Origin of the sequence: Sphingobacterium sp. SGL-16, from assembly GCF_011043515.1 — a bacterium.
GTDB lineage: Bacteria > Bacteroidota > Bacteroidia > Sphingobacteriales > Sphingobacteriaceae > Sphingobacterium > Sphingobacterium litopenaei.
The window spans coordinates 1-57,671 of record NZ_JAAKGQ010000002.1 but is presented as its reverse complement, the minus strand read 5'-3'; the positions used below and the strand labels follow the sequence as shown (position 1 = coordinate 57,671).

At 34.7% G+C, this 57,671-nt stretch carries 59 protein-coding genes (1 of these 59 running past the window's edge); 27 read left to right on the top strand and 32 right to left on the bottom strand.

Going from position 1 to position 57,671, the window contains the following annotated elements:
• Window positions 1-578 carry the beginning of an ABC-F family ATP-binding cassette domain-containing protein gene (locus tag G5B32_RS01250; RefSeq protein WP_165289738.1) on the bottom strand. Its footprint begins 1,054 nt before the window's first position, so only the first 578 of its 1,632 coding nucleotides appear in the window; it begins with the start codon at window positions 576-578; its stop codon lies off the left edge, out of view.
• A 164-nt stretch (window positions 579-742) separates the two neighbouring features.
• On the opposite strand from G5B32_RS01250, the gene G5B32_RS01245 reads away from it, so the two are divergent.
• Entirely contained in the window at window positions 743-1,612 is an 870-nt protein-coding gene (locus G5B32_RS01245) for a helix-turn-helix domain-containing protein (RefSeq protein WP_165289737.1), read from the top strand.
• Window positions 1,613-1,751: 139 nt separating this feature from the next.
• Window positions 1,752-3,251, top strand: coding sequence for an acyl-CoA dehydrogenase family protein (locus tag G5B32_RS01240; protein ID WP_165289736.1), 1,500 nt, complete (start codon window positions 1,752-1,754; stop codon window positions 3,249-3,251).
• A gap of 37 nt (window positions 3,252-3,288) precedes the next feature.
• Here G5B32_RS01240 and G5B32_RS01235 read toward each other — a convergent pair whose 3' ends face one another.
• A complete protein-coding gene (locus G5B32_RS01235) occupies window positions 3,289-4,080 on the bottom strand; it encodes a metallophosphoesterase (RefSeq protein WP_165289735.1) in 792 nt (263 codons plus the stop codon).
• 150 nt (window positions 4,081-4,230) lie between these two features.
• On the opposite strand from G5B32_RS01235, the gene G5B32_RS01230 reads away from it, so the two are divergent.
• Entirely contained in the window at window positions 4,231-4,905 is a 675-nt protein-coding gene (locus tag G5B32_RS01230) for a TraX family protein (RefSeq protein ID WP_165289734.1), read from the top strand.
• Here the strand turns inward: G5B32_RS01230 and G5B32_RS01225 are convergent.
• The 3 genes from G5B32_RS01225 to G5B32_RS01215 are packed head-to-tail and all read right to left on the bottom strand — an operon-like array spanning window position 4,867 to window position 7,702.
• Window positions 4,867-6,249 (bottom strand): exonuclease domain-containing protein, encoded by a 1,383-nt coding sequence (locus G5B32_RS01225; protein WP_165289733.1) that lies wholly within the window; start codon window positions 6,247-6,249, stop codon window positions 4,867-4,869. The two genes, G5B32_RS01230 and G5B32_RS01225, sit on opposite strands and share 39 nt — an antisense overlap.
• Window positions 6,250-6,276: 27 nt before the next feature.
• On the bottom strand, window positions 6,277-7,041 hold the full coding sequence (locus G5B32_RS01220) for a sulfite exporter TauE/SafE family protein (RefSeq protein WP_165289732.1): 765 nt from the start codon (window positions 7,039-7,041) through the stop codon (window positions 6,277-6,279).
• A 1-nt stretch (window position 7,042) separates the two neighbouring features.
• Entirely contained in the window at window positions 7,043-7,702 is a 660-nt protein-coding gene (locus G5B32_RS01215; protein WP_165289731.1) for an HAD family hydrolase, read from the bottom strand.
• 82 nt (window positions 7,703-7,784) lie between these two features.
• Here G5B32_RS01215 and G5B32_RS01210 point away from each other — a divergent pair, with 82 nt between their 5' ends.
• A complete protein-coding gene (locus G5B32_RS01210; protein ID WP_165289730.1) occupies window positions 7,785-8,075 on the top strand; it encodes a hypothetical protein in 291 nt (96 codons plus the stop codon).
• On the opposite strand, the gene G5B32_RS01205 is transcribed toward G5B32_RS01210, so the two are convergent.
• Window positions 8,076-9,233 (bottom strand): serine hydrolase domain-containing protein, encoded by a 1,158-nt coding sequence (locus G5B32_RS01205; protein ID WP_165289729.1) that lies wholly within the window; start codon window positions 9,231-9,233, stop codon window positions 8,076-8,078. It lies immediately after the preceding gene.
• Between the two features lie 135 nt (window positions 9,234-9,368).
• On the opposite strand from G5B32_RS01205, the gene G5B32_RS01200 reads away from it, so the two are divergent.
• The 6 genes from G5B32_RS01200 to G5B32_RS01175 all read left to right on the top strand — a co-directional run bounded on the left by G5B32_RS01200 (window position 9,369) and on the right by G5B32_RS01175 (window position 13,406).
• Window positions 9,369-10,235, top strand: a complete 867-nt coding sequence (locus G5B32_RS01200; protein ID WP_165289728.1) for an SPFH domain-containing protein — start codon at window positions 9,369-9,371, stop codon at window positions 10,233-10,235.
• 26 nt (window positions 10,236-10,261) lie between these two features.
• Entirely contained in the window at window positions 10,262-10,429 is a 168-nt protein-coding gene (locus tag G5B32_RS01195) for an Arc family DNA binding domain-containing protein (RefSeq protein WP_165289727.1), read from the top strand.
• A gap of 131 nt (window positions 10,430-10,560) precedes the next feature.
• Window positions 10,561-11,385 (top strand): ATP-binding cassette domain-containing protein, encoded by an 825-nt coding sequence (locus G5B32_RS01190; RefSeq protein ID WP_165289726.1) that lies wholly within the window; start codon window positions 10,561-10,563, stop codon window positions 11,383-11,385.
• 9 nt (window positions 11,386-11,394) lie between these two features.
• Complete coding sequence (locus tag G5B32_RS01185; protein ID WP_165289725.1) at window positions 11,395-12,201, top strand: hypothetical protein; 807 nt, start codon at window positions 11,395-11,397, stop codon at window positions 12,199-12,201.
• 1 nt (window position 12,202) lies between these two features.
• Window positions 12,203-12,580 (top strand): GntR family transcriptional regulator, encoded by a 378-nt coding sequence (locus G5B32_RS01180; RefSeq protein WP_165289724.1) that lies wholly within the window; start codon window positions 12,203-12,205, stop codon window positions 12,578-12,580.
• Between the two features lies 1 nt (window position 12,581).
• Window positions 12,582-13,406, top strand: a complete 825-nt coding sequence (locus tag G5B32_RS01175) for a hypothetical protein (RefSeq protein WP_165289723.1) — start codon at window positions 12,582-12,584, stop codon at window positions 13,404-13,406.
• 50 nt (window positions 13,407-13,456) lie between these two features.
• Here G5B32_RS01175 and G5B32_RS01170 read toward each other — a convergent pair whose 3' ends face one another.
• From G5B32_RS01170 to G5B32_RS01150, 5 genes are all read right to left on the bottom strand, one after another.
• Window positions 13,457-13,786 (bottom strand): LPXTG cell wall anchor domain-containing protein, encoded by a 330-nt coding sequence (locus G5B32_RS01170; protein ID WP_165289722.1) that lies wholly within the window; start codon window positions 13,784-13,786, stop codon window positions 13,457-13,459.
• 86 nt (window positions 13,787-13,872) lie between these two features.
• Window positions 13,873-14,316 carry a 50S ribosomal protein L9 gene (gene rplI / locus G5B32_RS01165; protein WP_165289721.1) on the bottom strand — a complete coding sequence of 148 codons (444 nt, stop codon included), beginning with the start codon at window positions 14,314-14,316 and terminating at the stop codon, window positions 13,873-13,875.
• Between the two features lie 14 nt (window positions 14,317-14,330).
• A complete protein-coding gene (gene rpsR / locus G5B32_RS01160) occupies window positions 14,331-14,594 on the bottom strand; it encodes a 30S ribosomal protein S18 (RefSeq protein ID WP_148920887.1) in 264 nt (87 codons plus the stop codon).
• Window positions 14,594-14,962 carry a 30S ribosomal protein S6 gene (gene rpsF, locus G5B32_RS01155; protein WP_165289720.1) on the bottom strand — a complete coding sequence of 123 codons (369 nt, stop codon included), beginning with the start codon at window positions 14,960-14,962 and terminating at the stop codon, window positions 14,594-14,596. The genes rpsR and rpsF overlap by 1 nt, the downstream gene beginning before the upstream one ends.
• A 115-nt stretch (window positions 14,963-15,077) precedes the next feature.
• Window positions 15,078-15,833 carry a GIN domain-containing protein gene (locus tag G5B32_RS01150; protein ID WP_165289719.1) on the bottom strand — a complete coding sequence of 252 codons (756 nt, stop codon included), beginning with the start codon at window positions 15,831-15,833 and terminating at the stop codon, window positions 15,078-15,080.
• A gap of 80 nt (window positions 15,834-15,913) precedes the next feature.
• Here G5B32_RS01150 and G5B32_RS01145 point away from each other — a divergent pair, with 80 nt between their 5' ends.
• The 6 genes from G5B32_RS01145 (at window position 15,914) to G5B32_RS01120 (ending at window position 22,276) form a co-directional block, all read left to right on the top strand.
• Window positions 15,914-16,474, top strand: a complete 561-nt coding sequence (locus tag G5B32_RS01145; protein WP_165289718.1) for a Crp/Fnr family transcriptional regulator — start codon at window positions 15,914-15,916, stop codon at window positions 16,472-16,474.
• 82 nt (window positions 16,475-16,556) lie between these two features.
• Entirely contained in the window at window positions 16,557-17,945 is a 1,389-nt protein-coding gene (locus G5B32_RS01140; RefSeq protein WP_165289717.1) for a TolC family protein, read from the top strand.
• Between the two features lie 2 nt (window positions 17,946-17,947).
• The gene (locus tag G5B32_RS01135; RefSeq protein ID WP_165289716.1) at window positions 17,948-18,910 is read left to right on the top strand and encodes an HlyD family secretion protein; all 963 of its coding nucleotides are present in this window, start codon (window positions 17,948-17,950) and stop codon (window positions 18,908-18,910) included.
• Window positions 18,911-18,917: 7 nt separating this feature from the next.
• Entirely contained in the window at window positions 18,918-20,084 is a 1,167-nt protein-coding gene (locus G5B32_RS01130) for an ABC transporter permease (RefSeq protein WP_165289715.1), read from the top strand.
• 564 nt (window positions 20,085-20,648) lie between these two features.
• Window positions 20,649-20,939, top strand: coding sequence for a hypothetical protein (locus G5B32_RS01125; protein WP_165289714.1), 291 nt, complete (start codon window positions 20,649-20,651; stop codon window positions 20,937-20,939).
• 59 nt (window positions 20,940-20,998) lie between these two features.
• The gene (locus tag G5B32_RS01120; RefSeq protein WP_165289713.1) at window positions 20,999-22,276 is read left to right on the top strand and encodes a tetratricopeptide repeat-containing sensor histidine kinase; all 1,278 of its coding nucleotides are present in this window, start codon (window positions 20,999-21,001) and stop codon (window positions 22,274-22,276) included.
• A 132-nt stretch (window positions 22,277-22,408) separates the two neighbouring features.
• On the opposite strand, the gene G5B32_RS01115 is transcribed toward G5B32_RS01120, so the two are convergent.
• From G5B32_RS01115 to G5B32_RS01100, 4 genes are all read right to left on the bottom strand, one after another.
• Entirely contained in the window at window positions 22,409-25,444 is a 3,036-nt protein-coding gene (locus tag G5B32_RS01115) for an AAA family ATPase (RefSeq protein WP_165289712.1), read from the bottom strand.
• A 1-nt stretch (window position 25,445) separates the two neighbouring features.
• Window positions 25,446-26,672, bottom strand: a complete 1,227-nt coding sequence (locus G5B32_RS01110; RefSeq protein WP_165289711.1) for an exonuclease SbcCD subunit D — start codon at window positions 26,670-26,672, stop codon at window positions 25,446-25,448.
• 23 nt (window positions 26,673-26,695) lie between these two features.
• On the bottom strand, window positions 26,696-27,184 hold the full coding sequence (locus G5B32_RS01105; protein ID WP_165289710.1) for a hypothetical protein: 489 nt from the start codon (window positions 27,182-27,184) through the stop codon (window positions 26,696-26,698).
• A 212-nt stretch (window positions 27,185-27,396) separates the two neighbouring features.
• Window positions 27,397-27,807 (bottom strand): c-type cytochrome, encoded by a 411-nt coding sequence (locus tag G5B32_RS01100; RefSeq protein ID WP_165289709.1) that lies wholly within the window; start codon window positions 27,805-27,807, stop codon window positions 27,397-27,399.
• Between the two features lie 159 nt (window positions 27,808-27,966).
• On the opposite strand from G5B32_RS01100, the gene G5B32_RS01095 reads away from it, so the two are divergent.
• Window positions 27,967-28,623 carry a prolyl oligopeptidase family serine peptidase gene (locus G5B32_RS01095; RefSeq protein WP_240898972.1) on the top strand — a complete coding sequence of 219 codons (657 nt, stop codon included), beginning with the start codon at window positions 27,967-27,969 and terminating at the stop codon, window positions 28,621-28,623.
• A 52-nt stretch (window positions 28,624-28,675) separates the two neighbouring features.
• Here G5B32_RS01095 and G5B32_RS01090 read toward each other — a convergent pair whose 3' ends face one another.
• From G5B32_RS01090 to G5B32_RS01080, 3 genes are all read right to left on the bottom strand, one after another.
• Entirely contained in the window at window positions 28,676-29,524 is an 849-nt protein-coding gene (locus G5B32_RS01090; protein ID WP_165289707.1) for a TraB/GumN family protein, read from the bottom strand.
• An 86-nt stretch (window positions 29,525-29,610) separates the two neighbouring features.
• Complete coding sequence (locus G5B32_RS01085) at window positions 29,611-30,015, bottom strand: DUF5606 domain-containing protein (RefSeq protein WP_165289706.1); 405 nt, start codon at window positions 30,013-30,015, stop codon at window positions 29,611-29,613.
• 16 nt (window positions 30,016-30,031) lie between these two features.
• Window positions 30,032-30,490, bottom strand: a complete 459-nt coding sequence (locus G5B32_RS01080) for a peptidylprolyl isomerase (protein ID WP_165289705.1) — start codon at window positions 30,488-30,490, stop codon at window positions 30,032-30,034.
• 148 nt (window positions 30,491-30,638) lie between these two features.
• Between G5B32_RS01080 and radC the strand changes: the two genes are divergently transcribed.
• Window positions 30,639-31,325, top strand: coding sequence for a RadC family protein (gene radC / locus G5B32_RS01075; RefSeq protein WP_165289704.1), 687 nt, complete (start codon window positions 30,639-30,641; stop codon window positions 31,323-31,325).
• Here the strand turns inward: radC and G5B32_RS01070 are convergent, their stop codons facing one another.
• From G5B32_RS01070 to G5B32_RS01060, 3 genes are read right to left on the bottom strand one after another with little or no spacing between them, the layout of a single operon-like run.
• Window positions 31,326-32,510, bottom strand: coding sequence for an oxygenase MpaB family protein (locus G5B32_RS01070; protein WP_165289703.1), 1,185 nt, complete (start codon window positions 32,508-32,510; stop codon window positions 31,326-31,328).
• 3 nt (window positions 32,511-32,513) lie between these two features.
• Complete coding sequence (locus G5B32_RS01065) at window positions 32,514-32,876, bottom strand: hypothetical protein (protein ID WP_165289702.1); 363 nt, start codon at window positions 32,874-32,876, stop codon at window positions 32,514-32,516.
• On the bottom strand, window positions 32,863-33,501 hold the full coding sequence (locus G5B32_RS01060; protein ID WP_165289701.1) for a YgjP-like metallopeptidase domain-containing protein: 639 nt from the start codon (window positions 33,499-33,501) through the stop codon (window positions 32,863-32,865). Before G5B32_RS01060 ends, G5B32_RS01065 begins: the two co-directional genes overlap by 14 nt.
• Before the next feature lie 83 nt (window positions 33,502-33,584).
• On the opposite strand from G5B32_RS01060, the gene G5B32_RS01055 reads away from it, so the two are divergent.
• Window positions 33,585-35,588: a M13 family metallopeptidase gene (locus G5B32_RS01055; protein WP_165289700.1), complete on the top strand. Its 2,004-nt coding sequence runs from the start codon at window positions 33,585-33,587 to the stop codon at window positions 35,586-35,588.
• A 48-nt stretch (window positions 35,589-35,636) separates the two neighbouring features.
• Here the strand turns inward: G5B32_RS01055 and G5B32_RS01050 are convergent, their stop codons facing one another.
• Both G5B32_RS01050 and smc read right to left on the bottom strand, forming a co-directional pair.
• Complete coding sequence (locus tag G5B32_RS01050; RefSeq protein WP_165289699.1) at window positions 35,637-35,930, bottom strand: hypothetical protein; 294 nt, start codon at window positions 35,928-35,930, stop codon at window positions 35,637-35,639.
• Window positions 35,931-36,072: 142 nt separating this feature from the next.
• Window positions 36,073-39,612 carry a chromosome segregation protein SMC gene (gene smc, locus G5B32_RS01045; RefSeq protein ID WP_165289698.1) on the bottom strand — a complete coding sequence of 1,180 codons (3,540 nt, stop codon included), beginning with the start codon at window positions 39,610-39,612 and terminating at the stop codon, window positions 36,073-36,075.
• 174 nt (window positions 39,613-39,786) lie between these two features.
• Between smc and G5B32_RS01040 the strand changes: the two genes are divergently transcribed.
• Window positions 39,787-40,422, top strand: coding sequence for a peptidylprolyl isomerase (locus G5B32_RS01040; RefSeq protein ID WP_165289697.1), 636 nt, complete (start codon window positions 39,787-39,789; stop codon window positions 40,420-40,422).
• A 126-nt stretch (window positions 40,423-40,548) separates the two neighbouring features.
• Here the strand turns inward: G5B32_RS01040 and G5B32_RS01035 are convergent, their stop codons facing one another.
• Together G5B32_RS01035 and trpS are read right to left on the bottom strand one after the other, a co-directional pair.
• Window positions 40,549-41,166 carry a deoxynucleoside kinase gene (locus G5B32_RS01035; RefSeq protein ID WP_165289696.1) on the bottom strand — a complete coding sequence of 206 codons (618 nt, stop codon included), beginning with the start codon at window positions 41,164-41,166 and terminating at the stop codon, window positions 40,549-40,551.
• 8 nt (window positions 41,167-41,174) lie between these two features.
• A complete protein-coding gene (gene trpS / locus G5B32_RS01030; protein ID WP_165289695.1) occupies window positions 41,175-42,173 on the bottom strand; it encodes a tryptophan--tRNA ligase in 999 nt (332 codons plus the stop codon).
• Window positions 42,174-42,374: 201 nt separating this feature from the next.
• Here trpS and G5B32_RS01025 point away from each other — a divergent pair, with 201 nt between their 5' ends.
• Window positions 42,375-43,070 (top strand): hypothetical protein, encoded by a 696-nt coding sequence (locus G5B32_RS01025; RefSeq protein WP_165289694.1) that lies wholly within the window; start codon window positions 42,375-42,377, stop codon window positions 43,068-43,070.
• Window positions 43,071-43,075: 5 nt separating this feature from the next.
• On the opposite strand, the gene G5B32_RS01020 is transcribed toward G5B32_RS01025, so the two are convergent.
• Window positions 43,076-43,924 carry an ATP cone domain-containing protein gene (locus G5B32_RS01020; protein WP_165289693.1) on the bottom strand — a complete coding sequence of 283 codons (849 nt, stop codon included), beginning with the start codon at window positions 43,922-43,924 and terminating at the stop codon, window positions 43,076-43,078.
• Window positions 43,925-44,043: 119 nt separating this feature from the next.
• Between G5B32_RS01020 and G5B32_RS01015 the strand changes: the two genes are divergently transcribed.
• Complete coding sequence (locus G5B32_RS01015; RefSeq protein WP_165289692.1) at window positions 44,044-44,346, top strand: DUF2892 domain-containing protein; 303 nt, start codon at window positions 44,044-44,046, stop codon at window positions 44,344-44,346.
• Between the two features lie 67 nt (window positions 44,347-44,413).
• Window positions 44,414-45,115 carry an SIR2 family NAD-dependent protein deacylase gene (locus tag G5B32_RS01010; protein WP_165289691.1) on the top strand — a complete coding sequence of 234 codons (702 nt, stop codon included), beginning with the start codon at window positions 44,414-44,416 and terminating at the stop codon, window positions 45,113-45,115.
• Window positions 45,116-45,293: 178 nt separating this feature from the next.
• On the opposite strand, the gene G5B32_RS01005 is transcribed toward G5B32_RS01010, so the two are convergent.
• Window positions 45,294-45,539, bottom strand: a complete 246-nt coding sequence (locus G5B32_RS01005; protein ID WP_165289690.1) for a hypothetical protein — start codon at window positions 45,537-45,539, stop codon at window positions 45,294-45,296.
• A gap of 120 nt (window positions 45,540-45,659) precedes the next feature.
• On the bottom strand, window positions 45,660-46,991 hold the full coding sequence (gene gdhA / locus G5B32_RS01000) for an NADP-specific glutamate dehydrogenase (RefSeq protein WP_165289689.1): 1,332 nt from the start codon (window positions 46,989-46,991) through the stop codon (window positions 45,660-45,662).
• Window positions 46,992-47,175: 184 nt separating this feature from the next.
• Here gdhA and G5B32_RS00995 point away from each other — a divergent pair, with 184 nt between their 5' ends.
• On the top strand, window positions 47,176-48,174 hold the full coding sequence (locus G5B32_RS00995; protein ID WP_165289688.1) for a D-cysteine desulfhydrase family protein: 999 nt from the start codon (window positions 47,176-47,178) through the stop codon (window positions 48,172-48,174).
• On the opposite strand, the gene G5B32_RS00990 is transcribed toward G5B32_RS00995, so the two are convergent.
• From G5B32_RS00990 to G5B32_RS00980, 3 genes are all read right to left on the bottom strand, one after another.
• Entirely contained in the window at window positions 48,171-49,079 is a 909-nt protein-coding gene (locus tag G5B32_RS00990) for a cation diffusion facilitator family transporter (protein ID WP_165289687.1), read from the bottom strand. The genes G5B32_RS00995 and G5B32_RS00990 overlap by 4 nt on opposite strands.
• Before the next feature lie 543 nt (window positions 49,080-49,622).
• Window positions 49,623-51,038, bottom strand: a complete 1,416-nt coding sequence (locus tag G5B32_RS00985; RefSeq protein WP_165289686.1) for a Gfo/Idh/MocA family protein — start codon at window positions 51,036-51,038, stop codon at window positions 49,623-49,625.
• Window positions 51,039-51,058: 20 nt separating this feature from the next.
• Complete coding sequence (locus tag G5B32_RS00980; protein ID WP_206366756.1) at window positions 51,059-52,390, bottom strand: DUF1080 domain-containing protein; 1,332 nt, start codon at window positions 52,388-52,390, stop codon at window positions 51,059-51,061.
• A gap of 339 nt (window positions 52,391-52,729) precedes the next feature.
• On the opposite strand from G5B32_RS00980, the gene G5B32_RS00975 reads away from it, so the two are divergent.
• Window positions 52,730-53,287, top strand: coding sequence for a lipocalin family protein (locus G5B32_RS00975; protein WP_165289684.1), 558 nt, complete (start codon window positions 52,730-52,732; stop codon window positions 53,285-53,287).
• A 94-nt stretch (window positions 53,288-53,381) separates the two neighbouring features.
• On the opposite strand, the gene G5B32_RS00970 is transcribed toward G5B32_RS00975, so the two are convergent.
• A complete protein-coding gene (locus G5B32_RS00970) occupies window positions 53,382-54,668 on the bottom strand; it encodes a Gfo/Idh/MocA family protein (RefSeq protein WP_165289683.1) in 1,287 nt (428 codons plus the stop codon).
• 407 nt (window positions 54,669-55,075) lie between these two features.
• Here G5B32_RS00970 and G5B32_RS00965 point away from each other — a divergent pair, with 407 nt between their 5' ends.
• Both G5B32_RS00965 and G5B32_RS00960 read left to right on the top strand, forming a co-directional pair.
• On the top strand, window positions 55,076-55,312 hold the full coding sequence (locus tag G5B32_RS00965; protein WP_165289682.1) for a hypothetical protein: 237 nt from the start codon (window positions 55,076-55,078) through the stop codon (window positions 55,310-55,312).
• Between the two features lie 92 nt (window positions 55,313-55,404).
• A complete protein-coding gene (locus tag G5B32_RS00960; RefSeq protein ID WP_165289681.1) occupies window positions 55,405-57,525 on the top strand; it encodes a catalase in 2,121 nt (706 codons plus the stop codon).
• Window positions 57,526-57,671 lie beyond the last annotated feature (146 nt).

Here is a 57,671-nt window from a genome sequence, read left to right as displayed (position 1 = left end):
CAAGCGATGGTATTGATATCCAAATCATTGGTAGGCTCATCGAGAATCAAAATATCTGGTTTACCAAAAAGAGCCTGTGCTAATAAAACACGAACTTTCTCGTTACCATCTAACTCTTTTAGTTGTTTGTAATGTTGGTCTTCTTTGATACCTAAGTTGCTCAATAGAGTAGCAGCATTGCTTTCCGCATTCCAACCGTCCATTTCAGCAAATAAGCTTTCCAATTCACCTGCACGTTCACCATCAGCGTCAGTGAAATCTTCTTTCATATAGATTTCATCTTTCTCTTTCATGATTTTGTACAGCTCTTGGTTACCCATCATCACTGTTTCAATTACAGTGAATTCGTCGAACTCGTAGTGGTTTTGTTTCAAAACCGACATACGTTCGCCAGGAGTAAAGGCTACTGAACCCGTAGAAGGATCAATCTCGCCAGATATAATTTTTAAAAATGTAGATTTACCAGCACCGTTAGCACCGATAATACCATAACAATTTCCAGGAGTGAATTTTAAATTAACATCTTCGAATAGCACGCGTTTGCCGAAACGAAGGGATAGATTGGATACATTAATCATGGGGGCAAAGATACGGTTTTATTCCTTAATATCGATACAGTTAAATACCTACAATGTTATATATTATGCATGATTTTGGTCATTTTTCTCCTAATTTATCAGTCGTAATTTTGAGAAGAATTTATTTTGCGATACTTTTAGAGCAATAAAATATTTTGGGTGGAATGAAAAAGAAGAAGATATATGCCGATGAATTCGTTTCCAAATTTATGGAGGGAAGTCTTCAACATTTAACTTATATCCAAACTCCAATCAAAATATTCGCTTTAAAAGACATTGCACCTTATTTAAGAATTCCTATTCCTCCAATCTTGTTTGGATATAATCTCTTGATTCAACTCACCAAAGGTTATTTTCAACATCAGATCGAATCTACCAAGTTTATGGTCAAAGCTCCCGCTGTTATGATTGCGAACTATGGTCATATGTCGGCTATTGACGAAGTAGATAAAAACGCAGAAGGGTATTGTGTATTGATTAAAGAGCAGGCGATGACTTCTATACTTCGTGATCAGGAGACATTGAATATTTTTAATATTGCGCCACTGTTGAATCTCCAAGAACCAGAAAGTGATGATTTAAATGCCTTATTAGAATTGTTGTATAAGGAAATTTATGACAAGAATCCTTATACGTCCTACTATGAAAGTATCTTCAAAACGGTAGTTCTAAAAATTATAAAACTTTCGGATGCTAATAAAACATTATTGCGCAAGCAAGAAGTAGCTATTGCTTTTAAACAGTTGGTTTACTTGGATTTTTTCAAGGAAAAATCGGTGGGATATTATGCAGACAAACTAGCTGTTTCTACAAATTACCTTAATCGTTGTGTTTCAGAGGTATTTAATAAGTCGGCTAAACAAATAATACTGGAAGTTGCTATTATGCACAGCCAATTATTACTTATGGAAACGAACAAACCTATTGCTAGCATTGCTTACGAATTAGAATTTGAAGACCCGTCATATTTTGCACGTCTCTTTAAAAAACTCGTAGGAGTCACTCCGACAGAATATCGTCATAGTGCCAAGTAATTTGGACCATGCACGATTTGTCCTATTATTCGTCGTGTTTTCAATAGTCATTCGGACACTTATCTTTTAATTTTACGAATGTAAGCTGTTACGCTTATGACAGTTACAGAAACAAGTAAAAAATTAAACATTAAAGGATATGAGTCAAATTGTTGAGCATGTAGATTTTCAGACCTACATTACTGACTTTTCAAAACATTTACGCGAATTATTTAGAAACGAATACGATTTCAATCAGATTAGTCTAGGACGTGATTTGCCTGCCGATTTTAAAGCCAAGATAATGGCAAAAAATCCTTTAGCTGTTGCTATTCCAGAATTACATGGTGGTCGTGGAGTGAATGTCAAAGAATGTCTAGGTGTACTGGCCGCTGCATCTTACGAATCTCTATCATTGTCTTTGATGTTTGGAATTAACATTGCTTTATTCCTTGAGCCTCTAGCTAAATATGGAAATTATGCTGTCCAAGAGCGTATCTTCAAAAAGTTTTTGGAAGAACAAGCTATGGGAGGGTTGATGATCACGGAAAAAGCTTATGGAAGTGACGCCTTAAATATGAAAACTTCATATAAAGAAGTAGAAGGTGGATATAAAGTTGATGGCGAAAAGCATTGGCAAGGTCTAAGCGGAGCGGCAGATTTTTGGTTAGTAACTGCGCGTAAAGCTAATGAAAGGGGGGATTTGACTCGTGATATCGATTTCTTTGTGACGGACAATAGCAATCCAGCTCAGCATATTCCAATGGTTGAGCGTTATAACAACTTAGGTTTATATGCTATTCCTTATGGTATTAATCAGATTGACATTACTGTTCCAGAAGAACAAAAATTACAGTCTGAAAGTACAGGACTTAAGTTGATGTTGGATATGTTGCACCGTAGCCGTTTGCAATTCCCAGGTATGGGTTTAGGTTTCATAAAACGACTGATGGACGAATCCTTAGCTCACTGTCAAAATAGAATCGTTGGTGGGGCTCCTTTAGCAAATCTGGATGCTGTAAAATATCAGCTGTCACGTATCCAAGCTGCTTATACGATCTGTTCTGGAATGTGTGCGTATAGCACTGCCAATAGTGGAATAGATAAAGATTTAGCTTCAGCATCCATAGAAGCGAATACATTGAAAGCTTTAATTACAGACTTGATGCAAGAATCGGCTCAAATCGCTTTGCAATTGGCTGGTGCGAATGGTTATCGTTTAGACCATATTGCAGGCAGAGCAGTAGTAGATAGCAGACCTTTCCAAATCTTTGAGGGATCGAATGAAATGTTATACGGACAGATTGCGGATGCCATCTTAAAACAAATGCGTAAAGCGAAGGAAACTAGCTTAGTTAATTTCTTAGCTAATTACGCTAATGCCAAGGAAAGTATTCCTTATTTCGCAAATATATTGGATTTTACTATTGATTCAACTGTGAGCCAACGTGATGCAGTTACGCTAGGACGAATCATAGCACGAGTTATTAGTTTCCAATTTGTACTCAACATGAACGGTTTCAATTCTGAATTAGTAGAATTGACTCGTCAACACATGGCTACTGATATTGCGATGTTTGCTGGACAATACTTATCAAAAAATATTTCAAGTCCAATTTTCGAATATCAAGAAAATGCTGATTGGACAAATTTTGCCTAATCAAACCAATCATTATATAAGGGTAGAAATTTTATTTCTACCCTTTTCTCTTTAACGTAAACACCGCAATTTCTGGTCTTACATTAAAACGAACTCGGATAGAATGTCCCAAACCTTTATTAATATACAATGTTCTTCCATCCGCTAAATGCTTCAAACCACTATCGTAATTTTTATTTTCAACAGGAATTATAGGAGGTTTTCGGAAGGGAAGACGAAATTGCCCACCATGTGTATGTCCTGATAATATCCAGCCAACGTAACCTCGCCAAATATCCAAATCGCACACATCAGGATTATGCACAAGGATAAGATTAGCAGCATCTTGATGATATTTGGTTATAGCCTTTTTAGGTCGGAAATTTCTTCCCCAATAATCGTCTATACCAATAATATTCAGTCCATGTACATTTAGGCTATCATTGCGCAATACATTCATTCCATAATGTTCTAAAATTGTAACCAGAGAATCTGCTCTTGCTCCATTTCTCCCCAAAATACCATAATCATGATTTCCAAGAATAGCAATAGTAGCCAATTTGCCTTTAGCTCCATGTTTAAGAACTTCTTCTAGTTGATCAAAAGGAGCTTCATTTTTCCTTACTACACTTATAAAATCTCCTGTATACACCACGATATCGGGGTTAAGTTTATTTACTTCTTTAATTTTTTTTATAATGAAATCTTCATTCACGGTTTCGCCAATATGTATATCGGATAGTTGAATAAGTGTTTTATTTTGCAAAGAATCAGGAAGATTTTTGATAGGCATGTCTAAGTAGTTGTATTCTACCCAACGCGGTTCAATACGCCAAACATAAATACCCATTGCAGCAAAGAAAATTAGGACCAGAAGTAGTGCACGTAAAAAAATATTAACGATTTTCAACGGATTTTATTAATTTAAATTTAAGTTATTACTCTAAATTTACAACACAAGCTTATAAATTCAAAGCCATTCTAAAGTTGCTTATTAAAAATGATTGCAAAAAATATTTTTTTTTCATTAAACGCTTATCAGCTTAAATTAATGGCTTTAATGGCTATGTTTTTAGATCATTTGGCGCGTAGTATTTTTCCTGATTTATATATTCTTAAAGTCATTGGAAGATTGGCGTTTATTTTATACGCCTTTTTATTAGTGGAAGGTTTTATACATACGAGAAACAAAGGAAAATATCTTTTTAGGCTATTAATATTTGCTTTGTTGTCTGAAATACCTTTTGATTTAGCTTTTAGCAATACACTTTATGATCCTTTTCGTCAGAATATATTTTTCACACTATCAGCCGGACTCATATCGTTATGTATAATTGATTCGAAGAAGGTATCATCCGATGTCAAAATATTACTTATAGCTTGCTTAGTAACAGCGAGTAATCTGTTTTATTTCGATTATTTATATTTGGGAGTATTACAAGTGATTTGTTTTTATGTGTTTAGATCCAATAAACTGAAACAGTTTTTAACACTTGGAATCCTTAATGTATTCTACTTGTTCAGAATATCTACACAAGCCGCTGCTATTCTAGGATTCGTTCCCATTTATTTATACAACGGAGAACGAGGAAAGAAAACAGGATTATTGTATTATATCTTTTATCCAACACATTTATTAATCTATTGGGTAATCAAGCGCTGCTTTATGGAGTAATCTTTTGACTTTGCTGGGGTATCTTTCGATGTATTGCAACACCAAAGAGTTCATGTAATAATTACTTAAACACTTGTCATCTTCTTTTACAAGATCTTCATAATCTACAATATCTAACTCAACATCAAAATAGCCAAACGCATATAAAGTATTATTTCTGAATAGAATATAGGATTTCTCGTTCAAATTTCGTCCTTGATCCACCAACACAAATGATTGCGATTGAGCAGCAATCTTTTCTATTGCGGCTTCAACCTTTTCATTATGCTGATCTACATTGGGAAGTGTTGCATAATTCAATTTTGGTTTAGGCTCATTGTGTACGCTGTAGAAATAACAAAGCTTATTATCCAACTCAAATTCTTCCATCAATTGCAACAAGAGTTGATTAGCTTCATACGCACGCTCAAAATGTTGAATAGCTTTTGCGTGCTTATCATAAGGTGAAACAACCAAACGGATGTAATTATTTTGGTCTGTATATTGGATAAGCGAAAATTTTGGTTCAAACTTCTTCAAGGCTCTATTATGTGTAGGCCAATATTGTTTAATAAGCTTACATTCTGTCAATAGCGACATGAGTTCTGTACCTGTTTCTAAATAATCAATATGATGAATATCATTAATAAAAGCCTGTCTCTTTTGTGTACCGTTAGTACCTGAAAAGTGACTTAATACTCTTTTACGGATATTAACAGCTTTACCTACATAAATGATTTTTCCTGTAGCATTGTGAAAAATGTAAGCACCCGTAGTTTCGGGCAGTTTTAAAAAATCATCTTCATTAATATGCGTTGGTAAACGATGTTCTTTTGTCTTTTTTAAGGTGCTCTCGATCAGATTTTCTTTATCCTCTCTAACCAATTTTTCAAACAAAGTAACCGTGGCTTCTGCGTCACCCATAGCACGATGTCTATCGTGAATAGTAATGCCTAAATTTTGGCAAAGTTTTCCTAGACTATAAGATGATTGGTTTGGGATGATTTTGCGCGAAAGTCTCACCGTACACAATTTGGGGGCACGCCAAGAATATCCTGCATTTTTAAGTTCTTCCACCAAAAAGGAATAATCAAAATTTACATTGTGTGCCACAAAAATTCGTTTGTGCAACAAATCGTAAACTGTGGAAGCAATGTCCTTAAAGTAAGGCGCATCTTCGACCATTTCATTGCTGATGCCTGTTAAAGCTTGAATATGGAAGGGGATGATTGCTCCAGGATTAACTAAAGATTGGAACTTTTCCAAAATATGAGTTCCGTTATGGATGACGATAGCTATTTCGGTTATTTTATTTCCTGCCGCGTACGATCCCGTTGTCTCTATATCCACAATAGCATATTCCATAAAGCAAAAGTACAAACAACTTTCGAATTACAGAATTATCAATAGGATAGAGGCGATTATTACTAAAGAAATAATAATATAACGAAATGTTTTTTCTGGCAGAACTTTTATGATTTTAATACCAATAAAGCCCCCCAATAAAATAAAAGGAATTGCTATTATATTTAGCATCAGACCTGCCCAAGTAATATTATGCCATACAAAAACCTGCAATGGAATTTTACTCAGGTTGAGGATAAATATAAACCAGGCTGAAGTTGCTGCAAAAGTAATCTTATCTAATCTTTTGGAAAGCATATAGACCGATAGAGCTGGACCAGCAGCATTTCCAATCATGGTTGAAAAACCTAAAATAAAACCGAACAAAGGCGAATACCATTTCTTTTCAGTAAGTAATTTTTGCTTTTCTTCGGAAGATTTTTCCATCCAAAGCATAATAAAAACACCTACAATGATACATATACCAATGCATATTTTGAAAGTTTTATCATCCACATAATTACCCAAAAACAATCCTACCAAAAGCCCGACAAACGCTAGGGGCAAAAGCTTTTTGACTTCGTTCCATAGAAAGGCTTTGCGGTAATAAATAACAGCTACTAAGTCAGCAAAACAAAGTAAGATTAATACGATGCCCGTAGAATATTTTGCACCAAATAGCAAAGCAAAAAGAGGCACTGCAAGGGTGCCGATATTTTGTATTCCCGTTTTGGAAATACCAATGAGCATTGCACAGATAAAATACAATGCCCAACTATAGGGACTTGAGATTAATTGCAGTGCCTCTTGCATATTACGCTTTTAATATGTCCAACACTTTAGCTGCGTTGATTTCAGAATAATCATTAATATAGAAAGAACATTTTGGTAATTGTTCTTTCGTATGAGAACTTAATACAGCAACTACTTTCATCCCAGCATTCAATCCTGCGGTGACACCAGAAAATGAATCTTCAAAAACCACGCAGTTGCTGGGATCGACTCCCAATCGTGCTGCTGAATTCAAATATACTTCAGGATGAGGCTTATGTAATTTAACATCTTCACTGCTCATTAGTGATTGCATTTCCTTGCGAATGTCTAAGTGATCTACAATAAGATCCATATTAGCTCTCGGTGCCGAAGTACATACTGCAGTTTTGAAATTATTAGCTTTTAGGTCCGCTAAGAAAGTTTTGTAATCTGGAATGGTTTCTATTTTATCTTTGTACAATTCACGAAACAATTGTTCTTTTTCATTTTCGAGCTGAATTAATTCTTCACCATGTACTGGTCTTTTGAAAAAGTAAGTCATAATATGGCTATTGTGTTTACCATACATATGGTCTTCAAACTCTTTCTCGGTATAAGGAATTTGGTATTTGTCAAAAAAAGCTTCGAATGCTTTAGCGTGATGAGGATTGGTATGGCAGATTACACCATCCATATCAAATAATACGGCATATTGATTCATGGCGCAAATATAACTATAAATTAGTCTGAATATGGTCATTTTAGCGTGGAGATTACTTAGGATTTTATTATTTTAGACACAAATGAAACATATACTAATTAGCCTAATAGCTCTCTTTCTTTTTTCATGTGATAGTGATGTTTACGAAACGTACTCAAAAGAGCGTGAGTTTACGATTCGTAAAATCAAACGATCAGGAAAAAGACATATGCGTGGATTTTATGTCGAGGGGAGTGATTACAAAATTCGTTATAGGGATATTCGTAATGGAAAGTACGAAGTAGGTGATAAGGTGGTTTTGAAATACGATTCCATTGTCAATAAAACTAAAGGCACTTACGAATTAAAAACGCAAAGAAGAATAACCGATTGATTATTCTTCTTTAGCTAACATTTTATAAGCTTTATCGATATATTGATAGAATGCTCCATCTGGTGTTCTCTTTCCAGATTTGTCGTGCATATGTCCCAATCGAACGACCATAATCCTGTCTTCGGGAATAGAAATCACAAATTGACCGAGATGTCCGTCCATATAGACAATCTTTTTCCCTTGATATTCGCCTAACCACCAACCATAACCATATTGCTGAGAATCTTCAGCCGCTGGCTGCAAAGATTGTTGGACATAGTTAGAATCCAAAATTTGTCGATTACCCCATTTGCCGTTGTTGGTATATAATTTACCGAATCGAGCGAAATCTCTGGCATTACTAGCGATACAACAATATGTTTTTTCGATACCGTCTTCTGGTGAAATTTGCCATAATGCATCGTTTTCAGCACCCATCAGCTTCCAAAAGTGTTCTGATAGAAAGTCAGATAAATTGCTTGGTATTGCCTTGGAAAGCACCATTCCCAATAATTGGGTATCTCCGCTTTGATATTTAAACTTTTGATTTGGAAATTTGTAAATAGGCAATTCTAGCATGGCTTTACTTACGTTTTTATAAAAATAAGCTTTAGTAGTAATAGAAAATGGTGAATTGTATCGCTCATCCCATTCTAATCCCGAACGCATCGTCACTAAATCTCTAATCGCCAAATCTGCTGCAAATTCACCTTTCAATTCGGGCAAATAAGACTTCACTTTTTCATCCAAACTAATAATATATCCGAGTTCCAAAGCTTTTCCAAGCAAAGCAGCTGTTATACTTTTTGCCATGGAGAAGGAATTTGTAAGCGAATTTTCGTCAAAACCATCATAATATTTTTCGAACCAAATACTATCGTTCTTAATTATCAAATACGCTATAGTCTTATTGGCTTGATGAATGGAATCCAATTTTGATGTACTGTTTACGGAATTATAATCTTTTGCTTGTGGCCAAGGTTGAGAAGCTCCGGCTTTAATAGTTCTATTTTCAAAATATTTATAATCTTCCAAAAAAGCAGAAGTGTGTCCCGTAAAATAAACAGTTCGTACAGCTTTTAGAATATATCCATTTCCTGTAAAAAGTAAACCTAATGTTATAATCGTAATGAGTACGATGACCGTACCAAGAAGCCATTTTAAAATTTTGATAATCATAGTTGAAGGTTTATAGATTAAATATACTGAATGTTTTAATTATTACTATTAATGAAGAAAATCATTTTGAATTTGTAGTTTATTTTGATATATTTATGATATCAAAATGATATCAAACTTTAACACTTATAAATTATGGAAAAAGTTATTAAGCCTACCTCAGGATATTCTGCCATCGGAATTGGAATTGTCTTGTTATTAATGTCTGGTTACATTGTATATTTATCGGTTTTAAACGATAGACCTGCATTTATATTCCTTGGGATTCTAGTTTTTTTAGCCTCAATTTTTATTTTTAAAGGAATTTTGATTGTACATCCAAATCATTCACGTGTATTGAATTTCTTTGGTAGCTATGTAGGCACAATTAAGGAAAATGGATTGTTTTTTGTGAATCCATTGTATACAGCGACAAAAATGTCTTTGCGTTCGGAAAACTTACAAGGACAAACGTTAAAGGTTAATGATAAAATGGGTAATCCTATTGAAATCGGTGCGGTAATCGTTTGGAAAATTGGTGATACGTATAAAGCTGCGTACGATGTAGAACGCGTATTTGATTATGTGCGCGCACAATCCGAAGCTGCGGTCCGTCATTTGGCGGTGAGTTTTGCATACGATGATTTGGAAGATGATACGGCTGAGATTACCTTGCGTAATGGTGGGGAAGAGGTAAATCATATTTTAGAGAATGAGTTGACAGAGCGCTTGTCAAAAGCAGGTATAGTTGTGCAAGAAGCTCGTATTAGTCACTTAGCTTATGCAGCAGAGATTGCTGGTGCGATGTTGCAAAGACAGCAAGCTGCAGCAATTGTAGCAGCGCGTGCAAAGATCGTTGACGGTGCTGTTGGGATGGTAGATATGGCGTTGAAAAAATTATCCGCTGAGAATATTGTGGAATTAGATGACGAGCGTAAAGCAGCTATGGTAAGCAATCTAATGGTCGTATTATGCGGTGAAAAAGCAGCACAACCAATTGTAAATACAGGCTCCTTGTATTAATAATAGGATCATCAAAGTGATTTGATATGAAGAAAAAAAGTTTTGTGGTGCGCATAGATGAGGATACATTCAAGCTACTTGAAAAGTGGGCGCAGGATGAATTTCGTAGTGTCAATGGTCAAATTGAATTTTTACTACATGAAGCTCTGGTGAAGAGCAAGCGTAAAAAGGATAACGCAAAAAAAGAGGATTAAATGAGGCATTATGCCTCATTTTTGTTTGATGTAGGATGATTTTCAAAGTGTTATAAAAAAAATCTCTAAAATAATTTTGATAATAAAAATTTACAATCTATATTAGTGTATTATTTAAATAGTACACTAGTATGATAACCATTAAAGACTTAAATTTTAGTTATACCAAAAACAAACCTATCTTTTCAGATTTGAATCTAGATTTGGATACAGGGCATATCTATGGACTCCTCGGTAAGAATGGGGCAGGAAAATCGACGCTTCTGAAGAATATGATTGGATTAGTATATCCCAATTCAGGCGAGATTTTAATTCTTGAACAGGATGTAAAACAGCGAAATCCTTCATTATTGAAAGAGATTTGCTTTATACCAGAGGATTTGTATTTACCTAATGTATCGGTAAAAAGTTACCTAAAATCAAATTCTTGCTTTTATCCGAATTTTGATGAGAGCTACTTTCAAAAACTCTTTACCGAATTTCAGATTCCTGCGAATCAAAATTTAGGAAATATGAGTTACGGGCAGAAGAAGAAATTCTTGATTTCTTTTGGTCTTGCGACCAACACCAAAGTAGTAATTATGGATGAACCGACTAATGGATTGGATATTCCGTCCAAAGCACAGTTCAGAAAGGTTCTTGCAGCCGTAATGAATGAAGATCGTGTGATTGTGATTTCTACGCACCAAGTCCGTGATTTGGACAATTTGATTGATTCTGTGATTATATTGGATCAACATCGTATCGTGTTGAATGAATCCATTCAAACTATTGCAGATCGTTTGCACTTTAAAAAAGTGACGGAATTGAGCCAAGATATACTGTATGCTGAACAAGGAATTGGAGCATACAATGTTATCTCAACGAATGCTGATTTTGAAGATTCGAAAATTGATCTTGAATTGCTGTTCAATGCGGTAACCGTAGAAAATGAAAAAATTACTAACCAATTTTAACCACAGAACATGAATAATACATTTGATTTTAATCGTTTCAAATTGCTAATTGGTAGACAATGGCAATCTTATAAAAAAGAGTATTTCCTTATTGTTGGTGTTTTGTTGGCAATAATTCTTTATTTCTATGGGAATGAACTTTACAAAATTTTTAAGGAAGGTGATATTGCTACATATAATAATGATTTTAGATTCCGAATTCCTTTATTTATTATTCTTGGACTTCTTTATATTTCTCTAACAGCTAGTTCTTATTTCAAAAATTACGGCAAATCCAATGCAGCTATAGCGGAGATATTAGTTCCGGCTTCTAAATTTGAAAAATTTCTTGCAGGCATATTCTACATAGCTGGTTTGGGATTTGTGACATATTTACTTTTATTCCATATTGTAGATTTTGGGTTTATGAATTACGTAAGATCATTTACGACAAGTACGACATCTTACATAGAAAATGGTCAAGAAATAATACGCGATAATTTACCTTACTTGCACAAAATAATATATATAGATCCAGTGAAATATTTTGTATTTCTACCGTTTACTATTAATGCGCTTTTTTTGCTGGGCTCAATATATTTTAAGAACAAGCACTTTATCAAAACAATAGTATCTGTTGCGGTATATGCTGGACTTTGTTTTTTTCTAATTTATAGTATTTATAGATTATTCTTTTTAGGACATATGCAATTAGAAGAAAATGATTATATAGACAATAAAAAATTAATGTTGTTTTTATTTGCTGTTCTGGGGTGGACTATAACAATTATTTTGTGGGCAATCACATATGTTCGATTGAAAGAAAAGGAGGCTTAATATGGATTTTAACCCAAATAAAGCAATTTATTTGCAAATTGTAGATCATATTTGTGAGAATATTCTGCTTGGTAAGTTGCCAATAGATTCCAAACTACCGTCCGTGCGTGAGTTGGCTATTGAAATAGCCGTGAATCCAAATACAGTCATGCGTACTTATGATTTTTTGCAGCAGCAAGGTATTATTTCGAATAAGCGTGGCGTTGGTTTTTTTGTGACACCAGATTCTTTTTCACAAATAAAAAAGTATAAGAAAGAAATCTTCGTGAAGGAAGATCTTCCTCAAGTTTTCAAAAATATCTATCTTCTTGATATCTCATTAGAGGAATTGAAGGAGAGATATGATGCTTTCATTAATGAAAATTATAAATCGAACTAAAATGAAATTAAGTAATAAATTATTAATAGGGCTAGGCGTAGGCTTATTTACACTAATTTTGAGTATTGTCGTTGTTGCTAATGTTGGTGGTATCGATAGTCAAGAATATTGGAAGAGCATGGAAAATGAATCCAAAAATTTCTCGTCAGAAAGTAAATACTTGAAGGCGTCTAAACTAAAAACTTACAGCAGTATAAAATTAAATAGTGAACACCATAGGGGAGTGCAACTGCATTTAATTAAAGATGAGACTTATGGATTCAAAAGTAATTCTGAGACAAATGAAGTAGAGGTTTTATCCGATAAAAATGGACTTATATTAAACTTTAAAACAAAGTCATATCATCACTTACATGTTTACTTGTACGCGCCTCATTTTGAGAATGTGACTTTGTCAAATTTAAATCTAGATAATTTGGTTACGTCAGAAGATTCATTGAAATTGAACTTCCTTAATGCTTCATGGGGATCTTATAATATAGAAAATGAAAGTTTAAAATCTTTGGATCTGAGTTTAACGAATTCATCTATTGATAACACATTCAAAATTGGGAATTTGGAAAACCTAAATCTTAAACTAACAAATTCTTCGATTAAACTACAGCCATCCACGCTTAAAGGTTTAGCCGTTCAGGCCGAGAATTCCAGATTTGCTATTGAAGAGCCAAATGGTCCTACGACAATCTCTAGTTTATCCGTTGTTACACAAGGTAAATCAACTATTAGTTTGCCAAATAAAATTTCTGTAGATAAAATAGAAGGAAATCTTTCTGACAGTACATCAACAAATTTGCCTGTATTTTTACTAAAGAATTTAATCAAGTAAAATAAAATCTCAGACATAACAAAAGCGTCATTTTATGACGCTTTTGTTGTTTAGTCTCTTCTCAAGAACTCTCTATCCTCATCTGATAAACCATCGTTTGGTTTGTATGGAGAATCGATATAATTATCATCTGCAGTTGTTGGCTCAACACGAGGTTCGAAAACAGGATTGTTTATGCCATATTCTGAAGGATGTTTCTTTCTTCGTCTAAAAAGTATTCCTCCAGTAATCACACCTAGCAAAAAGAAGATACCAAGAATTAAAAGTTTTGAAGTGCGGATATCACCGAATAACCAAAACGAACTTTCTTCCTTATTATTGAATAAAATAATTCCTACTAAAGCGAGAAGTATAGCGATGATTATAGTTTTTGGTTTCATAGTGAATACATTTTATTGAAACACAAACATAACAAAAAAGGAGATAACCATGGGTTATCTCCTTTATATTTTGAGCGAATAACTAATTATTCAGCTACAACTTCGAAAGGAACTTGAACTTTCACTTCTTTGTGTAAGTTTAAGTTTGCGATGTATTCACCTACAGTTTTAGGCTCTACTTCGAAAGTGATGCGACGACGGTCTACGTCATAACCTTGAGCTTTCAATGCATCAGCGATTTGGATGCTATTTACTTTACCGAAGATTTTACCAGACTCACCAGCTTTAGCACCGATAGACAACTTAACGTTTTCTAATTTAGCAGCTAATTCTGTAGCATCTTTCTTGATTTTGTCTTGTTTGAACTGAGCTTGTTTGATGTTCTCAGCCAATACTTTTTTAGCAGATGAAGTTGCTAATGTAGCAAATCCTTGAGGAATTAAGTAGTTACGACCGTAACCTGGTTTTACTACTACGATATCGTCTTTCTCACCAAGGTGCTTAACATCTTGTTTTAATATAATTTCCATTTATCGTATCCTCCTTATTTTAATGAATCAGCTACGTAAGGTAATAAGCCTACGATACGCGCACGTTTCACAGCTTGAGCAACTTTACGTTGGAATTTCAATGATGTACCAGTAAGACGACGAGGTAAGATTTTACCTTGATCGTTAACGAATTTCAACAAGAAGTTAGCATCTTTATAATCGATGTATTTGATACCATTCTTTTTGAAACGACAGTATTTTTTACGGTTGTCCTCTACTTTAGGAGCAGTCACGTATTGGATGTTTTCGTTTGCCATTAGTTTGCTACCTCCTCAGTTTTAGTTTCAGCTTTCTTGTTGAATGCACCGCTACGTTTTTTCTCGTTGTAAGCTACAGCGTGCTTATCAAGCGCGATAGTTAAGAAACGCATCACACGCTCATCACGTTTGTATTCAACCTCTAATTTTTTAATTAATTCACCTGGAGCCTTGAATTCAGTTAAGTGATAAAATCCAGTAGTTTTTTTCTGGATTGGATACGCTAATTTTTTCAAACCCCAATTATCTTCAGCGATAATTTCGGCTCCGCCTTCTGTTAAGATGTTTTTGAATTTAGCAATTGCCTCTTTCGCAGCATCTTCTGAAAGCAACGGGGTAAGAATGATTACAGATTCGTACTGTTGCATTGTTTTTAAATAATTATGTTAATTTAAATTTTCCGTACTTACGGAAGTGCAAAGGTAGATAAATATTCTTATTTATCAAATAATTTATGCAAATATTCCAAGATCAAAACCTTCCTTATGACTTTTTAACTAATCTGCCGCTTGAGGATGTTTTGTTTTCCAAAATTTGAGTCGGCTGAGTTGCATAAGAAATTTTAGCAGAGGAGGAAAGATTGCTCTTTAATGTATTAGCTGTACTAATGTCTAACTTTGCCGAGGAACTACCTTTGCAAACCAAATTCTTTATAGTTACTTTTTCTAAATCTAAAGATGCAGACGAACTCATATCGATTGTTGAATTATCTATCTTTCCAGCCAAGGAGATCTTACCTGAACTTGAAGCTTCAATTACGGCAGTGCTCGCTAAGATGTGTGAATCAAATTTTCCAGAAGATGTGACTTCGATGTCCATATTATCAGCTTTAATATGTCTTGCGCTGATTTTTCCGGATGAATTAGCTACTATAGACACGGGAGATGAAGTAATTGGAGCATCCACATGTAAAGTAGCACTTGAAGTAGCTTTTAATACTTTTAATTTAGAATTGGAGTAAATGGTAACTTTATTTGGTTTTGAAGTTCTAATTGATGTATTAGGTTTATATCTAATAGTTAATACATCATTTTTTATTTCAGTTATAATTAAATCAAGGTAATCTTTCTTTTCACTCTCTAACACTATTTCGTTCCTATCTGATTCCACATAAGCGGCATTTAGACTCGTAGCGACTGATATTCCATGATGATTAGCAATTTTTCTTGTTTCCTTATATTGGGCAAATGTTACGGCCAAAGAGAAATAAGCTAGGAAAAATACAATTGTCCTTTTCATAATATTGGTGATTATTTATATATCTAATATAATTATATTATCTGGTTTCTTCGCTTATCTTTTGATTTCTATATTTGTCTATGACTTTAATTGAGCATTTCAAAAATTTGTATCATATAGATGAGGAATTGGAATTTTTCTTTGAATCGATCAGCGAAACGAAGGAATACGGGAAGGGAGATTTGATTTTTGAACCAAATAGCTATTTGAAGCATATCTATTTTATCGAATCAGGATTTACTCGGGTGTATTATTATAAGAACAAGAAAGATATTACGCATTATTTCTACGGTGAAAATACATTTAGTACAGGTATAGAGAGTGTATTTTACCAAAAGCCAACTTTATTTGGGTTTCAGGCGTTAGCTCCTTCCAAGATTATTCAAATTCCTTTTGCACCAATCCGTGAACTAGCCAATAAAAACATCACCATAAATCATATTATTGAAAAAATATTATTAGATAATTTAATTTCTTTTTCTAAAAGATTTTATAACAGTCAGTTTGAGACGGCGCATGAACGATATGCTTCTTTATTAACTGAAAATCCTACCTTATTACAAAATGCTTCCTTAGGACATATTGCTTCATATTTGGGAGTTTCTCAACAAACTCTTTCTGTTATTCGAGGAATGAAGTAATTTCATTTTTTAAGATATCTGAAAATTTTATTATGAAACAATCTTGATCTTTGTGATGTTATAAAAGTCAGAAGATCTTTTTATGAAAAAAAATACACTATTAGTTACTGTAGGTTTGTGTTTGTGTAGCACACTAAATGACAGTTTATTTGCACAAGAGCAATTAAATTTATTTAGTAGTCCAGTGGAATCAGCTATTAGACACAATAAATCTATCCAGAATGCCAATTTGGAAAATAAAAAAGTGGCTTTGGATAGGGAAGATGTAAGGGGAAAATTACTCCCTAAAGTATCTATGAATGCTTTGTATGGTTACGTGAATACGGGACTTGACGTGGATTTACCCACCCAACAGTTACCGATTACAGGAATTAATCTCTTCGAAGGCACTACCAAAGGCAATGTTTCTTCTCAAGTCTTTGCAACAGGCGTGACTGCTACACAGGTTATTTTTAGTGGTTTACAAATTACCAATGGTCAAAAGGCTTTAGAGCAAAAGCAAAAAGCACTTTCTCTCATGACTGAAGCTGGATATGATCAATTGGCACAGGACGTAATCACTTCTTTTGATCAGCTAATGTTACTAAAAGAAGTTGATGTGTTGATTAATGACTCCGAAAAACGTCTGAATAAGGAACATCTTAAAGTGGTTAAAGCTATTGAAAATGGGGTGGCGATTCCTTATGATCGCGATAAAATTAAGTTAGCTATGCTAGAACTGGAAAGCAAGCGTGCAGAAATTCAAAGCAACCGCGAATTGTTGTATTATAAGTTGGAAGAATTAACAGGACTTCCAATGGAAGAATTACAAGCAGTTTCGTATCCATTACAAGAAATCCTGTTGGCTGAGGATGCTACAGCGATGAACCGAAAAGAAATAGAAACTTTAGAAACTTCACAAAAAGCATATGAGTTTGCACTGAAAAAAGAAAAGGGCGCGCAATTGCCTATGTTATTCGCTTTTGGTAATATTTCCTATTTAAATGCTTTTGATAGTAAATTGACTATAAAAGACGTTCCTCAATTGGGAGATTTGAAATTACAATCCAATCATTTTCAAATGGCGCCAACTTTTGCTGTCGGTGTGGGAATGAAATGGAATATTTTCGAAGGTAAATCTCATAAAGCTGCTGTCGAGAAAGCTAAATTGGATTTGGAAATCAACAACAATAAGTTAGAAGACACAAAAGAAAAGCTGAGTCTTTTGCAACGGAAGACCAAATCGGATTATGAATTAGCTATGAAAAAAATCTCTGTAAACCAACAACAGATGACTATTGCTAAAAACAATATGTATTTAGCTTCACGTCAGTTTGAAGAAGGTTTACAAGATGTCACAGAAAGATTGGAAGCGGAGAACGAGTATTACAAACAATCTTTGAATTATTACAATCAAATTTTAAGTCAGCGTACAGCGGCTACAGAAGTGTTGAAATCAAACGGTAATTTATATCAAACCATTAGTAGATAACTATGAAAAATATAGCATATACTTTAGGTCTTTTATTGGTGTTGCAAAGTTGCTCATCAGAGAAAGCAAAAAAGAAAATTGAGGGTAAAATAGAAAGAGAACAATTATCCGTAACGACTAAAATCCCAGGTAAAATTCAGCAGATTTTAGTAGAAGAAGGACAATTCGTACATAAAGGAGACACACTAATTATTCTGGAACTACCCGAAGTGGACGCCAAAGCGGCACAGGCTCAGGGAGCATTAGAATCGGCGCAAGCGCAATACGATATGGCGGTAAAAGGAGCGACTGATGGTCAATTGCAACAATTGCGCGCTAAGGTGGATGGATTAAAAGAGCAATATGAGTTTGCACAAAAGTCTTTGGATAGAATGCGTAATCTATTGCAGGATTCGTTGGTTTCACAACAAAAATACGACGAGGTATATGCTAAATACCAGGGCGCTAGAAACCAATATTTGGCTGCGCAAGCAGAAATCGCGGATGTAAATCATGGTGCACGTATTGAGCAGCAAAAAATGGCCTTGGGTCAAAAAGAACGTGCTTTAGGAGCAGTTTCTGAAGTGAATGTGGCTGCCAAAGAACGTTATATCATTGCGCCACAGGATATGTCTATTGAAACTATCAATCTGAAAGTAGGGGAGTTAGCGTTGGCTGGCTATAGCTTAGCTTCAGGATACATTACAGAAGGAACTTATTTCCGCGTGACCGTTCCAGAAAGTAAAGTAAAAGATTTCCAAAAAGGTGCTGTCAAAACGTTGAGCATTCCTTATTTGGATAATAAACAGATTCAAGCTAAGGTAGAAACAATAAAAACATTGACGTCCTATGCGAATATCAGTACAGCTTATCCAGACTTCGAACAACAAGAAGCTATGTTTGAGATTCGTCTGAAACCTACGGATACGACTTCTAGCAAAGAATTATTGACTAAAGCTACATTTGTTGTAGAATCTACTAAATAAGGAAATCATGAAAAACTTTATAAGTTTAGTCAAAAGAGAATTCCAGTTATTCTTTCAGAATAAGGTATTGGTGATGCTTTTTCTTGGCGCTCCTTTGATGTATGGTTTGTTGGTTGGTTCGGTTTACAAAAAAGGTACTGTAACACACATTCCTATCATCGTGGTGGATGAGGACCAAACACCGCTTTCCAAACAATTGATTGATATGTTCAATGAGAATGAAGTGATTTATGTTGCTTCGATCTTAAATGATAATTTCAATTCGCATGAGGAAGCTTTACGTAAAGAAGCTACAGTAGTGGTCAATATTCCAAAGAATTTTTCTTCGGATATTAATTACAACCGTCCTACAGAAGTCACCATGTTTGTGAATGCCTCAAACACGGTGACTTCTAACTATGCAATGATGGCGGTGAATGTGTGTGCAGGTACGTTGAAAGCAGGAATTCAGATCAAAGGGTTGGAGAAAAAAGGGGTTCCTTCGTATATCGCTTCACAACAATATGAGCCATTTAAAACCACCATCATCAGACAAAATTTCCGTTCGGGTAACTACCTGTACTTTATGCTACCAGGGGTACTCTTGACGGTATTTCAACAAGTCATGATGCTAGGATTGGCATTGAGTTTTGCTTCGGAATTTGAAAAAGGAACTTTCAGTGAGCTAATATTCAAATGTTCGAATGTTTTTGAGCTATTATTGGTGAAAATTACCCCGTACTTACTGATGTCCGTTTTAATTTATGCCTTATATTATGGTTATTCATTACTGTATAGAATGCCATTGCATGTAGAAGGTTTTGCATTTTGGGGTACTTCGGTATTATTCTTATTGGCAGTAGGTTTTTTAGGAATTTTAGTAAGTATTGCTATTCCAAATCAACTGAAAGCAACGGAAATTTTAATGGTTATAGCAACCCCATCTTTTATTCTAAGTGGTTTTACTTGGCCCTTGAGTCAAATGCCAAATTGGGTTGTTAATATAGCTAACTGTATTCCGTTAACTCACTACCTTAAAATTTTCCGTACGTTGATCGTGGAGAAAGGCACGGTGGATATGGTTACAAGTTCAGTATGGGGTTTAGTTATTATTGCAGGTGTAACTTTGATTTTGTCTGTGATTCTGTTGCAAATAAAAATTAACAAGACCAAAAAGGAAGCGCAAGTAGCTTAATGTTAGATATTAATTATATTCAAGGGGAAGGGCTAAATGTTTAACACTTAGCCTTTTTTGTTATTAATATTTTTATATAATCCTGATAAAATAAAAATTTCTTTGTAAACTATAAATTTCTTAAATAAGAAAATCTTATCTTTAAAAATATTTCCACAAAGACTGCCTTTCTATGAAATCAAAGAAACGGTATTAGTCACGTTTTTTATATTTATTTTATTTCAGTGTTATAGTAATCCTATATCAAAAGACTTATTACGTTTCAATGATTCGCTTGAAAATGTAATAAAAAAAGAGAAGGATTATAATAAAGTCCGTGATCATATCACGGATTTACTAAATACTAATTTTGCAAATAACGCACCATTTGTTATTGACTATATTGAAAAGAATATTTTAAATAACCCAACTTACACTTCTGATACCTTATTTTATGCAAACACATTAAATAAGTATGCGATTTGTTTCTTATTTACCGACGTAGATAAATGTATAGAAATAGCGAAGCAAGCATTAAAATATATTGAAGATAATCAAAAGACAGAAATTCTGGAAAAGGTAGCTTTGCTAAATTCTAATCTAGCTAATGCCTATGCAAATAAGGGGCATGATCACACGAGATTAAAAGTCTTTGCAGATATTCACCCCATCATCCTTAAAACGAAAAATCCTCAGATAATAAGGAACTATCACCATAGAATTGGAAGTTATTATTATGGATTTAATGAACTTGACAAAGCTTTAGAGCATTTATATAAAGGCATATTTATCGAAGAAGATTTTGTTTATCATCCGGGTTTTGCGGGTGCAACAGAAATTTTCATTGCCTCAGTTTATTTTAAAAAAACCAAATAGACAGTGTTCGAAAATATATCACCATTGCCAATAATATAAAACGTGCATAACTTCATCCTTTGTTCAATGCGAGAATAAAAAGTTTATTAGGCTTGACTGAAGCTTATAGAGGCGAGTACGAAAAGGCAAATCAACTTTTGAATGAAGGCTACCAAATTGCCACAAGTGTACCGGACACTTCGGAAATTTTGTATAACCAATTTATGCAAGCCAGAGTTTTGGTTTTACGCAAACAATTTGCAGCAGCCATAGAAAAATATAAGACAGTTATTGCCAACAATAATAAGGATTTTGCGCATTATCGTTATTACGTGTTGAAAAGTTTGATAGATGCTTATAAAGCAAATGGGCAATATGATAAGGCTTTTGAGACGTATGACATGTTGTTCACATTCATGAATGAACAAAAGTTTAAAAATCAGCAATTATATGCCGAAGAACTTAGTTACAACATGAAGTTCGATGAGAAATTAGCTGAAATAGAAAACCTAAAAATTAGTAATGAGAAAGCAGAATTGACAAAACAACGAAATAGTTTGTTTATTGCTGGACTTGCCGTTTCTTTAATTTTAATACTTATAGTCTTATTTTTGGTTATTAGAGCTCAAAAACACAATAAAATTCTGGCTAAACAAGAATATGACTTATTGAAAGCTAAATTGGAGGAAGAAGAAAATAACAGAATGATTGATGAAATGCAATTGCTTAAGCAAGTGGAAGATCGTGAGCGAAATCGAATTGCTACAGATCTTCACGATAGCATTGGCGGTTTATTGTCATCCATTAAGATATCCATGTACAGCTATCAAGAATCTACGAAATTAAATCCTGCACAGACTGAGCATACTAACCGAATATTAGAATACACTGACGAAACTAAACAAGAATTAAATCGAATTGTCTATAATCTAACACCTCTTATTGTAGAAAAATTTGGTTTGCTAGAAGCAATAAAACAGTATTGTAAAAAGATTCAAAACGAGCAATTTCAAATTCGCCTTCAAATCATCAGTGTACCTACAAATATCATGGTAGAAGATGAAATCACGCTATATCGTATAATCCAGGAAGTTTTACATAACATTGTAAAGCATGCTAAGGCGCAAAATGTTTTAGTTCAAATACAAACAGACAAGGAGTCTGGTATGGTGATAATATCTATTGAAGATGATGGTCAAGGAATGGATGTGGAAGAAGCAAAAAATAAAGGAGGTTTAGGAATGCGAAGCTTATTTTCTCGAGTTCAGAATCTTAACGGATCCATCAAAATCGAGTCGCAAAAGAATATAGGCACATCCATTTATATTCATTGTTTCCCAAATCCTATTAACGGCTAAAATATTAATCCCCTGCCTTGTATTAGACAGGTGCAGGGGATACTCTCTTATTTTATAACATAACAAAAACTTATTGCTGTTTTTCAAACCAAAAATAACGTAATACGCTTTAAATCAATTTATTATTTTATCTTAGTTTAACATAATTTGACTTCCTTTTTCTAAATCTTTCATCACTGTAATAGAACGAGGCATACGTTCTTTCAATTCTTCCACGTGAGAAATAATACCGACAACGCGATTTTCTTGATGTAGATATTGTAAGGTATCAAATACCGTATTAATGCTTTCCAAATCCTGTGTACCGAAGCCTTCGTCAATAAAGAAGAAGTTCTTATCTGCTTTATTCAAAGACTGAATATTTTCTGCCAAAGCTAAAGCCAAACACAAGGAAGCTTGAAAAGCCTGACCGCCAGACAGCGTTTTGGCTGAACGTCGGTAGCCATTATTTAAGTAATCTATAACCTCAAATTCATTATTCTCATTGATGACCAAGCTCAACTGATTTTTGGTCAAACGATGAAAACGATGATTTGCAATTTCACACAATCTCTGCAAATGAATGCTTGAAACATAATTTACAAAACCATTTCCCTTGAACATATTGAACAGAACATCTAAGTTTTTCTTGCGGGTATCAAGTTTCTGATATTCTAGGAGCAATTCTTGCTTCTTCGCTAGTTCAATCTTCAAGCGGTCTAAATCGTCTTTCAAAGCACCATAAATTTCGATCTGCAGATTTAATTCTTCTTTTTTAAGTTGAATTAAATGAGACAATTCGTTGAATCTATCTTCTGAATAATTATCCTGTTCCGCAATCTTTTGTAATTCCTGAATTCGATTCTCCAATGTGGAGTAGGCGACATAAAAATCCTGAACTGATTTTCTTGACACGCTGGTATTAAGGTTTTTATCTAATATCGACTTAACAGTTGCTACATCAGGAAAATTAAGTTCATTCAATAATTTATTTACGGATTGCTGTATTTCTTTAAGCTGATTTGCGTAGAGCGCGTGTTGTTCTTGCGCTTCGATATATGTTCCTTTTATTTGGGCATATCGGGTTCTATAGCTCAACAATTGCTTGGTAAAAAGCTCATAATCTTGCATGATCTTATCGATGCTTGTTTGCGTTTTTTGCGCTTTATCTTCTAGTACATCTTTATCATATTGCGCATATGCTGCAGCCTCTATAGCTTGTATTTGCTGTAGATTCTGTCTGATATTAGCATCCAGAACATTGATTTCATTTTGATATTCATTCAGCTTTACTTCAGCTTTTTGAATTTTATCGTTCGTGGTCTGCAATAAATCACGTTTTGATTTCAACTCTTCTTCAAGCTTTTTGAGTTGATCTTCTAATTGAAATATTTCATTCTTTTTCGTTTCAAAAAACGCACGATTATCTTTATCAAAATCATCCCAAACAAATGCCTGTTGATGAAGTTGAAATAGATTTTCAATCTTCGTGATTTCCTGCTGTAGTTTAGTGGATTCAATTTCTTTTTCAGCCAATATTCTACTGTTAAGCTGTAATTCTGCTTTTTGTTTTTCTAATATTTCCTTTTCTTGCTGTAATTGATTTTTTTCTGAATGTAATCGTGCGATTTCTTCATCCAAAGCTTCTATTTCCATAGGCGAGGGGTGTTCAGCTGATCCGCAAAGTGGGCAAGGCTCGCCATCATGCAGACTGTGAATATAGTGCGAAAGCTCTTGTTTGAGGCGAATGTCGCTATCTCGTTGCTTCAGTGCGGTATCACGTTGTTGCATACCTTCAAACTTATCTTCAATTTGTTGCTGCCATTCAGATTGAGTATAGCCATTCACCACAAATTGATTTTTTAGTTCCTCAATTTGTGATTTGAAATTAGTGATACGTTCGTGTTCCTCTTTTAAATCCTGAACCAACTGTTCATTTCTTTGATACCAGGAATCTATAGCTAATAATTCGGACGAATTTATACGAGACGATTTAAGTTGTTCTATCGCAGATTCTTGTTGTTCAATATCTTTAAGTAAAGTTTCAGCAATTTGCTTTTGTTCATTCAGAAACTCATTTCCCTTAATAATACCAACTTCTTTGACCGCTTTAATTTTCGCAAACTCAACATTCTGAATAAGTCGTTTAATATCCTGAATTTCGGCTTTCAGGTTATCTAAATTCTGGTATTGTGGGAGAAGCAGTTCCAGTGCTTGCTCGACTTCTGTCAAAGCTATTTTAGTAGCATCTTTAGATTCTTTTAAACCTTCAATTTTAGTCAGTAAAGCATTTTTACTCGTCGTAATCTGACTTAAATTATTAAGTGGCTCTCTGAAATTATTCAACACCAATTCATACTCATTGAGTTCGGCTTCAATTTTTTGGATGGCAGGCTTTCTTTCATTCAAAGCTGCCAATTCACCTTGCTTAATCTCTAAATCGATCCGATTTTGTTTCGCGATTTGTAAAGCCTTGAAGTGAAAATCAAGCTGTTCAAATTCCTTCTTAAAGCTTTCTAAGCTAATGGAAAGCTCTTGAAATTGTTGGTTTTTTAGTTCAATAATTTCGGTATTCACTTCTTCAAAGCCACTTAAAGCCCCCTTGAGATGTTCTAATTTCTTATTATTATCAGCCATCAGGCCAGAGACTTTTGGTCCAAGATCATATTGGTTCAGAAAGAAAATCTCCTTCATCATGTCTGAACGATCTTTTCCTTTTAGTTCCAAAAACTCTTTGAATTGTCCTTGAGGAATAATAATGGTTCTTCTAAAATTGGAATAAGATAAATTAGTAACCGCAGCACCATCATTCGATTCCATTGGTGACCAATTGCCATCTATCCATTCATAGGCACTCCGCTCATGATCTGTAATATCCTGAAATTTTTTCTTTCGTCTCCATTGCGCGACAAAACGAAACTTACGACCTTCAAAATTTAAAAACTGAAAATCTATGATCACCTGTGATGATTTCAGGTTCATCATATTGTAGGTACGCTTTTCTTTGCTATTTAGTCTTTCGGTTTCGCCATAGAGTGCATAGCCTATTGCTTCCAACACAGAGGATTTTCCCGAACCTACGGAACCAAATATTCCAAAAAGTCCCGCTTCGGTGAGGGCTGTAAAATCAATTTCTTGCTTTTGCTGATAAGAATATAATCCTTCGATACTTAAATATAATGGCAACATCTTATTCTTCCCCCTCTTTTGAATGCGTTAATACCTCTCTAAACAATTCCTTCAATTCCTCGTTTGGCTCTTGACCATATTTACTTTTGAAATAATCTCCAAACAATGAATGGATATCCTGATTTAATTTGACCTGCTCAGTAGCTTCTGTAGGACTATCTGCCTTATTTACAATTGGGATAATATGAATTATACCATCATGTGCTTCATGAATTCTTTTCAAATCCGCAGAAGTCATGAATGTATCACTAACCATCGTTAATTCGACCAAGGTATAGGGATTCTCGTGCAACCAAGCTACCGCTTCATCTACTTCGTAAAATGTTTTGCGGCACAACTGTTTGCCACTTCTTAATGGTAGAGCCTGAATGCGAGCTTCTTGATTTGGTTCTACATCGACAATTACAACTTTCTTTTCTTGCCCCGCTTCCGAAAAAGAATAGGCTAGAGGAGAACTGGAGTACACCACAGGACTTTGATGTCCTTTGATAAATTGATATCGGTGCAAATGTCCTAGTGCCGTATATTGAATTTGAGCTGGAATGGCGTCAGAATAAACGATATCCGCGTTTCCGATTTTAATCGGTTTTTCACCTTCGGGCTCTTCAAGGATTTCTCCGTCACGCTGCAGCATGTACAAATGTGCGGTAAGTAAATTGACGCCATTTGTATCACAATATTGATTGGCGAGGTTCTGCCAAGTGTTACGCAAAACTTCATTGAGTTGCTCACCCTTGTTTTCAATGCCAAGGAATTGTTTCAAACGAAGTTCATTCGCATATGCTGTAGTTAAAATGCGAACAGGGAAAGGAATATGATTTAATTTAATTTCTAAAAATCCTTTATCGGAATTTATTATAGCAAAGTTATTGTCTAGTTCAAAAGGTTTGACCTCTGCATGCGGATAGCCGATAAATATAATACCACAAGCACGAGCTAAAGGATCTGGTGAATCAATGCGATCAGGTGAATCATGATTGCCTGCGATTGCAAGCACAGGTCTTGTACCATTAGCCGTCAGTCTTTTTAGCGTTTGATATAATAATTCTGTAGCGTCGACAGGAGGGTTGAAGGTGTCGAACAAATCTCCAGCAACGATAACCAAATCAACCTGCTGTTGTTCTGCTATCTCACAAATTTCTTGTAGTACTTCTTTCTGTTCGTCTAAACGACTTATATAATCGAGCTTTTTGCCTAAGTGCCAATCAGCGGTGTGTAGTATTTTCATGTACGCAAATGATAGTTGAGCGATTATAAAAATACTGAATTTAGATGAGCCTTAAAGGTATAGTGGAAAAGTATCTTTTTTTTCGTTTGAATTCTTTCTTTGGATAATTTATACATTGTATTCATGTTTTTATCTTTGGGAAAAAAGTTGGTGCCTGAGGAGAAAAGATAATATGCCGATTTGAATTGTTTATCATAAAATAATTGCATCCCAACATTGTAAATCAGGGCATCCACATTCGGGATTTTCTTTAATGAAGTAGGAGTGTTACTTTCCTGTATTGTTTTTATTATCAATTTAGTCAAACTCTCTGCTGAGTGTATGTTTTTCGAATCAAAGGATTGCATACCCAAACTAACCGCATCCTTTACTTTTATTTCTTGCAATCTTTTGTCTTCTTTAAGAAAAGGATATTGTGTTTCCCAATTTTTTATATCTGTTAAGTTTTTATTTGGTTCTCTTTGAGTATTGATCTTCATAAGCAGCGTATCATGCAGTAAGGCAATAACCATCGTGTCCAAACTATTCACGGCATAACAGCTATCTAAGATAGATTTTTCGTTTTTGAAGTTCTTTGTTATGAACCGCAGTAATCGCTCTATTTCGCATAGGCTCATATGCTGTTAAGTCAAATACTACATATTCTTCATTTTCTTCTTTAACCTGTGCATTGCAGATCAAAGAAGAAAATATCAGAAATAGGATATAGAAAAAGGATTTCAAACTATTTAGCTAGAGCGAAAGTTTTGGGTTCGTCGTGACCATTATGACACGTTTCACAAGTGATGTTTTTAACGACACCATCATGCTCTTTATTGAAATACTTTTTATTAATTTTTTTGGTCATTTTGATCATCTCGCGAGCGATATTTTTCTTCGGATTCGCATCACTCGCAAAGTCCATACCTTTATCACCATTAGATTTTGGAGCATGACAATAATTACATTTAACACCTAATGCTGCGTTGAATCCACGCATAACCTTAGTCAATTCCTCATCAGAAATATTTTTAGGTAACACTTTTAAGTTTTGAGGTTTTTCGTTCTTAGTCCGTCCTGGCTGTGTAAATGCACTTACAGCAATTACTAATGCTAATATTCCGGTGAAGAAAAATGCTTTTTTATTATTTCTCATGTCTTTCAAATTATAATTTAATATTACACAATAAATCTAAATTGTCATAATAAAGTCATTGTAAATTTTCATTTAACTAATTTTTAGTAGTTTTGGGACTATAAAAATTCTAGACTACAAGTTTTTATGTTCAGACTATTGGTTTTTCTATTTATAACAATGCAAATTTTTGTTTCCAAAGCAGAAGAAACTTTACCCATAAAAAATAAAACAACTTATAATTTTTTACTTCATATACCTGAAAATGGAAAGGCAACAGGGAAGCTACCTGTTATAGTATTTTTGCACGGAAAAAGTTTATCAGGAACCAATTTGGAAAAAGTGAAAAAATATGGTGTTCTCTATGCTAAAAACCGAGGTCATGAGTTACCAAATGCAATTATCGTAGCTCCTCAAACCAATAAAGGCTGGAATCCTGATCATGTCATGGAGGTAATAGATTATGTACTGGACAATTATGATGCAGATCCTTCTCGTGTGTATGTGTGCGGAATGAGTATGGGGGGATATGGCACAATGCATGTTGCGGGCAAATATCCAGATCGCATAGCAGCAGCTGTAGCCATCTGTGGAGGTGGAAATGTCAATGATGCCTGCAATCTGACGAAGGTTCCGATGTGGATTCAGCACGGTAGTGCAGATAGGGCAGTGCCTGCTTCAGAATCCAAGAAGATATTTAATGCCATCAAAAGATGTAATAAAGATGCGGATGCTACATTAACCATTATTCGAGGAGGAAAGCACGGTAGCGTTGAAAAACTTTTTCATCAGGACGCCATTTACGATTGGATGATGAAATATAAGAAGAACCAATAAATGAAGAGAGGCATACAAATTTGTATGCCTCTCTTCATTTATGTTAAAATATTTAGTTCAATACAGGTGTTACGGTGTAACCTTTATCACGTAATAATTTAATCAAACCAACTTCACCGATTAAGTGTGCCGCTCCTACAGCAAATAAGGTTTTATTTTGAGAAATAATTGCAGGAATGTTTTCAATCCAATTGTTGTTTCTTTTTGTCAACATCAATTCAAAAGCTTCAGGAGTCATCCATTTTGGATCGTTAAAAATGTCTTCAAGAATGGATAGATTTTGTTGATTGTAAGCAGCTACCATACGTTGTGTCATTTGAGCTGCTTCATCATAAAGTTTTAAGTAATTGTAGAAATATTCTGGAGTAGCAATTTTGCTCATCATTTCTAATTGAAAATCTACAGTTTCCAATTCGCCGATTTTCTTTCCTTCAGCTAGAACATTAATTTCATTCTCTAAAGATTTCACTTCCAACGGATTTGGACAGTTGAAGGATTTCAAACTCAATAAGCTCATTACCATGGCTGGGTGCAACATATCAAACATTTTGATGGACATTTGGTTGGCTGCCAATGCACTGTCAATTAATTGAATCTGATTAGGTTGTAAACTGGTCAAAAAATCAGGAACTGGCGTCATCATTTTTTGCTGCATCGAAGCTGTATTTTCGGGATTAAATAAATTCACTTCAAAGTATATTTGATCAACTTCGCCAATTACGCGTTTTACTTTATCGTGCATGACAAAATCATCTGGACACATCATGTGGATTGTCCCCATTAAATAAGAATCCGTTTTTAAATTATTACCTGAAATTTTCCAAAGTACAGAGTTCTCTTGTGCAAAAGAAAATAGAATGCAGCAAAAAAGAGCAAAAGATAGTGTGATGAGTTTTTTCATTAAAATATATTTTAGTTAGTTAATTTCCCTAAAAATAAAAAAAGGGATTTAAATAAATTAAATCCCTTTCTATAAATCTTAAAATATTATTGCAATGGAGCAGGAGCCTCTTCATCAAATAGAGGAAACTCTTTAATAATATTGTACCAAGAAATAATTTTTTTGATGTCAGAAGTATAAACTCTAGCTTCGTCATGACCTGGAGCTACCTCGCGGAAGAAATTACGCAATTCCTCACCGCTAGCTTTAGTGTCAGGTGTATTTCCACCATTTGCTTTGATAGTTTCTAACACATCTAACAAACGGATTTCTTCTTCTTCACCGTAAATCGTGATATCTTCCAATGTAGCCATCTTAGTTGTATTAAGATTCACTACAGATTTGATTTTAGCTTTATCTAAAGTTTCTAAGATAAAACCGCCTTTATTTTGTCCGATTAGTTTGAATAATCCTGGTTTACCAGTTACAGATACTAATGCTCTTAAATTCATTATCTAGGGAATAAAATTAATCTTCAATAACTTCAATTGTTAAAATACGATCGCCTTGACGGATATCATCTACTACGTCAACGTTTTCAATTACTTTACCAAAACAAGTATGGTTACGGTCTAAGTGAGCAGTGTTATTACGGCTGTGACAAATAAAGAATTGAGAACCACCTGTATTTCTACCAGCGTGAGCCATAGACAATACACCACGGTCATGGTATTGATTTTCACCAGTCAATTCACAATCAATTTTGTAACCTGGACCACCTGTACCTGGGATTCCAGCAGCACCTTCACGAGAATTAGGACAACCACCTTGAATAACGAAGTCAGGGATCACACGGTGGAATGTCAAACCATCATAAAAACCTTCTTTAGCCAATTTAACAAAATTTGCTACTGTATTAGGAGCGTCAGCTGTATAGAATTGTACAGTCATGTCGCCTTTTTCTGTCTTGATAATTGCTTTACTCATTTCTAAATAAATTTTACGAGGTACAAATATAATATTTTTTATCCTAAGAAAGGCTTTTTGGAAGGTATAGCAGCATGTTAATGTTTGTTAAGTTTGATTCAATTTTGTAAATTCATGATAACCATTTATTTACTACACACTAACAGATATGGATAAACTTGTTATCCACGAATGGGCTGAATCAGATCGTCCGCGAGAAAAGCTCATGGAGCAAGGCAGAAGATCATTAACTGATGCCGAATTATTAGCTATCTTAATTGGATCAGGATCTACTAAAGAAACAGCTGTAGAACTTTGTCGTCGTATTCTTAAAGATGTGAACAACAATCTGAATGCGTTGTCCAAAAAAGAGGTATCTGACCTTTGTGCCTATCGTGGAATTGGCGAAGCCAAAGCCATTACCATTATTGCTGCCTTAGAACTAGGTCGAAGGAGACGCGATGAGCAAGTTATTGAAGTTCCAGTATTAAACATTAGTAAGCGCGTATACGAATATTTTAGAGCCAATTTACAGGATTTGCCACATGAAGAATTCTGGGTTCTATCCCTCAATACAGGCTGTAAGGTATTGGACACGCAGCTCATTGGGAGAGGAGGCAATGATTTTACACCTGTTGATGTACGAATCATTCTTCGTCACGCGCTACAGAGCAAAGCCAATTCCATGATTCTAATTCACAATCACCCTTCAGGCACTTTACAAGCTAGTCAAGCCGACAAAATATTGACTAATAAAATCAATGACGCTGCAAAAATTATGGATATTAAAGTCAATGACCATATTATTTTTACGGATACAGCCTATTACAGTTTTAGGGATGAAGGTCTGTTGTAATTATTGAGTATTGAACCGCTGATAGATCATGCGAACACGTTCCTGCTCACGTCCTCCATTCAAAATGGCTTGAATACGTGTTTCGTTATTAACGATTAGACGTTCATTTTGTCGCGTTTTCCAGATACTGACTAGTCCAAATCGGCCAATTTTCGTAGAGGGAAGCCCAAGAAGTTCGCAGGAATAATCTCCAAGGAGGAAATGATTGTAAAAAAGATGAACCTCTCGCATCATCATCCGCATCAATTTATTTTTAGGATAATTTGCCATTACAGGCTCTTCTTTTAAGGTATCAGCCAAGGATTTACTATCCTGATCACCTTCTCGCTGCGTCATAGTCCATAGATACAGTGCTTCAATTGCTTCGTTTTCATTCTCTGGAAGCAATTCTAAAGGAATACCCAATAAATACCCTACATATTTCCAAAAATGAAACAAGCCGTCAACTTCTTCCTCAGAGGGATGAATACCTATTTTGCGCAAACCTACCAGAAATACCGATGAGAATCCTAAGTTAGTAGCTAGCATATCCCAAATATTGATAGGAATGCCCCATTTATTAGAATCCCAATCCGTATGCTTCAGAATATTAATACGAGAATATGAATGTATAAAACGTGTGAGAAAGATTTGTCGGAATCCTTCAGCATTACGCTGTAAACCATTTTCCTTGGTAATATGTACCCAAAAGTTTACCGTATCCGTCAATCTTTTCACAGCACCTTTTTTAAGAGCACCGGTATAAATCAATGGTTTATTAATAGCTGAAGATTCATAACCGCCCATGAGACAATAATCACGAAGTACTATCAATGCGGAAAGACCCGCACGACGAGATAACTCCGAACCTAATCTCAATTTCTTCTCATCTAGCCAAGTTGGCTTTACATCAATTTTTGAGAAGAAAGTATCCCAAATTACTTTTTCATCGAAGGGTAATACCTCGTCCTTTAGATAAGCATATAAAGACTTATTTCCCTCAACAAAGCCTTTTTTCTCGTGCAAATCCAAAACTAATTGATCACCTAATCGATCCCATTCGTACAAAAATGGAATAAGCTTGTCAGCAACTTTTAAATCGGGAATAAAACCTAACTTTTGGAGCAATTGCACGCCAACTCCTTCATTCCAGTAATGGGCAAAAGATGATTCATTAATTTTATATCTATAAGGTTGATTCAGCATAGACTAATTATTTAAACTCCAATCAAAATATTCTGTCTTTGCGATAAGATTATCTTGATGTACTTTAAAATCAAAATCCAAATAATCGTTTACACAAGATTCCGTATCAGAACAACAATACCGTCTATCGATTTGAAATTTAAGCCGAAAAGAACCTGTATGTTCCTCGCGATCATACTTAAAATTTAATACTTCCAGACGATTAATTGAGGGACCTCCATCCAAATTGCTTAGATTATCAAGCACATACTCCGTTAATTTGCTTAGATTATCTTCACTTAGATTCTTACTAATTATTTGTGCGTCCTTTTCCAGTTCTCCTATATTAATTGGACTTATTTCTAATTGTAGCTCACTGTTGCTCATACTTATATATTCGTTCGCAATGTCTCCAATCGGAAACATGTTTGTTTAATAAAAAATATATCTGATCCTCAGAATATCTTAAAAATTTGCCCACTGTTAGTATTACAACATAGGTGATGAAATCTTTTGATTTCTCTTTTAATGCTTTCGCATAGGTGATGTGTTGCTTATTATGACAAATTGAAGAATATTTTGTTTTCAGATTCTTGAGATTTATTTCAGGAAGAATGATGTTCAGCTCTTCTTCTAGCATAGACATGCTATCATTTAAAAAGTTTAGCAACAAGCTATCCTTTAACTTTTCAATGCTTGATTTCGTGCTTAAAAATTTTGGGTGCGTGTATAGTATATTATTTTTTAAGTAAGAAGTTTCATCTACCTCTAATTTAATGGGATAATTCCTACCAAAAATATTGAGTTCATAAACTTCGAATACTAATTTTTTAGATTTCTTACGAATTACTTTTGGAAGTTCTTTTTGGATATAATGAATAAGATTTTCTTGAGGAAATAAAGCTGGAACATTCAAGTGAACTATATCATTTTCAACTTTACGCATGTAAATGGTATCAATATCAGTTTTTAAATGAATTACGTAGTTTTTTCCCTCTATTTCCAAATACATACACAAAATAGTTACTTTTTATTCCTTATGTAAATCATTATGTTTGCATAACATTTACATCACTTTAAATTAAGCTTATAAAGATGAAGAAATTTTTTGTTTTGACAGCAGCTTTGCTTGCCTCAAATTTCATTTTTGCGCAAGACTACAAAGCCATCAATCAAACATTCATGGATCAATCCGTACGTCCACAAGATGATTTTTACAACTACGTGAACGGTAATTGGATGAAAACAGTACAAATTCCGTCCGATAAAGCGCGTTGGGGATCATTTGATGAATTGCGTGAAAACACAGACGTAGCTGTATTGGAAATCTTGAAAACAGCTTTGAATGAAACACATGCCACAGGATCAGATGGCCAGAAAATTGCTGACTTGTACAAATCTTATGTGGATTTTGAAGCGCGTAATAAAATCGGATTACAACCTATCCGAAAACAATTAGCGGACATCAACGCTATTAAAAACCTTAAAGATCTAACCGCTTATTTTTCAAAATATGGTCGTGAAGGTGGAAATCCTTTTTACGGAGGTTACGTAGGTCCACACTTGAAAAACTCTAAAATCAATACTGTTTATCTTGGTGGTGGAGCGCTTGGATTAGGTCGTACATATTACCAAAAAGATGATGAAGCCAATAGAAAAACTTTAGCTGATTATTCGGAGTTCATCAACACCTTGTATGGTAAGATAGATCAAAAGACTAAAGATCTAAAAGGTCCTAAAGTTATTGCATTTGAAAAATCAATTGCAGCAAACTTGAAAACTGTAGAAGAATCTCGTGATGCTCAAAAACGTTATAACCCAGTTGCTGTTAAAGATTTGAACAAGCTGGTTAAAAATGTTGATGTTGCTGGATTCTTAAAAGAAGTAGGTTTTAAAGCTGATACAGTAATTGTTGGTGAGTTAAAATACTTCCAAAATTTAGATCAAATCGTAAATGAGAAAAATGTTACTGTAATCAAAGATTACTTAAAATTCCATTTAATTGACGGTGCTACTTCTTACTTGACAGAAGAATTAGATAAATTATCTTTTGACTTCTACGGACGTAAATTAAAAGGTCAAGCAGAGCAACGCAGTTTAGACAAGCGTGGTTTGGAGTTTGTAAACGGAAATGTTGGTGAATTGCTAGGTAAACTTTATGTAGAGAAACATTTCCCTCATGAAGCAAAAGAAACTTGTGAAGAATTAGTAAAATACCTAATCAAATCTTTTGAGCTTCATATCAAAAATTTAGAGTGGATGTCACCAATGACGAAAGAAAAAGCTTTAGATAAACTTTCTAAATTCACTGTAAAAATTGGCTACCCTGACAAATGGAAAGATTATTCTTCTTTAGCGATCGGTAATTCATTATACGAAAATGTTACGGCAATTAGTAAATGGAGATTCGAACAAAATTTAGCTAAACAAGGTCAACCCGTAGATAAGTTAGAATGGGGAATGACACCTCAAACGGTAAATGCTTATTACAGTCCTTTGAATAACGAAATCGTATTCCCTGCTGCTATCCTTCAAGCTCCTTTCTATGATTACAGAGCTGACGCTGCTGTAAACTTTGGTGGTATTGGTGCTGTTATTGGTCACGAATTATCACACGGTTTTGACGATTCAGGATCTCAATATGATGGTGATGGAAACTTGAATAACTGGTGGACAGAAGAAGACAGAACAAAATTTGAGGCTGCTGCTGATGCATTAGTTGCTCAATTTGAAAAGTATGAACCGGTACCAGGAGTTTTTGTGAATGGTCGTTTCACTTTAGGTGAGAATATTGGTGATTTAGGAGGTTCTTCTGTAGCATTTGATGCATTGAAAATGTATTTACAGGACAAAGGTAATCCAGGATTAATCGATGGATTTACTCCAGAGCAACGTTTCTTCCTGTCTTGGGCTACAATATGGCGTACTAAGACTACAGATGCATTTGTAATTAATCAGGTAAAAACAGATCCGCATTCACCTGCTCAATATAGAGCTTTTGCGCCAATTATCAATTTGGATGCTTTCCATGAAGCTTTTGGAACAAAAGAAGGTGATAAGTTGTTCGTACCAAAAGATCAAAGAATAGTTATTTGGTAATATTCAATTCTACCTATAACAGAAAAGGCGATCCTAGGATCGCTTTTGTTATTTTAGATTATTGATTTCTTGCTGTTCTTTCAATTTGTCGACATTGTTTTTCTCGCCAAACTCATCCGTTTTATTTTGGAAGTCATCTAGAATGGCTTTAATAGCCTCTGCATTTTCTGCAGTGCGGGAGTAGATTTCGGGGATCTTGCTTTCTATTAGTTTATCGCCTAATTCTATATTATCTACTTCAATTTTCCCAATTTTCTCTAAAACTGCTTGCTGGCTGTTTCTTACATCTTCTAATTCTCGTGTAATCTTTGCCATCAATTCAAATTTTTTCAATTTATCCATAGTAATTTCATGTTAGTGATATTAAAAGAACAAGTTGAATACAAAATTGTTTTCCTTTAACACTATTTAACCCTTGACGCATAACAACAAACAGCCCTTATTCGACTAAATAAGGGCTGTTTAATTATGTAATAAAATCTTCTTAAGCTACTTCGCGTAGGTCAACAGGAACTACACGCGAGATTCCTTGCTCGACCATTGTCACACCGTAAATAATGTCTGTACTTGCAATTGTACGCTTATTGTGTGAAACAACTATGAATTGTGACTGATTCGAGAATTCTTTGATAATATTGTTGAACTTATCAATATTCGTGTCATCTAATGGCGCATCTACCTCATCGAAGATACAGAACGGTGCTGGTTTTAATAGATACAACGAAAATAATAGGGCAGTAGAAGTCAATGTTTTTTCACCACCTGAAAGCTGGTTGATAGATAAAGGACGCTTTCCTTTAGGTCTAGCGATAATATCAATATCAGAATCCAAAGGATTTGCTGGATCTGAAAGAATTAAATCACAGCTATCTTCTTCATTAAACAAGGAACGGAACACTTTTATAAAGTTGTCACGAACGGTATTGAATGCATTCATAAACTTCTCGTTTGCGCTGCCATCAATTTCTTCAATGGTAGACATCAATGAAGCTTTAGCTTCCAACAAGTCATTTTTCTCTTTATTGATGAAATCATAACGCTGTGTAATCTCGTCATAGGCTTCCTTTGCCATTGGGTTGATGGTACCAAATTCGTCTAATTGCTTTTTAAGACGCGTACACATAGAACCTAATTCCTCTTGAGAATGCTCAATCTCTGGCAAATCGCCTTCCAACAATTCTTTGATATCAATATTAAATTCTACCGAAAGACGTTCTTTTAGCGAGTTTAAGTCAATTTGAAGCGTGGTTTTCTTGTCTTTGACTTCGGTAATCAAGTAATCCAACTGATCTTTTGATTTACGTAAAGTAGCAACTTCTTCTTCCAAATCATTCAAGCGCTTACGGAAAGCATAGAATTCTTCCTCCATATCATGAAGAGCTTTTTCTAAGGATTCACGTTGTTCGTAAAGCTCTTTTAAGTCATTATCGTTGTTGTCCGTAAAAGTCAAGGCATCTTTCATATCCACCTTGATTTGTTCCATCTCAGCGTTATTTTTATTGATACGAAGTTCTAAAGCTTCTTTTTGACTTTCGCGGTATTCTAAATCTTTTTGTATACCCGAAACTTTATTTTGTTGTTGATGCAGACGAATGTTTTCTTGATTGTACGCTGTAGATTTCTCTTGTACAATCTCGTTCAATTCTTGATAAGCAGCTTGTAAATCCGCCAATTGTTTTTGACGCTCGTCAACCTCAACTTTTAAGATTTTAAGTTCGGGTTCAGCTTTTGTCAATTCTTCTGCAATCTCAGCAAGACGTTTTTCAATGTCTTGTTTACGATTTTGTGAGTTGGAGATAAAAGCTTGATATTGCTCTTGTTTTGTCTTGACAGAAGTCCATTCATTCTGAATACGCGCCAATTGAATGCGGATTTCATCAATGATTTCTTTCTGCGACTGTAATTTCAATGAAGCAATCTTATCGACTAATTCCGCTTCTGTATGTTGTAGTTCAGCAATACGCTCGTTTAATTCTTTGATTTCTTTAGCAAGATTCTCTAAATTCTTAGCACGACCAATACGTTTACCTTCAAATAAACCAACTGAACCACCGCTTAAACCCAATTTGTGCTTACTGAATTTACCTTCATGGTGCAATATTACCATTTCATCGTGAGGCAAATCAATATCTAAGGCTTTCGGGGCATCCGATTTTAAGAGATAAACATTGTTCAATAATTGCAGACAAAGTTTCTCATATTTTTTGTCCACTTTGATAACCTGCATCGCAGGAATCATATTTTCAGGAACGATGAAATCGCTATCTTTTTTATCGATAACTGATTCTAATACAAAGAAATTAGCACGACCACGTGAGGCATCACTTAACAATTGAATTGCTTGAACAGCATCTTGTTTCGTGTCAACGACATAGTGGTTCATTACTGACTCCAAGTAATTTTCAATCGCTACACGGTATTCTTCTTGACAGAATAAAATGTCAGAGAACAAAGGGTAGGATTTAGGCCAGCCTGCATTCTTGCGCAAGAATTTGATAGACTCCGGAAACCCTTCCAAATTGTCCACCAAAGATTTGGTCAAGTTATACTCGTTTTGTTTTGCATCAACCAAACGCGATTCCTTACTTAATAAAGAACGGGTTTCTTGCAATTGTACTTCAGCTTGTTCGATTTGACGGTTTAAGTCATTTTCAATTCGAACAGCATCGTCATATTGTTGTTGTTGCGCATCTAACTTACCTTGCAAGTCTGCAACAGCAATATTGAACTGCGATAATTCTTCAGCTTTTGAAGAAGCATCCGAAATATTACGCAAAGACTCCTGTTCCAATGATTCTTTTTGAATATTCAGAACGGCGATGTCTTTCTCGACTTTGTATATCTTGTTTTGAAGTTCGTTATTTTCCTGAACAAAACGATCTAATTTATTTTTAGCCGTTTGTTGTTGGCCTTTAAGCTCTTCAACTTCTGTTTTATTTTTTTGAATATCATGTTGAGCAACGTCTAGTTTAGCTTGCTCTTCATAAATTTCCTCATTAAGTCTTTTGATCGTATATTCAACGTTCGTAAGTTGCTGCTTATCCAAATTGAATTCCGCTGTTATACGCGATTCACGCTCTTTGAGGTGATGTAAACGTTCGTTCTTAATCTTCTTTTCCGACTCGTAAGCACGGATTTTATTATTAAATTCGTTCGTTGTTTTCTGTTGCGCAGCTAGACTTTTCTCTTTGGAAAGAATCTCTTCACGACCAGTACGAAGTTCTTTTTCCTTAACATCGATTTGCTCTAGTGTTGAATTCAACGATTGTTGCAACTCTTTCTCTTTCTCCGACAAAGAAGTCAAATCCGTACTGAAGCTATCCAAACGGTAGTAAGCCAAACCGATGCTCGCTTGCTTATATTCCTCTTTTAATTGAAAATATTTATCCGCTTTCTTGGCTTGATTTTCTAATGATTTGAGATTCTTTGTAATCTCATACAATAAATCGTCCACACGAGAAAGATCTGCTTCTGTATCTTTTAATTTGCTAAGTGTTTGTTTCTTGCGGACTTTATATTTAGAAATTCCCGATGCTTCTTCGAATAATGCACGACGTGAATTATCTTTATTGGCGATAATCTCGTCAATCATTTTCAACTCAATGATAGAGTAGGTGTCGGCTCCAATACCCGTATCCAAGAATAAATCCGTAATGTCCTTTAGACGACATTTGACATCGTTCAGACGATATTCGGATTCTCCTGTACGATACAATTTACGTGTAATGGTCACCGTCGTAAACTCCGTAGGAAGAATGTTTTTATTATTGTTGAATGTTAAAGAAACTTCCGCAAGATTGGACGGTTTACGGTTTTTAGTTCCATTGAAAATGATGTTTTCCATCTTTTCCGAACGTAACGTTTTTGTACTTTGCTCACCCAATACCCAACGAATCGCATCCACCACATTGGATTTACCACAGCCGTTTGGACCGACAATTGCTGTCACGCCCTCATTAAAATTTATTGTGATTTTATCACCAAAACTTTTAAATCCTTTGATCTCAAGTTTAGTTAGTTCCATTCACTTAGCTTTTGTTATAACGTACGAAAATAAGGATAAAAAAACAGAATGAGTAGGTCAGTTTTTGCACATTTTTGGAGATTTCCACATTTCATTCTGGCATAGTGATTTATAGTTTAATACAGTAAAATTTTCGTGTATATTATCTATATTGGGACATCTAAAACTACACTCATGCGTTATCTCACTCTCTTATTTCTATTTCTGTCAATTCAGCACTTTTCTGTTGCGCAATCTCGAAAAGTAGCTTTTAAGACAGATTATGGTACTATCAAAGTGCTGCTTTATGATTTTACACCCCAGCATCGCGATTTGATATTGAATTCCATAAAAGATTCTATATATCAAGGTGCATTATTCAATCGAATTATCGAGAATTTCGTGGTGCAAGGAGGAGAGCATGATATTGATATTGTTAAAAGAGAAGCTGCTGACCCAACAGGGAATAAACCTCGTTTAGCTGGAGAGTTTGATGCTCGAGCCTTCCATAAAATGGGCGCATTAGGTCAAGGTCGTGATGATAACCCAGAAAAAGCTTCATTTTTGAATCAAATCTATTTTGTGGTTGGTAAAAAAGTCTCAGAAGAAGATTTACAGTCTTTGGAAGCTAAGAAAGGTCGAAAGTTTACTAAAGAACAACGTGAAGAATATTTGAAAAATGGTGGCCTTCCACGTTTGGATGGCGATTATACTGTTTTTGGTGAGATATATGAAGGAATGGAAGTAATTATGACTATTAGTCGCTTCAAAACCGATAAGGATGATTTTCCATTGTCGCCTGTTAGGTTTTCGGTTAGTGTTATAGAATAATTTAGAAGAGAGTAAGAAAACGTATTCGTCATTTCGACGAAGAATGAGGAGAAATCTAAAAGTATGATGAATAAATTATATTCATTTTACCAGATTTCTCCTCATGGTTGAATGAAGCAAATATTATTATTTAAATAATCCGTACAATTCGGCGTCAATCTTTTCTTTGATATAACCTAAATCTTCAGGATTGTTCGCAAAGTCTAAGTTGTCTTTGTCTAAGATTAACAATTTGCCATCCGTATAATTATTAATCCATTTTTCGTATTTTTCATTCAATTTAGACAAATAATCCAAACGAATAGCTGATTCGTAATCACGACCACGTTTTTGGATATTGTTAACCAATGTTGGCACTGACGCCTTTAAGTAAATCAACAAATCCGGTGGTTTGATATAGTGGATGATGCTTTGAAAAATATTGCTGTAATTATCAAAATCACGCGCACTCATCAAGCCCATGTCGTACAAGTTCTCGGCAAAGATGTAAGCATCTTCATAGATGGTACGATCTTGAATCATGTTTGTACCTTTGGATTGTTGTTCTACGATATGTCTAAAGCGACTATTCAAGAAAAATATCTGCAGATTGAAAGCCCAACGCTTCATGTCGCTGTAAAAATCCTCTAAATAAGGATTGTTGTCCACCGCTTCAAATTGTGGCTCAAAATTTAAGTGTTGTGCCAACAATTTTGTCAATGTGGTTTTGCCAGCTCCTATATTCCCTACAATTGCAATATGCATAACTTATTCTAATATAGTTTTTTAAGACCTATAATTTCTCTTACTTCTTTAATTGTTTTTTGTGCACTCGCTTGCGCTTTTTCAGCACCTAATTTAATCACTTTTCTGATGTATTCATCGTCATTCGTGATATCTTCAATACGTGAACGAACAGGTTCTGTAGCGATGACCATATCTTCCGCCAATTGCTTTTTGAAGTCCCCGTAGCGAATTTCACATTTATTGTATAATTCATCAAAGTGGGCTAAAGTGTCGTCAGAAGAAACCACTTTCATCAAATCGAATAGATTTTGAATAGCTTCTGGTTTAGCTTGATTTGGTTCTGTAGGTCCTGAATCCGAAACAGCACGCATAATTTTTTTACGAATTACTTCAGGTGCATCAGATAAATAAATACAGTCCGCTTCGCCGTTTGATTTACCCATTTTGCCTTGACCACTCAAACCTGGCACTTTCACTAGTTTATCCGAATAACTAAATGCAAAAGCTTCTTTGAAATAATCTGTTTTATACAAATGATTGAAGCGATTCGCAAATGTACGTGTCATTTCCAAATGTTGCTCTTGATCTTTTCCTACAGGAACCTTAGTTCCGTGATGTAACAAAATATCACAAGCCATTAAAACAGGATAAGTTAATAAACCAGCATTTACGTTGTCAGGGTTAGAACGTACTTTATCTTTAAATGAAGTAGAGCGTTCTAATTCGCCTAAATAGGCATTCATATTCATGTACAAGTAGAGTTCTGCAACTTCAGGTACATCGGATTGAATGTATATAGTTGATTTTTCGGGATCAATACCGGCAGCTAAATATTCTACCACCACATTGCGCACTGTAGATTGCAAATCCTGTGGAGTAGGATGTGTCGTCAATGAATGTAAGTCAGCTATAAAAAAGAAGCAATTGTACTCATTTTGCATCTTGACAAAATTACTCAATGCTCCGTAGTAGTTTCCTAAGTGTAATTTTCCGGTACTTCTGATACCGCTAACAACTGTTTCCATATGACGCGAAATTACGCAATTATTCTTGAAAATCGGAATCTAAAAGTATGCAGCATTAATCATTTGTATGTATAAAAAATATTTATGTTCCGCTTTTCAATTCCGCATGAACTGTCCAATTTTATTCTAATCTTAAAGTAAATAGTTGAAAAATAATTTCAACCTTTGCAAACGGATTTATCTTATCGTTGTTTTTATTTTATGATTCAGTTAATTATTAAAATTTCAACGTTTATTTTGTTAGTGGTATCGCTACAAGCGCATGCACAAGAGCCTTTCAAATTTGAAGATGAGCTATGCCAATACCAAGGAATATTTGATACTACGCTTTATACCACAAATCAATTAGCTGACACCTATAAATTGGTAAGAGGTGAATATGGATTGTACACAAACGATGAAGATCAACTGCATGAGGATTATAAAAATGCAAAAGAAGAGATAAACAGCTTAGACATTGTCAATATCAAATATTTCCAGTCTTTAAAAGATTCTTTGCTTACTTTTTTGGATGCTACATATCAAATAAAGAATGTAGAATTCCAAGCTAGAAAAGGAGAGACGAAGGAACTCTTGAAACACTATCAAAATAACCTAACCGTTAAATTATACGCTGAATCCCTACATAGTGGAGGTGAAAAACTGCTTAAGGCATATGAACACTTGACTAAAGAGCAAATGAAGAATAACGGTTCACCAGAAATTCTTTGGGAAGAATACTTAAAAAATAGTAAGTCAGCACAAGCACAAGAAATTGCTTTCGAACGTGTATTAAGCTATGGCTGGTGGAATGCCGTAAACAATCTTTTGCCCCACATAAACAATGATGGTACGCAATTCGAAGAATTTGTAAAATTGTTTACAGAAGTAAAAACCATTGATTGCGATGAAGTGTAATTATTTTACAACTTCAAATGTTCTAATGGACTTTCAACTAATTCTTGCGCCTCTTTTAAGATTTTATACTTCTTATTATCGTCTGCTTGAATTACCTGTAAAAATTTAGGATCTCGAATTACATCTTTTACCAAAATACACTGTGCTTTCAGCAGTCTAGCTTTGTCATCTGCAGACAAAGTAGTCAAACATGTTATAGGATATTCACCGTTGCTATCGACAATTACTTTGATACTTCTTTTTTTAGGATAATCCCAAGCTAGCAAGTTCATTTTGTAATGCTCTCCAAAAGTCTTAGAATCTGCTGTCAGATACGCATTAGTCACTAACCAGCCTTGTGTGACTTGTAATGTTTTGTTGAAGAAAGTATAAGGCTTATTGCTGATGTCTTGCACTCGAGATAAAAAATACATTGGAGTTGTTACAGATATTTTGGCATCCACATCGTTTCTGAATTTACATTCTATAGCGAGTAAATCATTGCCTTTAGAGGCTACCACATCAATTTCGTGCGTTACTGCATGTCCTTGGATGGTCTGCCCTGTAATAGCTTTGTATCCATCTTCTTGAAACATACGAGCTACCCATTTTTCAAAATAAAAACCTTCTGGCCCCAAATCACGTAGCGCTTTTTTTAAACTATAACGCGCCGCATAAGTATTGCGTGTTAATTTTAGTTCATCGAAAGCAATCTCATATAGCTCACGTGTACTTATACCATCGTAAATTTTTGGTTTTAATGCATCAAAAACTTGATTTACTTCCTTATCAGAAGCACCAGAACGGGACAAAGAATGGCGAAGGCTATTGGGATTGAAATCTACTAATTCTCCAGAATGCTTTTTAACTTTCATAATTTATAAATCTGATGGTTAAAATACTATTCTCCTTGTAATTTTCAAAAAAAATAAATGCGAGCAAGCAAACAAAGTTTAGGGTTGAATGTTTAATAATTGAACACAAAATCAAAACTATGAACACACTAATAAATTATGCTATAGATAAAATCAAAAGAAAAGTAGACGAAGGTTGTGTAGATGGAAATGTAGGTACTTCGGAGCGTATACTTTCAGTTGTTGCTGGTGGATTAATTTTAAGTATTAGTGTTAGACAACTCTTAAAAAATCCGATTACAGCGATTTCAGGTGTAGGGTTAGGGGGGGCTTTAGTGTACCGTGGAATTACAGGAAAATGTACTATCAAAGCAGCCGTAGATCAACTTGCTAACGAAAAAGATGAAGTAACGGTAATAGAACATCGGTACTTTGTAAAATAGGTTAATAATCAATTCTCATTGTATAATGGTCAAAAATTAAGAATTTTTGACCATTATCTTTTTTATTATGTCTAGAAAGAAAATAGTTGTATTTACAGGTGCGGGTATTTCCGCAGAAAGCGGATTGCAAACATTCCGAGGAACGGATGGTCTTTGGGAAGGTCATCGGATAGAAGATGTAGCGACACCAGAGGCATGGATCAAGGATCCTGAAAAGGTACTTCGTTTCTATAATATTCGCCGTAAAGCCTGTCGTGAGGCGCAGCCTAATGCGGGACACCTAGCTTTGGTAGAATTAGAAAAATATGCTGATGTGTATATTATCACTCAAAATATAGATGACTTACATGAACGAGCTGGAAGCAAAAATATACTACATCTACACGGTGAAATTATGAAAGCTCAATCCTCAAGAGAGTCAAGATTGGTGTATCCTTTGGACAAGGATGAAATTACGCTAGATGATGTCTGTGAATTAGGTTCCCCTCTGCGTCCCAATGTTGTTTGGTTTGGAGAATATGCTCCCAATATGATGATAGCAAATAGAGTAGTAAGTGATGCAGATATACTATTGGTAGTAGGAACTTCTTTAAAAGTCTATCCAGCGGCATACCTTCTTGACGAAGCGCCAGACTCCTGCAAAATTATTTTAATTGATCCCAATCCTAATGCAATTCGATTAAATTCAAAGGTTGAAATTATTAAAGGAAAAGCTGCTTCGGAATTACCCAAGTGGATAGAAAACTTTGCCAAATATAATTTTGAATAAATATTTAATTTGTTAAATATCAATGAATTGTATAAATTATCTAACTTACTTATTGATAACAAAGTGTTAATTAAGATATTTTAAATATCAGGATGCCAAATTATATTTGGTATCCTGATATTATTGAATTTAACTACATTATTAACAGGTGTTTACAATAATTATTTAAATAAAGTATTTAATTGTATTTATTATAAGTATCAATAAAAGCTGTTCGCATATTGGAAAAATTTTCTAATACTTTACTTATAAAGTCTTCGTCTAAAATTTCAAAAACTCCATTCACTCCGTTTAAAATATCGGCTTCTGCTATTTTGTAAGTCTGTTCCAAAGAACCCTGTTCAAACTTGATAATATATTTTTGATTCATCCCGAAAATGGTAATTTTACATTCGGGATGTGGTAATTCTGCTAATGTCCTCATGCTCGTATACTATAATTCGTTACAAAGAAACTAATAAATCTACTAACGCAAAGCAAAAAAATGAAAGGAATAACCTTGCGATTATTCCTTTATGAATTAAACAATTAAAAATTAGTAATTCTATAAAACACCTTGCGCTTTCATAGCTTCGGCGACTTTGATAAATCCACCCAAGTTTGCACCTTTTAGGTAATTTATATAACCGTCTTTTTCTTTTCCGTAACGCACGCATGTTTTATAGATGTTTTCCATAATAGCTTTCAAACGGTCGTCTACTTTGGCTGAATTCCATTGTTGACCAATTGAGTTTTGGGACATCTCTAAACCAGACACAGCTACACCACCAGCATTTGCTGCCTTACCTGGAGCATAGGCAATTTTTGCTTGATGGAATACTTTTATTGCCTCAGCTGTAGATGGCATATTTGCGCCTTCAGCTACGCATGTACAGCCGTTCGCAATAAGCTGCTTGGCATCAGCCTCATTCAATTCATTTTGTGTAGCACAAGGAAGCGCAATATCACATGCGAATTGCCAAGGTTTTTCACCGGCATGGAAAGTGGCAGATGGGTATTTCTCAGGGAAGGATTCTAAATTCCTTCCTAATTTAGCAATGTAAGTTAGTTTTTCATGTGTAAAGCCGTCTTTATCATAAATAGTCCCCGTGCTGTTTGACAAGGTGATTACTTTAGCTCCGAAAGAAAGTGCTTTTTCCGCGGCATAATAAGCAACATTTCCTGCTCCGGAAATAGCAACTACTTTACCATCTAGTGTGTCATTTTCGTTTTCGAAAATGCTTTTTACAAAATATAAAAGACCGTATCCCGTAGCTTCAGGACGAATGTAAGAACCTCCCCATTGCACACCTTTACCTGTTAAAACACCAGTAAAATTATTTTGGATTCTTTTGTATTGTCCAAACAAATAACCGATTTCGCGTCCGCCAACGCCAATATCACCCGCCGGAACATCGGTTTCTGATCCAATATGACGATATAATTCAGTCATAAAGGCTTGGCAAAAACGCATAATTTCATTATCTGATTTTCCTTTAGGGTCAAAATTAGAACCGCCTTTACCACCACCAATAGGAAGACTAGTTAGTGCATTTTTAAAAACCTGCTCAAATGCTAAAAATTTTAAAATGCTAAGATTTACAGTTGGCGAAAAGCGTAACCCTCCTTTGTAAGGTCCTATAGCGCTATTCATTTGAACTCTATAACCTTTATTGACCTGTACATTGTTTTGATCATCCACCCATGCGACACGGAATGACACCACACGTTCAGGTTCTACCAATCTTTCCAAGATTTTCAGATCAGCATACTCCGGATGATGTTCGTTAATATAAGGGATTAAATCTTCTACGACTTCAGTCACTGCTTGCAAGAATTCAGGCTCGTGAGGATTTTGACTTTCAACGTAATCAATAAAGTTTTTAAAATTTAGCATTTTCTATTGATAGATTTGTATTAATTTGTAATGAAATTTACCAAATATACATTTTATACCTGTGATAATACTACTTTTAGGAAGCTTTTTGATTAAAAGTCACAAAATAATTGCAAAAGCAATCTTTAGAATAAATGTATGGTAATAATAGATAAATTAGTATCTTGATTCAAATATAACGGGCATGAAGAGAATAAATTTAAAAAAATATCCGAAGGTAAAATTAATCGAGCAGCCTTCTTCTATATATCATCTAAAGAGAATAAGCAAAGCCGTAGGTGTAGATATATACATTAAACGCGATGACTTGTTTCCTGTCGGATTTAGCGGAAACAAACTTCGTAAACTGGAATATTTGTTGGGGGAGGCAGAAAAGCAAAAAGCTACCCATGTATTCACTGTCGGAGCAATTCAATCCAATCATGCGCGAATGACCGCCATTGCTGCTAAAATGTTCGGCTTTGAAATCGAACTTTTTCTTAAAAAGTCTGTACCTGTTAAGGAGGGATCTTATTTTAACAATGGAAATATAATTCTGAATAATATTGTTAATGCAACTATCCATGAGGTTACAGACAATGAGAAAGCCTACAGAGCTATAGAAGAGCGAAAATTGACCATAGAAAAGGAGAGTGGTAAAGTTTATGTGATTCCTGTTGGGGGCTCAAATGCACTCGGTACATTAGGTTACGTAGACTGTTATTTTGAGATAATAAAACAGCAAAATGACATGCGCCTTCAATTTGATTTGATTGCCACAGCTTCGGGGTCTGGTGGAACACATGGAGGCTTAGTCGTAGGAAAAACACTTTCAGAAACTAAAATCAATATAAAAGCATATAATGTTGAACCAGATCAAGGCGAATTGGCACTGCACACTTTAAAAATTGCTAACGAAGCTCTGGAATTATGTGAATCTAAAATTTCGCTTTCGGCCTCCGATACCGTGGTTTCTAATGAATATAGCGGGACAGCATACGGCATTCCTTCGGATTTTCATATTGACACCATCAAGTTTTTAGCTAAAAATGAGGGCATCTTTTTGGATCCTGTCTATACTTCGAAAGCGTTTACAGGATTGCTGATGGATATACAAAATAATGTGATTAAGAAAGGAGAGAAGGTGCTTTATATTCATACAGGAGGTATGCCTGGAATATTTGCCTATCCCCAATATTTTTAATTATTATTAGTCATTGCTTCGTACACTTTTGGATTAAACGGCTCGATGTGTACGAAGACATTCGAAATCTCAGGCATTTCTGCCATCAAATAATCTTTAAGATTGTGCGCAATATCGTGACCTTCTTTTACTGTAAATTCCGAGGGAACAATGGCATGAATGTCAACCAAAAAGTACATTCCATTTTTACGCACAAAACATTTCTCCGTAGCAATTAATCCTTTGACATTAAGAGATTTTTCTTTTATTACTTCAACCATGTCTTCATAAAGATTTTCATCCATAATTTCCCCTAAAGCAGGTCTGAAAATGCGGTAGCAGTTATAAATTATAAATCCGGAAGCGAATAAAGCAGCCCAATCATCAGCAGATTGATATCCGTCGCCAAGCAACAAAGCCATCGAAATACCTATAAAAGCAGCCACCGAAGTAATTGCATCACTGCGATGATGCCAAGCGTCCGCTTTGAGAGAGCTACTATTTAATATTCGAGCTTTACGCATCACAACTTGATAGCTTATTTCTTTCCAAATGATAATTAATCCTAAGATTATTAAAGTCCAAGGCTTTGGTAAATCGTGAGGAGTTCGAATATTGATAAGACTTTGGTGAGCAATGAAGGTTGCCGAAATTACCAAAAATATTACGACAATAAAGGTTATTAAAGGTTCAATGCGTCCATGTCCATAAGGATGTGTTTTGTCCGCTGGACGTTCAGAATATTTAATACCCAATAAAACCAAGATGGATGAAAAGATATCTGATGTAGATTCTATAGCGTCCGCAATCAACGCAAATGAATTTCCAAAGAACCCCGCAAGCCACTTGATCAGAGCTAAGCCAAAACTTCCGAGAATACTGAAGTAAATTGTTCTTTTTGCTGCACGTGATTGCTTCGTAGACATGGTATTAATATTAGGCTACAAAATAAGCCAATAATAATTGAATATAAGATTAAAGTTTTAAACATGGGAATTCTATGATATTTTTCACGAAAGGGAAAGTTATTATATTTTTCTATTTAACATAATATAAATTATAAGACAAATTATACAGTTTCAAATCGCTGGTAAATACTACTTAATTATACATAACTATAAGTATTAAACAATTTATTATCTTTAAACCTGTTATTAACCCATAAGTCTAATGTTCAGAATCCTTTTTATTTTCTTAATAGTAATTTTTGGGATTACATCAGCCATGAATAATTCTAATTCTTCAAGATGATTTAGCCTATATAAATTCATGTTATTCCAACGTTACAGACTACTATTATTTCATAAAGAATATCCCAAAGCGATAAAAATAGCTCATCAGTATTTGGATTTCGCCAAACAAAGTGACAGTAAATTTAATATCATGTTAGCCTTATATTTATTCAATCCCTAAGTAAATGTTAGCCTCGTTAAGTTTTTAACGAGGCATTATTTTTTATCATACTAATTTTAAACTTTATAATATTGTTCCCAACCTTTAGCTGGTGGCGGACCAATTAGCAAAGCATTTGCAAACCTATTGTTTGTGATTTGTTTTGATTTTGGATCAAATTCAATATTGCTGTACAATCGTTGTGCAATTACACCCAAACAAAATATTTGACTTAAAGGCCCAGCAATCTCAAATGGCGAACGTGTTTTTTCCAAACCTTTACAAGCCTGTAAGAAATTTTTAAAATGATTTGATGGAGTTGCAGGAACTTCTGGAAGTTTGGAAGCTAAAGCTTTGGCTTTTTCTTCAGGAATAATTTGCAACGTACTTCCGTGGGATCCACCTTTGAAGGTTAAATCTTTTCCATAAATTATTTTGCCAGGATTTAATTTGGCTGGCTCCAATTTTCCCGTACTTGGCGGAGGAATATTGGGATCTAATCCTGATACACCATATCCTTCAGGAATCGGCGGCAAATTATCCAAACCATCATACCAATTGATATCCATTGCAGGATAATTTTTCCGTTTAGGGAATTTAAATTTCAATGTAGTAGACATTGGAAAAAAGAAAGCATTGTGTCCATCTAATTTGACAGCCTGTACTTCAGTTGGTAAACCTAATTCCAAAAATTCATGCGCCGAATCCAAAATGTGAGCACCCCAATCCCCTAGCGCTCCCATTCCAAAGTCGTACCAGCATCGCCATTGACCATTTACAAAATCCTTATTATACTGATGACCTTTAGTTTGCATTTGCCAAAGTTCCCAATCCATTGTATCAGGAATTTGTTCTGCTGCTGGGAAATTTTTAATATTTGGATCCCAAGAGTGCCATCTTCTTGGCATATTCATATGGGCGTCGATGCGAGTAACATCCTTGATAATTCCAGCATCTTTCCAAGCTTTAAATTGAAAATAGTTAGCTTCTGAGTGCCCTTGATTACCCATTTGTGTCACTACTTTGGGGAATTTTCTGGCTTTTTGCATAAGCAATTCATTTTCCAAAAACGTGTGTGCCATAGGTTTCTCCACATACACATGTTTGCCTAAATCAATAGCTTGCATAGTTATTGCAAAGTGAGCAAAATCAGGTGTTCCAATGGAAACAGCATCAAATTCATTGCTTATTTCATCAAACATTTTACGGAAATCTTGATAACGTTTTGCGTTCGGAAACAGTTTCAAGATCTCTTCCGTATGTTTAGCGCCCAAGTCCACATCACACAGCGCTACAATATTACAAAGACCTGTTTTATATAATTCCTTAATAATTTCTCCGGCACGATTACCAATACCGACACAAGCGAGATTAACTCGTTCATTGGCATTGGCTAAAGCAAGGTTAGCGAATAAGCTATTCGATAAAAGTAGCCCACCTCCTGCCAAGGCAGTACGAGAAATAAAGCTACGACGAGACATATAGTGTTTCATAGTTGTTGATATTTTCTTGGCTACTTTAGTTCTTTAATTTTAATGCTACGGAATGAAACCTCATCACCATGATCCTGCAATAAGATATGACCTTTTTCCGCTTCCCCGAATTTATCCCAATCTTTATATTTGCTAATAGCGACTAAATCTCTGAATTCTTTAGAACCGCGCACGAAACTCAACATTTTAATGCCATTCAAATAATAAGTGACCGTATTGTCTTTTTCAACTACAATACGTCCTCTATTCCATTCTCCTATTGGTCGTCTCGCTCGCCCATCCTTATTAGATGTAATCAAATCATACAATGAAGCTAACGTACGGTTGCCATCTCGCCCCATTTTGGCATCTGGATGCTTCACATCATCCAATAATTGATACTCTAATCCAATTGCTGAACCTTTTGTTTCTTCTTTCAGCGTTACGAAATATTTCACGCCACTGTTTGCGCCTTCAGTAAGTTTGAAATCAAATGACAAATCAAAAGCAGAGAATTGCTCCTTCGTAATGATATCTCCCCCATTAGTCGATTCACCACCATCCGATTTCAACACTTTAATTATCCCATCTTTAATTTCCCATCCTTTAGTTGGAAATTGATAATGGTAGGCACTGCGCCAATTTTGAGATGTCTTTCCATCGAAAAGAAGTTTATAACCTGCATTTTGCTCAAACGAACTTAATGTGTTTGGCGTCAAATTCACTACATATATATCCTTTGGAAATTCTTTGGGCTTTAGATTAGAAGTTTGAATTTTAATATTCTTAAAATACACTTTTTTGCCATCCAAATCTGCCGGAATGCTATGAACTTGTAATCCAATAAATCCAGATGCGTCCAATGTATCTATCACATATGCAACAGGAACGTCGTTAATCCACGTTTTAAGTTCATTTCCAATGGATTCGATCCGTATATGATTATATTGTTCAGCTATATAAGCTGTTTTTGCTTTTTCGTTTAAATCCAACGGATACAACCAATTTCTACGCGCTTCATCATAAATCCCTCCTGTCCATGCGCGAGAGGTTGGATCAATTTCTACCTGTCTACCATACACTCTGCCTTGTCCATTATTTGCTTGTGGATCTATATGACTTCTTACCTGTACGCCAGAGTTTGTCTTATCACCTTCTAATTTTATTTCCAATTCCAGAATAAAATCCGCATATTCTTTTTCGGTGATTAAGAATGAATTCGGTGTTCCTTTTGTCATACGGCCGACAATAGCACCATTTTCAACAGAATAAGGTGCTTTCCCTCCTACGGCTTTCCAACCTTTTAAACTTTTACCATCAAATAAGTTTGTCCAGTTTTCTTTAGTCGTCTTATTTTGTGCGACAGCATCCATAGTGTTAAAAGTGAATAAAGTAGTTAAGGCAATCGAACTACAGACGATTTTACAATTAGTTTTAAGCAAATTAAACATTTCGATCTCTTTTTATAAGTTTATTATAATTGATGTAAGGATTGTATAATGGGTTTGATAGCCGCCAAACAGCTTCAATTTTCTTAATATTTTTTTTCATAATAGAAGTTTATCTCAGCAATTTAATGATTATCTAGCAGTTATACCAATCAAGATTTCGTCTCAACTAATATTTTACAATATTTTTCTTCAGAATTTTTACCTGCTCAGAACCCTAAAAGGTTTTAATTGTTAATCTAGAAATCACACAAATAAAATTATATGAGTAAAAAAATATTTTATCAAATTGCGAAACTTCTAGGTATTGCTTGTTTATTCGCTACTTTCTCCTGTAGATCTATTCCAAAGGGTGCAAGTGTGGTATCAGATTTTGATGCCAACAAATATGTAGGAACGTGGTACGAGATTGCTCGGATAGATTTCAAATATGAACGAAATCTAAATAATACGGCTGCTCAATATAGTTTGAAAGATAATGGCGATATCAAAGTAGTAAACTCTGGGTATAATTATGTAAAGGACAAATGGAAAAAGCGGGAAGGAAATGCAAAATTCCGAGAAGAAAAAACTAAAGGCGCATTAAAAGTATCGTTTTTCGGACCATTTTATTCGGGCTACAATATTTTTGCTTTGGACAAAGACTATAAATATGCCCTAATCGGCGGAAAAAATTATGATTATTTATGGATTTTATCTCGGGAAAAAACTATTCCAAATAGTATTAAAGAGCAATATCTCAAAATAGCCACTAATATTGGATACGATGTAAATGATTTAATTTGGATTGATCATGATAAAGAAAATCCTTACGTTAAATAATTAGTAATTATACGTTTATTAGAAATATCTATTTAAGAACGTATAAGAGAGGAATCTTAGTAGATTCCTCTCTTTTTATATCAAATTAGCTAAACTATACTGCTGGAATTTTATACCCATTGTGATATTTCGCAGCTAAATAAGTGTTGGACTCATCATCCGTAAATTTTTTATTTTCATCATTCCAATATATTTTTTTACCTGTTCGGTAAGCAATATTACCCATCTGAGAGATGGTAGCGATATGACTGCCAGCCTCTATAGGTGCATTTATAATAGATTTGTCTTTTTTAAGAATAGCTTCCACAAAGTTCACCATGTGTAATTCCAAACCATTATCTACCGAAGGCTGTAAAGGCACCGCCTCCATTTTATTTTTATCCGGAATTACTTCCCAACCTTGTCTATTCAATACTAGCGTACCGTTATTTCCAATGAAAGCTACGCCATGATCTCTACCATAAGGTCCCGATTCAATACCCAAAGCATGTTCCCATTGAATATTGAAACCATCAAATTCGTATAAAGCAGTTAAGGTGTCAGGTGTTTCTGCAGCTGTGTTTGGATCAGCATACACCCCTCCCGTCCCAACTATAGATTTTGGAACTGAAGCTTTCATTCCTATTAATCCAAAATCTATCATATGTACGCCCCAATCAGTCATTAATCCACCTGCATAATCCCAGAACCAACGGAATTCGAAGTGGAAACGATTTTCGTTAAAATTTCTTTTTTGCGCAGGTCCAAGCCATAAATCATAGTTTACACCAGCAGGAACGGGAGTATCTGGTTTTTTGATAATAGGATCTTTCCAACCAACATATGACCAAGCCTTCACTAAACGAACTTTACCCAATTTGCCCGAATGAACAAATTTAATTGCGTCACGGAAGTGCTTTTGACTACGCTGCCATTGCCCTACCTGAACTATACAGTTTGATTTTGCAGCTGCAGCAACCATTACTTCACATTCTTTAATCGAATTTCCAATAGGTTTTTCTACATATACATGTTTCCCTGCTTTAATTGCATCCACGTATATTAGACAATGCCAATGATCTGGTGTTGCAATTATTACAGCATCTACTACATCATCTTTCAAAAGCTGTTTGTAATCTTCGTATGTTTTTACTTGTATATTTCTCTTCTCTAATTCAGATTTGCGGCGTCCTAGAACATTTGCATCCACATCACACAAGGCTGTACAGATTACATTCTCAACCTTTAGAAGGGCATTCAAATTCGCCCATCCCATTCCATTTACTCCGATAAGACCAACTCTAAGTTTTGAAGATTGGGTTGAGCCAAAAGTATTGGAACTTGCGTAAAAAGTAGTAGCGGCTAACAAAGCACCCGCTTTTAAAAAGTGTTTTCGATTCATAAAAAAAGTTTATAGGTTGTTTTTTAAGGTTTAAAATTATTGATGCTATAAAGCTAGTAATTATCAAAGTTTATAAATTTAAAATAAAGTAAAATATAATCTATTAGTTAATTTCCAGTAAAATTAATTAAAAATATTTCAAATACCAATTTTTCAAATCATAATTTTATTATAACAAATTTTAAGTTATAAAAAATATTCAATTTAAATAAATTGTATAATAGATGTTACTTGAATCGAGTAATTTATCTGTCAGTACCACTTTAACCTCATCTTTAAAAAGAATTTTTAACTCCAATTTGAAATTATTTCTAAATATTATTTGTTAATAATTCTTAAAGTATGAATAAAGTAAAACATTTATTTTAATTATTCTGTTATTGTATCATAACTAAATTAAATTAATTATGGCACTTACTACAGGAAACGAAGATCAATTAACAAAATCTGTCGAAAAACAAACTTCAAAAATTCCATCTATTTTATTTCTTGGTGCAGCATTGGGCGCAATGACTGTTTCAGCAGCGCTAAAATGTGCACGTGGAAAGGATGACAAAGATGCTCTATTCATCGGACAATGGGTAGCTCCATTTTTACTATTAGGTATTTACAACAAAATAGTAAAAACAGAAGGTCACGATTAATCCTCCTAATTCAATTTGTAAAATGAACGCATTGCTGAGCTATAATCGATTAGCTCAGCACTTACTTATCACTCGATTAAACACTAAAAACGATGAAAGAAGAAAAATCAAATAAGAAAATAGAAGTTATAAATAGTCATTTGGTAGATAATACCAACAAACCTATGACTACAAATGACGGAGTTCATATTCATGACAATAATAATACACTTAAGGCAGGTGAAAGAGGTCCTTCCTTGTTAGAAGATTTCATTTATCAAGATAAATTAGCACATTTTGATAGAGAACGAATTCCCGAACGCGTAGTACACGCCAGAGGATCGGGAGCACACGGTATTTTCGAAGCAACGGCTGATATATCCAAATATACGAAAGCGAAGTTTCTTCAAAAGGGAACAAAAACACCACTTTTCATCCGTTTTTCTACGGTAGCCGGTTTTAAAGGTTCCACAGACTTAGCACGCGATGTACGCGGGTTTTCTGTCAAATTTTACACAGAAGATGGCAATTATGATTTAGTAGGAAATAATATCCCCGTATTCTTTATTCAAGATGCGATGAATTTTCCTGATTTAGTACATGCCGTAAAACCAGAACCAAATAATGAAATGCCTCAAGCTGCATCTGCACATGATACTTTTTGGGATTTTGTTTCACTGATGCCCGAATCCGCACATATGGTGATGTGGGCAATGTCCGATCGCGCTATCCCAAGATCGTTACGTATGATGGAAGGATTTGGAGTTCATACATTTAAATTTGTGAATGAAGAAGGAAAAGGAACTTTTGTTAAATTCCATTGGAAACCCAAATTAGGTGTGCATTCTGTAGCTTGGCAAGAAGCGCAGAAAATATCTGGGTATGATTCGGATTTTCATCGTCGAGATTTATGGGAAGCTATTGAAAAAGGAAATTATCCACAGTGGGATTTAGGCGTGCAATTAATTCCTGAAGAAGATGAATTAAAATATTCCTTTGATATTTTAGACCCAACAAAAATCATCCCAGAAGAACTTGTACCTGTGCAGATAATAGGTACAATGACATTAAATCGTAATCCAGAAAACTTCTTTGCGGAAACTGAGCAGGTAGCTTTTGATCCAGGTCGTTTGGTACCTGGAATTGATTTCAGTAATGATCCATTATTACAAGGAAGAGTCTTTTCGTACGCTGATACACAAAATTACAGATTAGGAGGTCCAAATTTTCACGAATTACCGATTAATAGACCCATAAAGGGAAAATACAACAATCAAAAAGATGGATTTGGAAGACAAGATATTCTTAAAGGAAATGTATCTTATTTTCCGAATAGTTTGGGCGGAGGTTGTCCTTATCATGCCATGCTCAAAGGGGAAACTGGATTTGAATCGCATGCTGAGAAAATAGATACCAAAAAAATTAGGGGTCGCTCCTCTTCTTTTGCAGATCATTTTACCCAAGCTCGATTGTTTTTCCAATCTCAATCTCCAGCAGAACAGGAACATATAATTTCTGCTTACAGTTTTGAACTATCCAAAGTCAACAGCGTTGACGTTCGTCGTAGAGAATTAGCTATCTTAAATCAAATTGATCAAAAATTGGCTAAATCCGTAGGTGATAATTTGGGAATGGAGCCACCTAAAAATTTGGACGAATTAACAATTCAATTCGCTAGACACAATCATCCCGAGTATCCAATTGAGCCGTCAAAGCCCGAAGTGACCGTTTCTAAGGCATTAACTATGGATGTAAAGCCAGGTCAAGGTTCTATCGAAACGCGTAAAGTAGCATTCTTAGTGGATAATGGCGTAAGTAAAGCAAGTATCGATAAAATGAAAACCGCACTTGAAGCTGAAGGTGCTGAAGCTATCTTAATAAGCACTAAAGTCGGTAAAATAAAATTTAAAGAAGGTGGCGAAGAAGAAATTCAATTTACTTATTTGACTGAGGCTTCCGTTTGCTATGATGCATTTTACACACCTGAAGGAGATTCTGTAAAAACATTAGCAGCTGAACCTGATTATTTTCAGTTTATCAATGAAGCCTATCGACACTGTAAAGCTATAGCGTTTGCTAAAGGGGCTGAAGAGCTAATTGAAGATACTTTAATAAAAGATTTGGACGACGGAATAATTTTAGAATCAAAAGCAAATCTGACAGATGATTTTATTCATATTATGAAAGGTCATCGAATCTGGGAACGTGAAAAAGCAAGAAAAGTGGCCGTATAGACCAAAATAACATATAATTAAAGCGGAATAAACAAATGAGTTTATTCCGCTTTTTAAATTTAAAAACAGCTTATCTAATGTGATAAGCTGTCACTTAATTATTAATAAATAGATAGTGTGTGATTTCAGTACCGTCCTAAATAAGG

Excerpts from the sequence above, each read along its gene's own strand:
- G5B32_RS01245 (WP_165289737.1), top strand. The coding sequence starts at position 743 with ATGAAAAAGAAGAAGATATATGCCGATGAATTCGTTTCCAAATTTATG.
- G5B32_RS01240 (WP_165289736.1), top strand. The coding sequence starts at position 1,752 with ATGAGTCAAATTGTTGAGCATGTAGATTTTCAGACCTACATTACTGAC.
- G5B32_RS01235 (WP_165289735.1), bottom strand. The coding sequence starts at position 4,080 with ATGGGTATTTATGTTTGGCGTATTGAACCGCGTTGGGTAGAATACAAC.
- G5B32_RS01230 (WP_165289734.1), top strand. The coding sequence starts at position 4,231 with ATGATTGCAAAAAATATTTTTTTTTCATTAAACGCTTATCAGCTTAAA.
- G5B32_RS01225 (WP_165289733.1), bottom strand. The coding sequence starts at position 6,249 with ATGGAATATGCTATTGTGGATATAGAGACAACGGGATCGTACGCGGCA.
- G5B32_RS01220 (WP_165289732.1), bottom strand. The coding sequence starts at position 7,041 with ATGCAAGAGGCACTGCAATTAATCTCAAGTCCCTATAGTTGGGCATTG.
- G5B32_RS01215 (WP_165289731.1), bottom strand. The coding sequence starts at position 7,702 with ATGAATCAATATGCCGTATTATTTGATATGGATGGTGTAATCTGCCAT.
- G5B32_RS01210 (WP_165289730.1), top strand. The coding sequence starts at position 7,785 with ATGAAACATATACTAATTAGCCTAATAGCTCTCTTTCTTTTTTCATGT.
- G5B32_RS01205 (WP_165289729.1), bottom strand. The coding sequence starts at position 9,233 with ATGATTATCAAAATTTTAAAATGGCTTCTTGGTACGGTCATCGTACTC.
- G5B32_RS01200 (WP_165289728.1), top strand. The coding sequence starts at position 9,369 with ATGGAAAAAGTTATTAAGCCTACCTCAGGATATTCTGCCATCGGAATT.
- G5B32_RS01195 (WP_165289727.1), top strand. The coding sequence starts at position 10,262 with ATGAAGAAAAAAAGTTTTGTGGTGCGCATAGATGAGGATACATTCAAG.
- G5B32_RS01190 (WP_165289726.1), top strand. The coding sequence starts at position 10,561 with ATGATAACCATTAAAGACTTAAATTTTAGTTATACCAAAAACAAACCT.
- G5B32_RS01185 (WP_165289725.1), top strand. The coding sequence starts at position 11,395 with ATGAATAATACATTTGATTTTAATCGTTTCAAATTGCTAATTGGTAGA.
- G5B32_RS01180 (WP_165289724.1), top strand. The coding sequence starts at position 12,203 with ATGGATTTTAACCCAAATAAAGCAATTTATTTGCAAATTGTAGATCAT.
- G5B32_RS01175 (WP_165289723.1), top strand. The coding sequence starts at position 12,582 with ATGAAATTAAGTAATAAATTATTAATAGGGCTAGGCGTAGGCTTATTT.
- G5B32_RS01170 (WP_165289722.1), bottom strand. The coding sequence starts at position 13,786 with ATGAAACCAAAAACTATAATCATCGCTATACTTCTCGCTTTAGTAGGA.
- rplI (WP_165289721.1), bottom strand. The coding sequence starts at position 14,316 with ATGGAAATTATATTAAAACAAGATGTTAAGCACCTTGGTGAGAAAGAC.
- rpsR (WP_148920887.1), bottom strand. The coding sequence starts at position 14,594 with ATGGCAAACGAAAACATCCAATACGTGACTGCTCCTAAAGTAGAGGAC.
- rpsF (WP_165289720.1), bottom strand. The coding sequence starts at position 14,962 with ATGCAACAGTACGAATCTGTAATCATTCTTACCCCGTTGCTTTCAGAA.
- G5B32_RS01150 (WP_165289719.1), bottom strand. The coding sequence starts at position 15,833 with ATGAAAAGGACAATTGTATTTTTCCTAGCTTATTTCTCTTTGGCCGTA.
- G5B32_RS01145 (WP_165289718.1), top strand. The coding sequence starts at position 15,914 with ATGACTTTAATTGAGCATTTCAAAAATTTGTATCATATAGATGAGGAA.
- G5B32_RS01140 (WP_165289717.1), top strand. The coding sequence starts at position 16,557 with ATGAAAAAAAATACACTATTAGTTACTGTAGGTTTGTGTTTGTGTAGC.
- G5B32_RS01135 (WP_165289716.1), top strand. The coding sequence starts at position 17,948 with ATGAAAAATATAGCATATACTTTAGGTCTTTTATTGGTGTTGCAAAGT.
- G5B32_RS01130 (WP_165289715.1), top strand. The coding sequence starts at position 18,918 with ATGAAAAACTTTATAAGTTTAGTCAAAAGAGAATTCCAGTTATTCTTT.
- G5B32_RS01115 (WP_165289712.1), bottom strand. The coding sequence starts at position 25,444 with ATGTTGCCATTATATTTAAGTATCGAAGGATTATATTCTTATCAGCAA.
- G5B32_RS01110 (WP_165289711.1), bottom strand. The coding sequence starts at position 26,672 with ATGAAAATACTACACACCGCTGATTGGCACTTAGGCAAAAAGCTCGAT.
- G5B32_RS01105 (WP_165289710.1), bottom strand. The coding sequence starts at position 27,184 with ATGGTTATTGCCTTACTGCATGATACGCTGCTTATGAAGATCAATACT.
- G5B32_RS01100 (WP_165289709.1), bottom strand. The coding sequence starts at position 27,807 with ATGAGAAATAATAAAAAAGCATTTTTCTTCACCGGAATATTAGCATTA.
- G5B32_RS01095 (WP_240898972.1), top strand. The coding sequence starts at position 27,967 with ATGCAAATTTTTGTTTCCAAAGCAGAAGAAACTTTACCCATAAAAAAT.
- G5B32_RS01090 (WP_165289707.1), bottom strand. The coding sequence starts at position 29,524 with ATGAAAAAACTCATCACACTATCTTTTGCTCTTTTTTGCTGCATTCTA.
- G5B32_RS01085 (WP_165289706.1), bottom strand. The coding sequence starts at position 30,015 with ATGAATTTAAGAGCATTAGTATCTGTAACTGGTAAACCAGGATTATTC.
- G5B32_RS01080 (WP_165289705.1), bottom strand. The coding sequence starts at position 30,490 with ATGAGTAAAGCAATTATCAAGACAGAAAAAGGCGACATGACTGTACAA.
- radC (WP_165289704.1), top strand. The coding sequence starts at position 30,639 with ATGGATAAACTTGTTATCCACGAATGGGCTGAATCAGATCGTCCGCGA.
- G5B32_RS01070 (WP_165289703.1), bottom strand. The coding sequence starts at position 32,510 with ATGCTGAATCAACCTTATAGATATAAAATTAATGAATCATCTTTTGCC.
- G5B32_RS01065 (WP_165289702.1), bottom strand. The coding sequence starts at position 32,876 with ATGAGCAACAGTGAGCTACAATTAGAAATAAGTCCAATTAATATAGGA.
- G5B32_RS01060 (WP_165289701.1), bottom strand. The coding sequence starts at position 33,501 with ATGTATTTGGAAATAGAGGGAAAAAACTACGTAATTCATTTAAAAACT.
- G5B32_RS01055 (WP_165289700.1), top strand. The coding sequence starts at position 33,585 with ATGAAGAAATTTTTTGTTTTGACAGCAGCTTTGCTTGCCTCAAATTTC.
- G5B32_RS01050 (WP_165289699.1), bottom strand. The coding sequence starts at position 35,930 with ATGGATAAATTGAAAAAATTTGAATTGATGGCAAAGATTACACGAGAA.
- smc (WP_165289698.1), bottom strand. The coding sequence starts at position 39,612 with ATGGAACTAACTAAACTTGAGATCAAAGGATTTAAAAGTTTTGGTGAT.
- G5B32_RS01040 (WP_165289697.1), top strand. The coding sequence starts at position 39,787 with ATGCGTTATCTCACTCTCTTATTTCTATTTCTGTCAATTCAGCACTTT.
- G5B32_RS01035 (WP_165289696.1), bottom strand. The coding sequence starts at position 41,166 with ATGCATATTGCAATTGTAGGGAATATAGGAGCTGGCAAAACCACATTG.
- trpS (WP_165289695.1), bottom strand. The coding sequence starts at position 42,173 with ATGGAAACAGTTGTTAGCGGTATCAGAAGTACCGGAAAATTACACTTA.
- G5B32_RS01025 (WP_165289694.1), top strand. The coding sequence starts at position 42,375 with ATGATTCAGTTAATTATTAAAATTTCAACGTTTATTTTGTTAGTGGTA.
- G5B32_RS01020 (WP_165289693.1), bottom strand. The coding sequence starts at position 43,924 with ATGAAAGTTAAAAAGCATTCTGGAGAATTAGTAGATTTCAATCCCAAT.
- G5B32_RS01015 (WP_165289692.1), top strand. The coding sequence starts at position 44,044 with ATGAACACACTAATAAATTATGCTATAGATAAAATCAAAAGAAAAGTA.
- G5B32_RS01010 (WP_165289691.1), top strand. The coding sequence starts at position 44,414 with ATGTCTAGAAAGAAAATAGTTGTATTTACAGGTGCGGGTATTTCCGCA.
- G5B32_RS01005 (WP_165289690.1), bottom strand. The coding sequence starts at position 45,539 with ATGAGGACATTAGCAGAATTACCACATCCCGAATGTAAAATTACCATT.
- gdhA (WP_165289689.1), bottom strand. The coding sequence starts at position 46,991 with ATGCTAAATTTTAAAAACTTTATTGATTACGTTGAAAGTCAAAATCCT.
- G5B32_RS00995 (WP_165289688.1), top strand. The coding sequence starts at position 47,176 with ATGAAGAGAATAAATTTAAAAAAATATCCGAAGGTAAAATTAATCGAG.
- G5B32_RS00990 (WP_165289687.1), bottom strand. The coding sequence starts at position 49,079 with ATGTCTACGAAGCAATCACGTGCAGCAAAAAGAACAATTTACTTCAGT.
- G5B32_RS00985 (WP_165289686.1), bottom strand. The coding sequence starts at position 51,038 with ATGAAACACTATATGTCTCGTCGTAGCTTTATTTCTCGTACTGCCTTG.
- G5B32_RS00980 (WP_206366756.1), bottom strand. The coding sequence starts at position 52,390 with ATGGATGCTGTCGCACAAAATAAGACGACTAAAGAAAACTGGACAAAC.
- G5B32_RS00975 (WP_165289684.1), top strand. The coding sequence starts at position 52,730 with ATGAGTAAAAAAATATTTTATCAAATTGCGAAACTTCTAGGTATTGCT.
- G5B32_RS00970 (WP_165289683.1), bottom strand. The coding sequence starts at position 54,668 with ATGAATCGAAAACACTTTTTAAAAGCGGGTGCTTTGTTAGCCGCTACT.
- G5B32_RS00965 (WP_165289682.1), top strand. The coding sequence starts at position 55,076 with ATGGCACTTACTACAGGAAACGAAGATCAATTAACAAAATCTGTCGAA.
- G5B32_RS00960 (WP_165289681.1), top strand. The coding sequence starts at position 55,405 with ATGAAAGAAGAAAAATCAAATAAGAAAATAGAAGTTATAAATAGTCAT.